Below are 57,671 nucleotides of genomic sequence, written 5' to 3'. Positions count from 1 at the left end.
TATCGATCGGGATATCGAATTTGGTTAATTTTTTCAAGGTTCTGTAAAAGAGATGGGCCGTTATAAGTTTGAAAATCGACTCGCCTTCGCGAGTCCTCCTTCGTGCATAAACGACATCGAACCCGTCTTTCATTTTTTCGAATAAATCGGCAACGAATTCGGGAGGATCCTGCAGGTCGCCGTCCATAACCGCCACCGCCTCGCCTCGAGCCACATCGATTCCTGCGGTAATGGCAAGCTGGTGCCCATAGTTTCTGGATAGGTTCACTAGGAAAAAACCGGGTGTGGACTCGCATAACTCTTTTAGAATTTCCGCGCTCTCATCCCGAGAGCCGTCGTTTACAAACAGAATTTCCGAATCGGCGGAATCGAAGCCGAATTTGGTTTTTAGGATCTTTAAGAGGGAATTCAGTCGCTTAGCAAGCTCCGGAATTGTTTTTTCCTCATTGTATATGGGAATGACGACGGATAGGAGGGGTGGTTTGGAAGCCATCTTTGACGATGGTACGTTGTTTCATTCCGGCCAAAATGTCGATCATTATTCCGCATAATTCTACCGGCCGAAACCGATAGGCGCCATTTCCTGCAAAGCAGGACCGGATTTGGGAATGATCTCGTAAAAAAGGACTTTACAAGACGACTAGAATGCCGATTCTATATATGCACAAAAATCCAAGAAAGGGTTATGAAAATCAAAGTCACCACGAAAAACGACGTCCACATTATCAAGATCGAAGGACCCATCAAGGCTGGAAACGAATTCGAACTTGGACAAAAAATCGAGGAGTATATCTCGAAGGGTGACGTCCCGAAGTTTATTATCGACCTTAAAAAAGTGCCCTTCATCAACTCCGCCGGATTGGGGATGTTCCTGAACATCTACAAACACATCGACGGACTCAAAGGAAGAATGGTTTTTACCAACCTAAATTCCGACATTGAGAATCTGATGGAGATTACCAAACTCGCTAGCATTTTTGAGATCTACAAAACCTTGGAAGAGGCTATCGAGTCTTTCGAATATTAATTTTACCCGAAATTCAGGTGGCCTCCTCGGTCTTTCAGATCCTTCAAAAGCGGAAAATTTCCTTAACCATACTAGTCGGGCTATTTCTTCTTTATCACAGCCTATTTAACTCCTTTACCGGACAGATTCTCTTTGACAGGGTTTTTGTGCAGCTTGTCCGGGGGGAAATAAAAGGAAATGTGCAGAAGTTTTCCCCGCTATACGGCATACGAATTCAAGATATAACCGTGCACGCTTCGTCCGAATGGGGAAGCGAGCCGCTTCTAGTCCTGAAGCGGTTTGAATTTTCCTATAATCTTCCATATCTCTTCTTTGGAAGATTGAAACTCTCCAGAATAGCGCTCGAGGATCTCGAGTTGAATTTGGTTCAAAAAGGGAAAGTTTGGAATATCGCGACCATATTTCCCTCGTCAAAGGCGACGACTGAACCCCCTCCTGCCGCTCCATCGGATCCGTTAACTCAGATTCGTACCTATTTTCCAGTAAGCGCCTTTTTACGATTCGAACTCAAAAATATAAACGTACGAATTCTATCGAATAACGGAGCAAAGTCGTACTCAGCCGGACTGGAGGGATTGGAATTCGCACTGGAATTGGATACGAAACGATTTACTAAAATCCCTTTCGATCTGACAGTCTTGCAATTGATCGACGATTTCCAATTCAGATTGAATCCCGAAAAACAAATCCGGCTTCGATTTGAAGATTCCTCCAGGAGTCTGGACCATCCGCTTCGATTTACTTGGATTTGGGACAGGGGAAACGTACGAGAAACCTTTCGCTCCAAGTTGGATGTCGGGTCCGAACGGATTCCTCTGCGACTTAGGAATCGACTGGTAGCACCCTTCGGGTTTTCGTTTAAATACGATTTAGAATATTCTCCCGATTCGAAGGAGCTCATGCTCGGAAATCTACAATTTAAAGTAAATGACGATGTCTGGCTGGAAGGCGGCGGAAAAATTTCCGGATTCGGGGACGAATCTCAACTCGTAAACGTAGCATTACAAAAATCGAAAATTCGTTTGGCTCCTGTCTCCGATTTTCTCCAGAGTCTGGGGTTTGCAGGAATTTCGATGCAGGGCGAGGCTTCTTTAGCCCCGGTCTTGTTCGAAGGAACATCCAAGGATCTTCGGGTAATCGGTGAAATCAAAGCTAACGGATTGAATTTAAGAATAGCAGGCAGAACTCATCGTATTCCGGAATTGTATCTGGACTGGGACGCGAGATTGTATCCGTCGACGAATCAGGCAGTTACCGGACCGAATCCGCTTCCATGGATCGGAATCTTAGATATAAAAAAACTGAAAGTTTTGTATAATGACGCAACCTTATTAGGAACGATATTCTATTCCGGAGATCCGAAGGTTCGGGAGAGAGCTCTAAGTCTCGATTTGAAATTGGATCGGTTTTCCCTCGCCCCGTACTCGCCGGGATTAGCCGGACTTCTATCAGTGGATTTGGGAGTAAGGGGAGCCGACTTTTCTTCGCTGGATCTGAATCTAAAAATGAAAGCGAAGGGATTTCGTTTTGCATACGGTCGGGGAAATTCCGGAAATATTCTACTAGACGGTAAGCTAAAAGGAATTTTAAGATTTCCTGATAAACCGTGGGAATTGAGAGAGATTCACATCTCTCCTCTTTCGATGGGAATATCGTCACCGGAAGGAACCGAGGCCTTTAGCCTGGAAAGCGGCGGCAAGGTTCGGTTAGGGGAATCCTTAAGCGCCGATCTAAATAACGCTAAGTTAAAGGCGAATTTAGACGACTTGCTTCCACTTTTGCCTCTGGTACTTCGGGAATCCCTAATGCCGGTCCGTTCACAATTAGGCGCGAACGTCGGACTTTCCGGAGATCTCAGCTATTCTAAAATTGCTTCCGTCCAGGAAATCAAGGGAGGATTCGGATTGCTAGTACCGGCCTTAGAGATTAAGGACGGAAAGCTTAAGGTCTCCGTTATGATCGACGGTTCTCCTGCGAATAAAATCCATTTGAAGCAGTTGGACCTTTCCGCATTTGCGGGAAAACTTTCCTTTCAGTCTTCAGGCACTTTATCGCGTCCGAAGCAGGACGAGGCTCCGCCTTCCGTGGGCCCTTTTGCGCCCGATCTTAGCGGATCTTTCCGCTTACTTTCAAAGGAAGACGCATATTTAATCAAAGGATTGACTTTTCGCGGAGATTTAAGTTTAGGCTTCCGATGGGTCGGATCGATGATCTCCGGTAATTTTTCCTCCAAAGAATCCGGCCTTTATATAAGTAATCGCCTATGCCCGAGTCCCGAATGCAAGCTGTACAGGATAGACGGACTTAACGCCTCCGTTCCGTTCCAACACGATGTTTCGATGAGAGAAACCAGAAATCTGATCGAGGGCGATAAAAGAAAGTTTGTGATGAATTACGGCCGGTTACCGGAGCCGAATTTTACGATTCGAGAAATAGTGGGAACTCATCCTTCCCTCAAAGGATTGCCGTTCGAATACGTAAAGCCGAAAGGAGGCTCTCCCGGGCTTTCCGCGAACATAAATTATTCAGAAAATTATTTACGAATGGATTTCCTTAAAGTATACACGTTGGACGGAGAAGTTCTCGGAAAGGACGTAATCATTAACGTCGGAGCGGGAACTCCTGAAAAAATGGAATATGCATTGGCGCTGCGGGTAAAGGACATAGATCTTAAACAGCTGCTTCCGAATCGGAGCAGGAGTAAGATCGACGACGGAAAAATCAAAGCGGATGTGAATCTTTGGGGAAGGAATCTCGGGGACCCGATTCCGAATCTAAATCTGTTCTTCAGCGTTTATCAAATCGGTCGCGACTTCGGTAAAAGCGCGATCAATATTTTCGCGCCTTCCAACTTGTTGACGGATTTCATATATACAAGCTATGCGGTGGATAAAATCGAATTAGAATTGTCTAAAGGGCTGGTCTATGCAGTGATTTTATTCAAGAGATCCGTACTAGGGACGTTCGTCAATTTGGAGAACAACCAGGTTTCTCAACAAAGAATGCCCTTGGCAAATTTCTTAAAACGCGCGCAGAGCGAAATCGAAACGTATAATAAGTGATAAAACCGTGAGAAAATTAAATTTCTTCAAAATTCCTTTAACTCTAATTCTTTTTTGTAATTTTTGTACGATTAAGGCTCCCTTGATTACGTTCACTCAGACTCAGACAGCGTCCGAAAAACAGATGTTAGGAGAGGATCGAAATCTAGAAAAAGACGGATGGCTGATCGCTTCCATAAAAACATCTTCGTCGGGATCCGAAATTTGGGAGAGAGATTTGGTCCGGGAAGAATTTTCGGATCCCAACGATCGCGCTCTTTATATCGCCTTGCGGACATTGGCTTATTTGGCTCGGGAGACGAAAGAATATTCCGCGTCGGGCTTACTCGCGGAAGGCTTGGACGGTAAGCTTCGAATCAATCCGAAAACAAAAGAGGCCGGTGCGGAGAAAGCATTGTCCAAGCCCGAATTGAAAAATCGGCTCGATGAGTTGCTTAAAATAACGAACGACAGCAGGGATTTGATTGTTCAGGGCAAGCTGCGTAAGGCGGCAACTTTGCCCGGAAAGCCTATGACGGAAAAGGAAAAAACGGAGTTGAGACAATCTATACTATTATCGTGGTACCGTTCGGTGGATCCAGGAGAATACTACGAATCATCTCCGGGTGTTTGGAAGAAAAAGGGATAAGCTTTTATGTGTTATTCCAAATACGTAATTTTTCTTTTTGTTATATTTCTTTTTGGCGATTGTACTCTTCTGAGTGTCGTCGAAAAAATAAAGCCTATCGAATTCGATTACGGCCCTATTTCTCGAAATTATTTTCGTCCCGATAACGAAAAGCCGTTTCCTCTGACCGTCCAAAGAGGCAATAACCTTTATCATTCCACGACTAAAGACGGTAGATATCTATTTTATACTACCGGCCAAAAAGGAAACTTCGACGTTTGGTTTCGCGATTTGAAAAGCTCGATCGTGGTTCCGGTTACGCGACATCCATCCTCGGAATATAAACCCGCAATCAGTCCCGATGGCTCGAAGTTGGTTTTCGTTTCCGAACAATACGATTCTGCCGGCGATATCGTACTCTTGGCAATGAATCCGGCCGAGTGGGCCGCCAAAATACTGGACGGAAAAAGATTTCTTAGCGAAGATTTTATTTTTTTAACAAATTCTGAATATACTAATTCTCTAAAGTCGGATCGCTTTGTGGATACCGATCCCATTTGGGCACCCGATAACCGACATATCGTTTTCTCCTCGGATCGTCTCAGTCCAGGTACTCCGAATTTGATCCTATGGGATACTAAGGGGGCAGCTAGGGCGAAGTTACTGACAAAAAATGGAGCAGCCAGTCCTTTTTGGTCGGAGGACGGAAAGAGAATCGTATACATTTCCTATTCGGAATCGCCTAGGGGCGAATTGTATTCGATTGAAGTAGCGACCGGGACGATTACAAGGATTACGAAAGACGATTATCTGGATTTTTCCCCTAGCTTTTCGCCGGACTCAAAATTCATATATTATACTTCGATTCGAAGAGACTCTGATAATAACGGAAAAATAGACGAACGAGATAATAGCGTAATCGTTCGACTCGACCTTTCCAAGGGGCGGGAAGCATTACTAACTTCGGGAAATTTTTCGTTATTCGATACTAGATACTCCAGGTTTAACGGCGGGAGTATTCTGTTTACTGCCTCGTTTTATGAAACGATGAATATTTACTTTTTGCCAGAAAACGGTTCCGTTCCTAAGGCGAAGAATATCGGAGCTCAATTCGATCTTGCGCTTCAATATAAACAAAAACAAGGTTTCGAAGATTTTATATTAGCGATCGATTCCTTGGATTCGTATTTTTCAGACGATCCCTTATTTCCGATATTCAAAGCGAAAGGGCTATTAGAGAAATATAAAGAATCTAAAAGAAAAGGAAAATTGCAGGTTCTTGCGGAAGTTCGAAAGGAGATGACCTCCAACAGATTGCACCCCGACGCAGGCCTATCATTCGCTTTTCTATTGGAGGCGGATGGCGCCGCACCCAACGCACTTAGGGATTATTCGGCTACTTGGGAAAAAGTTCCCAAAATAAACCGGAATGCGCTGGCTGCCTTGGAGGAAGAAATCGGAGACGCCTATATTAATCGGAACGATCGGGCTTCGGCGCTTCGAGTATTCGAATCCTTGCGGGTGAAGTTTCCAGATTATTACCATGACCGGGACGTATTGCGAAAAATCGGTACCTTGCGATTCGGGGTGTCGGAGAGCTCGGGTTGGATTCTTCCGAATTCTCTGCTTTTAGTTGCGAACAATCCAAAGTCGGATATGGAAGATTTGCGGAATATATACGAATTGCTCGAATCCGAGATGGTTTCGGATCGTTCCGACGCGGAAAAAATATCAATCGCGGACACTGCCGAAAATGCAAATTCTCTCCAAGTAAAATCCGCAGTATTGCATCGTTTTTTCTCTTATATAAAAGCGTTAGGTTTAAAAGGGCAGGGTGATTTTAAACAAAGCAATTCTATTCTTGACGGTTTTCTCGAACAGTTAAAGCCGGAAGACCCTTTATTCCTAAAAACGCATATACTAAAATCGGAAAATTTTAGAGGACTGGGTGATACCAGAAATTCTCTTACCGAATTGAGAATCTTCCTCGAAAATTATGATGCGGCTTCCGGAGTCGCAATCGATGAAAAAGAGATGGAGCGTTCCTTCTTATATTTCGAAAATTTGGCCAGAAACTACGAGAATAGGTCCGATTTTTTACAAGCATCGTTTCACTATTTTTTTAACGCAGAGAACATGTTTCTTGCAAAAAGTAAGAATTTGTTTCTGGATACGCTGTATAAAGATTATGCGATATATTACCAAAGATTGATGGTCGATACGTCTTTCAAATTGGCCAAATCGATCAGTGATAAAAACGCGAAAGGATTACTCGGGACTTTGAATCCGGTCGAATTCGATCCGCTGGATAAGAAGGAAGGATTATTCTACGTAACTCAATACTACGAAAAAGAGAAAATTCTTCCCCGTGCTAGAACGTTCCTCGATTTAGCGACTCTTTACGGATATGCATATTACCTGATCAATCGATCAGTTATTCGGGAAACTTATTTTTACGCGGCAGGAACGATGGACGCGGCCAAGAAGGAAGCTGCGTTACGCGATTTTAAACAAGCGGAATACGAGCTGAGATGGATCATATTCTCCGATCCCACTTATCACGACGCCTATCAACTGTTAGGCTGGTTATATCAGTATGTGGACATCATGAAATCCCGAAAGCCGCCGGATGCGGAGTTATCCGACGAGGATCAGTACGCATCCATATATCGGAAATACTTTCCTGAGAAGAATTTCGAAGAAAACGTAGAGCTGTATAGTCAAATTTTGGAACTTTTAGGGGAGAATTTCGCAAATAAGAAAGCCTTGTCCGATTTGCGTTTAAATCTTGGAAATAATTACTTCCTTCTTAAGAATTATCCGAAAGCGGACGAACAATACTCTTTGGTAGAATCGTATTCTAAGTTTATTCTTTCCAAAGCTCAATTCGAAGATTACCGTCAAAAAGCCGTATTCCTATTCAATTCGGCGAGATCATCCATTTATATGTCAAGGTACGGGGACGCCATTCGTAAATTGAATGCTGCTTCCGATCTATATTCAAAAAACGAATTTTCCAAATTATATTCTCAGGCGGATCCGAGGGGGGCTATAGAAAGTTATCATGAAAAATTAGCGTTAATCTATACTCTTACGGGACTATCTCATATGGAATCGGGAGAATATAGTTCGGCGATTCCTTTTTACAAAGACGCACTTAAGTTAAACGACTCTTCTCGTTTAGTGGATCCCGTTAACTTGCATAATGCCCTGGCGCTCTGCTTTCAGAAAATCGGATCGTTAAGCGAATCGGAGGAAAATCTAAGGAAAGCGGAACAGCTGGTAAAAGAGAAAGGCGTAAATTGGTTTCCGCGTAAAGTAAAGATTACCTTTTGGGACTATTTTTGGGATCTCGTTTTCGATACGGTCCTTCCCGATTCGACGCGCATTTCAGGGTCCGGACGATTTCCCGAGGCGATCCCTACGGCGTATCAGCCCTTATTATCGTCGGGCATACGAATTAATAATCTACTCTTGGAACAAAATTACGAACTTGCCGGAGAAGAAACCGATAAACGTCTCGCGTACGTGAACGGAAAAGGTTTGAACGGAAGCTTTCCCGGAAAATTGATAAAATCCCAATCCTGGAACGATTTAGGATTCGTTAAATATAAAAGGAATGAATTCGAACAGGCTAAGGCCGCCTTTCGCTCTGGAAAGAGTTACGAAGCGTCGACGAGCGAGATCTCGTTTAAGTCGCAAAGTACATTTCGACGCTATTTATATTCGCTCTTTGCCGAAATCGAAGCCGAGGATAAAAATTCAAAGTTTCATCCGGAGGTCGAACTCGAGGAAGCTTACGGGTTCCTTTATGATATGAAAACGAATTATATCGATTCGTGCCTGTCCATCTCGGAAGATCAGGACAGGGTTTCTCTTCGAAAGCGATGCGAGGAAGCTTTCTATAAGGAAAATTATGATTATGATATTCTAATATCGAATCTTTTTTACTATTTAGGCGAGGAGGAGATAAAACGAAAGGATTGGATCTCAGGATTTGAAAAACTCGGTTTGGCAGTTTCGTTGCTCGAAGATCCTTCCGGGTTACCGAAAGAAATCATCGGATTAGCTCAAGATCCTTTTTCTAAAAAAGAGAGGGTCATTCATTCACTAAGTCGAGCCAGTATCTATTTTCGTCTCGGCGATTTGGAGCGAGCTTATCTTTGCTTGAATTTTGCGGAAGAGATGGCTAACGAATTTTTTTACGCGAACGAACTCATCCAAACTTGGGTTTTACAGGCCAGGCTGGATATAATATCCGGAAAATCTTCTCGGGCAAAAGAACGTTTACTCAAAGCAGAGAGTCTCCTTCAAAAACAAGCACATATCATTCCAGAAGTGAAAGGATTTTTGCTGCGTGATTTATATGAAACAAAGATTCGTTATGAGATGGAATCGGGTAATCAAACGGCGGCTTTTAAAACCTGGGACAGATATCGATCCGTTTTATTATTTAGAAATTTTGAAAAAGGAACTTGGGAATTCGAAGGAAATCCGAAGGAATATCTTCAATTTGAAACATCGTGGAAATATTTTCGAACCGCGTATCTAAAATACCAGGCTGCTTTAGAAAGGCGAGTCGAAATAAGAGAAGCCGAGTCGGAATTGAACACAGTATCCGCTTCGGCTATGCAATCACTGGAACAGTTAAGGAAAGTTTTTCCGAATCGAGTCGCCTTCCTTAGCCCTTTCCGTGAATCGGCCGATCAGCATTTAGGTTCTCAAGAAAGCGAATTTAGAATCATCAAAGTAATGGGAAAGAATTTTGTGCGGATTCGGAAAACGGAATCCGTAAGATTTGTAACTGTTTTAGGCGATGAAGAAGAAGTATTCACTGAGTTATCCCGCCAACCAGAGTGGATGATGCCCAAAAAAATATTCGATCCGGGAAATACGAATTATGCGGGTTTGTTCGCTCGCCGAATCGAGGGATTGATTCTAAAAACCGACTTAGATTTACCGCCGGAACGAGCCGAAACATCGCCTAGAACGGTAACTTCTTATCTTGATCTTTCTTCCAAATTAAAGGTTCGTAATATAAAGACCGGTTTTTTGGCGCATTTATTGGATGATTCCGATATAATCGTTTCCTCATTACCGGAAGTCGAAGGTGATTTTTTATTCGGCGAGCGAGTTCCGGATCGATTGGATTTAAAGGAAATTTTTTCCAAGCGTCATAAGATATCTTCCGTTATTTTCGTGACTCCAAAGCAAGTTTCCTGGAAGAAAATCTCAAAGGTTGCTTCCGCTAGCATCGGCTCCGGGGTCGACAAAGTATTTTTCTGCGACGATTCAAAAGATTGTATAACGAATGTACTCGCAGAGATAGACGGACAAAAGATCGCCCAGGGCGTCTATCGGTTTGGTAGAATTTCATTAAAAAGGGAGTCAAATAAAGTTCGAGCCGAATCCCTTTTTGCGGAATCTAGATCGCTTGAAATAATCGGAAATTATCGGGCCGCCTATGACAAAATTTACGAGGCCAAAAACTATGCACAAACGGGATCCGATTTTTCTCGTAGAATCGAAGAAAATCTACTTAGACTTTTAAGACGAAATCATTCGAAGCTTTCTCTGGATGAAATACTTTCCTTATCGTATGAGACGCGTAACGGTTCTCTATTAGAAGAATTGAATTTTACGCTTTGCCTTGCCGCTATTTTGGATCATGATGAGTTAGATTGTTCCGACAGGCCACTCCCGGCGGATAAGAAAAATTTGATTTCTGCCGTTTCCGCTTTAAAGCAAGGTCAGGATCCAAAAACTAATTTTGATGAATTGGTCGGCATCGGTACATACGAACCTTTTTTACTTCGAATTCGGCTCGCGGAACTCGCTTTGGAAAGTTATTTTCCGGACCTAGTAAAAGAACAATTGATAAAGGCAGCCAAGATCGCCAGAGGACCTGAATCTCTATCACTTGTTTCGAAATTGTCCGAAGATTTGTCGGAGCAAACCGCGTTATTGGAAGAAATCTCCGAACCGAAGCGGGGAACAGTGATCGCTTCGAATTCGGAGAATCCGCAAGAAGAAAATCTGAGATACAAGAAGCGACTGCTCGATCTTGCGGACAGGAAATCTTTCGGCGGGCGAATTTCACCGATTGCCTTGTATTCGGAAGTACTTGGCGCATCACGCGAATTATTTTCCTCGCTTACTTCTTCGGAGAGAGCAGTTATAGCGGATTTATTGAGATACTCGATAGGGGACGAGACGGCTGGAGAAATGTCCGATTTTCTTTCCTCTTACATAGAATTCGAGAGAGGAAAAGGAAATTTACCTAGGGTCGTGAGGTTCATGATCGAAGTTTCTCGCGCATATTATTCCAAAGGAGACTACGAAAATGCGCAAAAATGGATACTCAAAGCAGAGAGCGAACCGGGACATTTCCAAGATTGGGAAATCGAATATCTGAAATATAAAGTAAACGTGTTAAACGGTAAGCCGCAGACGATCGCTTCAGATTCTCCCTTTTTCCAATTTACAAAATTTTATCAAGAATCTCTTTCTTCAACTCCAAAGAATTTTCTTGATATAGCGAATCGATGGGTGAGCTCCCGCAAGCGAACTTCTTTGACACCGAGAGAGAGACGGGAGCTGAACGATTTCTTGGTATTTCTGCAAACTCTCGCTTTTAAAAAGAATGATTCGGAAGTTTTTTTCGATCTTTGCGTAGCTAAAGACAAGGTTTCCGTCGCTAGGAAAACGATTCTCGGAAAAGAGCCGTTTTTTTCCGATATCCCAAAATTCGAACCGGTTTCACTTAGATTGGAAGAAAAGCTTCCGGCCGACCAGGAATTTCTTGCGGTGGCGGATCTAGGTCTTACGACTTTCTACATCAAATTTACAAAGGGGAAATCCAACGGAAATATCGCATATAAGGATAATCGAAAATTAAAAGCGACTATTAAGCGATATCACGAAGAGGCGGAAAAAGGCGGTTCCGAAATTTTATTAAGAGAATCCTTGGAAACCGAATATCGCCAGAATATTAGAATTTCAAAGAATAAAACGACCTATCTGTATCTTTCGAATTACCATTTTCTAGTTCCGTTAGTTCCTCGCTCGGAGGAAGAAATTTATTATGTGACGGATCCGCTCGCTTTTTTGGAAAATCCTATTCATCAAGAAAAGGACGAATTCTTGCCGGGTTTTACTATCATCGCAAGGGAGCCAAATTTCGCGCCCGATTGGTATAAACGATTATTAAAGTTAGATGCATTGGAGTTAGGAACTAAAGTCGGCCGCTCGGGAATCTCTCCTTTTTTCCTAATACAGGAACCGCTTGAACTTGATTTTAATCGCGGAGTTTTATTCGGCAGAAAACCGTTGCCCGAAATCTCGGATACCAAACAAAAAGGTTCTTGGATGCTTTCATCGTCGTTTCTAAAAGAATTTGATTTCGGTTCCGAGAACTTACGGGACTCCCTATACTTTTTACAGAAATCAGTCCGAGGTTCCGGAATAGTAAATCTAGGTTTTCAGACGGATACGCATAATTCACGATTCTTGAAAGAGTTAACGAGACGGGAGGATTCCAGAATATCTTTACGAAATCGATTTTTGAGAGCGATTGAAATCATGCGAGACGTTTATCCCTTCGATAAATATTGGAACGGGTACCGTCTCTTTGCGACATCGATCATTAGTAAATAGCCGAGGCGAAAGGGGGTTGTTATGAGATTATTCCCCACCCTAGTGGGCGGGGGCCGGATCGGCGGTACCCCAAACTCCGCCTTACAAAGCCGACGCGCGCGTTTATCACGGGTTTAAAAAAGTTTCAAGTATTTTTTGTATATGCAATTTTGTAGGAGCTCCTACACGGATTTCGGCGCATTGTTTTCTTGACAGTTCGGATATTTTCAGGTAAATGAGATTTTCTGTAAAACCGCCCCCATCCCCCACCCAGGAAGGGCGGGCCCACACTCAATTCAAGCAGTATATTACATATATCTAATTCTTTTCTTCGTCTAATAGGATCTTCCTTTCCGCTGAAGAGAGTGAAATTAGTTTACGCATTTCTTCATGGAATTTTCCGAAATCTCGGCCTACGTCCTGAAATTTCCTTTCAAAAAAAACCGAGCCGGAATGATAGCGAAGCAGTCCGATGAAATCCTCGTTATTCCAATCACGTTCTGAGAGTTTTTTACCGTTTATAGTCCTCCAATTCCGCTGACCAAGTTCCGTCTTAAAGGACGAAAGAATTTCGCTTTTCTCTTTACGTATTTGCTCGTCGGAGCCGCCCTTCGAATAAATATTTTTCAGAGATTCTGCGGTTGCATGTAAGAGCTTCTTATATTGCTCCCGTTCCTGTTCCGAAGATTCACGAGCCTCTACAAGTTGTCTGCCTCCGATCGAAAATAAATAAGATTTCGTTCCGATCTCTTCTACAAAGCTCGCATAACTTTCGTTAAAGACGCTATCTCCCGGAAAATAGACGGTTGCATGAGCCATTTCATGCAAAACTAATGCGGAAAGGTCCGCCCGATCGTCGTATAACTGCGGAGAAAATAATGGGTCTTCAAACCAACCTAGAGTTGAGTAACCGGCGGTAATTCTCACTCGAGTCTCCCAGCCTTCTTCCTTCAGTCGCGTTTCTTCTTCCTTCGCTTTTTCCAGAGAAAAATAGCCTTTATAAGGAACGGAACCGACGATTGGAAACCACCAAGTATAGGATTCGAATCTTAAAGGATGACAAGCGCTTACATGCCAGCCGACCGCATTACGATCCAATGAAACGAAACTTTTGAAACCGCCTTTTGGGGACAGGGCCAAGGACCGTATTCCAAAATCTCTGATTCGTTCCACTTCCTTTAATTTCTCCTTCGTTTTTTCAGAGACGGAAGGATCCGAAAGAACTTCCTCGAATGGTCGCTTTTGCATAACGATTTTTGCCTGCTCCTTACCGATATGAAAGAGATAGGGAATGCAGCCTTGAGAAGAGATCCAGAATAGGAAAAGGATAGGAACCGGTAAACGGTCTCTGGAGAATCCGAGTCGACGATTTGCCAACCTGGCTATAGGATGGGCCAAGGTAGTTTTCATGCGATTCTCTCTTCCTCCAGTTCTGGTTGTGAACGCCGGGCTGGCGGTTCTTTTGATTCTTATCCTAATTCTTCCGGGCGAAGGGGGCTTGTCTTCCTTTTTCCGTGGAGATAAACCCCTCAACTATGGAGAGCAGAAAGCCGGGATCGAACTCCAAAACGCATTCCGTAACGTTTACAGACTTGCAAAAGATTCAGTAGTATCGATTCGTACAAAAAAATCGGATCTTATCGTAAGTCCTTATCATTATTTCGATTATAGAAACGAGCGGCTTGCATCTTTCGGAAGCGGTTTTCTAATTCATGAAAAAGGATATATCGTTACGAATTTTCATGTGATCGAAGGAGCAGAAAGCATAGAAGTCATTACTTCGGACGGGAGTGTCTTTCCGGCAAAGTTCGTCGGGAGTCACGAGCGAGCCGATATTTCCCTTTTAAAAATTCGCGAAGGTTCCGGGTTGAAACCTGTGCGTTTTGGAAATTCGGACGATATCGAAGTCGGTGATTGGGCTATTGCGATCGGCTCACCGTTCGGTCTAGAACGATCTTTCTCGGTTGGCGTAGTCTCTGCAAAATACAGGGAAGATTTGGATGAAACTGGGCAAACGCATATTCAGATCGATAGCATGATCAATCCCGGCTCCAGTGGCGGGCCGCTCTTAAATATTTATGGAGAGGTTATCGGTATCAATCGACTCATCCGAAGTGATACGGGACGGAATACCGGAATCGGTTTCGCGATTCCGATGAATTATGCTAAGAAAATCATTCAATTGATTCAGGAAAACAAAGGGAGAATTATTCGTCCCGCAACTCTAGGCGTTATGGCGACGGTTCCTCTCGCTGACCACCGGAAGGCCTTAGGTATTCCGGACGACTGGACCGGTGTTCTCGTTTACGATATAGAAGCTGGCTCTTCTGCAGAATCTTCGGGACTCAAACGGTATGACTTCATACTAGAGGCGAACGGACTACCCGTAAAAAATATTAATGATCTTCGGGAGCAGGTCGGAATAGTGGGATTAGGGGGGAGGCTTAAGCTCAGAATTTACAGGGAAAAAAGTCTCCAAGAACTCGTGGTCCGATTAGTGCAAAAATAAAAAAGGACCTACCAGGCGGGATATGAGAAGAAATATCGTTCATAGCGGTGCGGATGCTCTCATCTATGAGATCCGTCAGATCGTTGCAGTCGCTAAAAAGCTGGAAGCTTTAGGCGTTCAAGTCACCTACGAAAATATCGGCGACCCTATTCAAAAAGGGGAGAAGGTCGCGCCTTGGATGAAGAAGATCGTTGCTGATCTTATTCTGGAGGATCTATCTTGGGCGTACACCGCGACGCAAGGATACGAAAAAACGCGCAAATTTCTCGCCGAAAAAGTAAATGAAAGAGGCGGCGCTCAAATCACTTCCGACGATCTTTTGTTTTTCAACGGTCTCGGCGATGCCGTCGCTAAAATATTCGGTTTTATGAGACGGGAAGCCCGGGTCCTCGGACCTAGTCCGGCATATTCCACCCTTTCTTCGGCAGAAGCGGCGCATTCCGGCTATGAGCACATGACGTACAATCTTCTTCCCGAAAGAGGTTGGATGCCGGATTTGGAGGATATAGAAAACAAAGTAAGATACAACGATTCGATCGCGGGAATTCTACTCATCAATCCGGACAATCCGACGGGCGCAGTATATGGAAAAGATGTAATGCGTCAGATCGTTTCCATAGCCGAAAAATACGACGTTATGATCGTTTGCGATGAAACTTACGCCCACGTAAATTACTCCGAGACCGGAACGATTCATCTCTCCGAAGTGATCGGTGACAAGGTATGCGGCCTGGCATTGCGTTCCATTTCCAAAGAGTTTCCTTGGCCTGGTGGACGCTGCGGTTGGATTGAGATTTTCAATAAGGATAAGGATCCTGTCTTTGCTCGCTACGTGAAATCTCTCTTAGATGCGAAGATGCTGGAAGTCTGCTCTACGACTTTGCCTCAAATGGCGATTCCTCAAGTGTATTCTCATCCCGAATTTATTCCGCATCTAAAGTCGAGAAACGAAAAATTTAAAAAAAGAGCAAAGCTCGCAACCCAATATTTTGACGGTCTCAAAGGAGTCCGAGTCGTGGAACCGAAAGGAGCATTCTATCTTACCGTCGCCTTTGATGAAGGTGTTCTAAATGAGAAGATGTCATTGCCGGTTGCAAACCTTCAGGCCGCAGAATTCATTCACCCTCTATTAGAGAAATGCGCGAACGATCGTAGGTTCGTATACTTTCTACTTGCTTCGGCAGGAATTTGCGTAGTTCCTTTATCTTCCTTCTGCACCAATCGTCATGGATTCAGAGTGACTCTCTTGGAAGAAAACGAAGACAAGTTTCGTTGGATTTACTCCACACTTCGAAGTAGCATAGAGGAATACATTCGCTCGGCGTAAGGCTGCAATGGAAAACCGAGACGGAATTCCAATTAAAATCGGAGTCATGGATTCCGGGATGGGCGGGCTTTCGGTCCTGCGGATGCTTCTTTCTCTTCCGTATCGCGCGCATTACGTTTATTATGGCGATCTAGGAAACGCGCCTTACGGGGAACGAAGTACCGATGAAGTGCTCGTGCTCACTAGAAACGTTTGCTCGGAATTGCTTTCTCAGGAAGTAAACGCGATACTTCTGGCCTGTAATACTGCAACTTCCGCCGCTGCGTCCGAACTGCGAGCCGAACTTCCGATACCGGTATTCGGAATGGAGCCTGCAATTAAACCGGCGCTACTTACGCATCCCAATGAAAAAATCGCATTACTCGCAACGTCCGTTACTCATCGGGAAGAGAAATTACGAAACTTGAAACTATCACTTTCGGCCGAAGAAAGAATCGTTCATTTGAATTGCGACGGTCTTGCCACTCTCGTCGATTTGGGCAGATTCGAGGAAGCGGAGACTTTTTTAAGGAAAATTCTGGACCCCATTAAGTTAGAAGGCATTCGCACGCTTGTTTTAGGGTGCACGCATTATGTTTTTTTAAAAAGCTTACTTTTATCCGTTTATCCGGAGGCGATTTTACACGACGGGAACGAAGGAACCACGAAGCATTTGATTCGCTCTTTGCAATTAGAACGATTTCCCGGAACTTCCAGCTTCGAACTTTTCTTTTCCGGAAGGGAAAAAGGGAGTGATGCTTACTTATTGGGCAAACGATTACTCCACGAAAACGAGTGATACGCGCAAAACTTTCGGTAAGAATTTTTTTCCAATCCCCCTTTTTTTTAGTTCCCTCCGTCTCCATAACAATCTAAGTTACGGTACTCTATGAACCGGCTCGCAAAAATTCTAAGTATAACGCTTACTCTTTTCGCCGTAATTTACGGCTGTAAACCGAAATCGGAAGGAACATCCCAGGGAATCGTCACGTTTCTAACGGGAAAGGTAACGGTCGGGAAATCGGGTAAAGATCTGAAATTGGATGATGCCGTCTCCGAACACGACACGATAGTGACTGCAAAAGACGGACTTGTGGATTTGACTACCCCGCTGGGTACGATTCGCCTGTTGGGCAATACGGAAGCCTCCGTTGCGGCTTTAAAAGCCGACCAGGCATATCTAAAGGTTAACGAAGGCAATATCCTCGTAAAAGTAGTTAAACTTTCCAAAAACCAATCCATTTCGGTGGATACTCCTGCCGTAGTTGCTGCCGTTCGAGGAACCCAGTTTTGGGGGCAGGTGAATCGATCCGCCGAAACCGGAACGTTTGCCGTTCGCGAGGGTAGCGTTTTGATTACTCGAAAAACCGACGAGGCTCGAGTTTTAGTAAAGGCGGGAGAGGCAGTCGACCTAAAACCGGGATTATCGCCTTTGGCGACAAGGACTGCTGCAGAGGCCGAACTTTCAGCCATGCAACAAATCGATCAAATGAAATAATGTCGCGGTCCTGTCGTTCCGAATCATAAACTGGCTACTTTTTTAAATCTCCTTTTTTTTCTGTCCAGAAGACTCGGCTCGGGAATCCTGTTCCCGAGCGGGTAGGATGGAAAGCAAGATCACTTATAAAAGCGCCGGAGTAGACACCGAGGCCGGCCAAGACTTCGTTAGAAGAATCAAAGAAAACGTAGAATCCTCGCACGGACCTCGAGTGGTAGGCGGTTTAGGTGGTTTTTCCGGCGGCTTTGATGTTACATTCCTAAAGAATTATAAGAATCCAATTTTACTTTCAGGTACTGATGGAGTCGGGACTAAATTAGAATTAGCTCGTCTGTTCGGAATCCATGACACAGTCGGTATCGATTTAGTCGCGATGTGCGTGAATGATATTCTTGTCTCCGGCGGCGAACCGCTATTTTTCTTAGATTATATCGCCTGCGGAAAATTAGACCCGCCTCGAATGGAACGAATCGTTTCCGGAATCGTGAAAGGATGTCGCTTATCAGGCGCAGCTCTTCTTGGCGGCGAAACTGCGGAACATCCCGGCACAATGGAAGAAGACGAGTATGATTTAGCCGGTTTCGCAGTCGGGGCCGTGGAAAAACAGGATATGATCGATGGTTCGAAAATTCGTCCCGGAGACGTAGTTCTCGGTTTGGAATCTTCGGGTCCTCATAGTAACGGCTTTTCCTTCATTCGAAAGTTGTATTTACCGGAAGGTAGAAAGCTCCCATCGGATCCTTCGACAGTGGAGTTCTTAAGAGAATTCGCACTTAGGCCGACTCGAATCTATGTGCAAAGCATTCTGAATCTAATAAAGAAAGTGGAAGTAAAAGGAATGGTTCACATAACGGGAGGGGGATTCTACGAAAATATCCCGCGTGTTCTTCCGAATGACTGCGGAATTTCGATTGAACGGGAGAGTTTGCCTTCCAACCCCTTCTTTGAAAAATTGAGAAAGGACTTCCCACAGATCGAAGAAAAAGAACTCTATTCCACGTTCAATATGGGTGTAGGGTATATCGTAATTGTTTCCCCCGATTCAGAAGCGGCAGCGCAGAAGAATTTGGAAGAAAAGGGCGAAAGTGTTAGAAGAATCGGCACTATTATTTCTCGCAAAGATAAATCCGTAATTTTCGTCTAACCAAAGTTATGGACAAAGTCCGTTCCTTCTTTAGAAATCCGATCTTCGTAATTTCCAAAAAAAACCCCTTTATGCTTTCTAGATGGAGTATTCTTTACATACTCCTGGGAATTTTCGGCGGTCTATTCGCAGCGCTCTTCTGGAAATGTTTGGAGTACCTGACTTTATTTTTAGGAAAGGTCGAAGGCGTATGGGTCATCGCCCTTATGACCGGTTCGGGTTTGTTGATAGGCCTTTTGATATATTGGTTAGGGGAACCGGGCGAAATTTCATTAGTAATCGATAATATACGGTTTCGTGGAGGAAAATTAGATCCTAAGAATAATCCTTCGATGACTATTTCGTCCCTTCTTAGCATTTCCTCCGGAGGAAGCGCCGGCCCCGAGGCTCCCTTGGTTCAAATCACAGGATCATTTGGTAGTTGGTTCGCAGAGAGACTCGGGCTGGAAGGAGAAGAGGTTCGCTCTATGACGATCGCCGGAATGGCTGCCGGTTTTACTTCTCTATTCGGTTCTCCTTTAGGAGGCGCTTTGTTCGCACTCGAAATACTCCAGCACCGACATGTAGTAGAGTATTATGAGGCGTTACTGCCCGCCTTTCTTTCCAGCTGTTCCGCTTACTTCGTGTTTCTATGGATGACGGATATGGGCATCGGACCTACATGGCAATTCCCCCAATATGTTCCAGGCGGGATCGAAGATTTTGAAAATGCACTCGCTTTCGGAGTGGCGGGAGCGGGAATCGGCTGGATTTTTTACGGAGTATTTCGCACTACTAAATTCTCCTTTTCCAAAATTCCCGGTCCGATCTTTGTCAAGACGGCGCTAGGAGGATTGATTCTAGGATGCATAGCATTCTACCAACCTCTAACACGATATTTCGGCCACGATCAGCTGAATCAAATCGTAGTTACGAAAGGGGATTGGGTGTTTTTCGGAAGTTTGGTCCTTCTAAAAATTCTAGCAATCAACACGACTGTGTCGAGCGGTTGGAGGGGAGGGATTATTATTCCTCTGTTCTTTATCGGTGCGGCCTCCGGTAGGTTTTTTATGGATTTCTTTCCGACTGAGAACGAATCTTTTTTGTTGATATGTTTAATGGCTTCGGTCAATGCATCCGTTACTAAAACGCCGATCAGCACTACAATTTTATTGGCCGATTTAACGGGAGTTTCGAGTTTCACGCCGGTTTTGTTCGCATCCTTAAGCGGATATTTTTTATCTCCAAAGGCTCCGTTTATTAAATCACAAGCCGATTCTCAGTAGTCTTTTTCGTAAATTTTCTCCGGGAAATCGTAGACGTTTTCCCGTTAATATCGGAATCTTCAACCTAACTCGAATGGGAACAAACTTACATATCAGAATCTTTCCGTTTCTCATTCTGTTTCTATTTCTTTACTGTCGTCCTTTTCCTAAGGGAGCAATTCTTGAAAACGGAGTTTTAGACTGGGACAAAACCAAGTCGGCGGGTAGAGGTGATTGCTTCCGGTTGACGGGCCAGTGGAAATTCGCTTGGTTGGGCGAGGCTCCTAGTACGGAGATTCCGGAAAATCCTCCGGTATTTTCCACCCAAATCAGTCCTGGAAGTTGGGCTGGAGAAACCTGGCAGGGAAAAGTTCTTCCGAAATACGGGAAGGCCCTTTATCGCTTAGAGCTAATCTCTCAAGGAAGCGTAGGTAACCTTCGGTTGGTCAGTTTCGATCAAGGAACGAACTATCGAATCATTTTTGACGGGAAAATTATTTCGGAAGTCGGTAGAGTAGGAGATCCTTCACCGGAGGCTCTCGCATTATTAACACGTTATGTGACTCTTCCTCCCTGGGAAAAAAAGGCGAACCTGGACTTTGAAATTTCCAACTATAATTATAGAAAAGGAGGCCTATGGAAGCCTCCGATTTTCGGCGAACCGGAATGCGTTAATCGATACTATCAGGATCGGAGAGATCTTGAATCGCTTTTAGCCGGGGGCCTTCTTTTTTTAGGTTTATTTCACATTTTCGTATCCGTTTTTTATAAAAAGGATTCTTCGGCTTTCGTTTTAGGCTTATTCTCTCTGACGGTTTTCTTGAGATTATACTCTACAGGTGTTCGGTTATTTCCGGAGCACTTCGATGTCGGGCCGGAAATTTATTTGCGGACGGAATTTATTTCCTGGTTCATCGGAATGCCTCTGGCTTTGCATTTTTTATATTCGGTTTTTCCGATCGATGCCGGGAGGATACTTTTAAAGGTCGGATATTCCACGGCGGCGATATTTATTATAATAACGTTATTTACGGGTCCTGATATTTATTCGTATCTCATCGGACCTTCCTACATAGCGTTTGTATGCATGGGTGCGAGTTCCTTATTCGTTTTGGCTAAAGCGATTCGAAATAAACGACCCGGCGCCATCCTGTATTTGGTCGGCTTTCTGTTTCTACTTTTCTTTCTAGCCAGCGAAGTGCTTTATCACTCCGAAATAATGGATTCCTGGGAATTGAGCGGAGTAGGCGTGGGAATATTCGTGCTGTCCAACGCGCTGTCTCTGTCGAATAAGCTTCTGAGCGGTTTTAGAGAAAGAGAAGAAGTTCAAGAAATTCTTAATATGGATTTGGAAGAACTTGTAAAGAAAAGAACGAAAGAGTTGGAATGGGCCAGAGACGAAGCGGAGGCCGCGAATCGGGCGAAGAGCGAATTTCTAATCAACGTGGATCACGAAGTCCGAACCCCTATGAACGGAATTATGGGAATAACTGAGATGCTATTGGATAGCGACATGAAACCCGAACAGAAGGAGATGGTCGAATTACTGAAACGAAGCGGGGATGCTATGATGTTGATTTTGGGAACGATGTTGGATGCTTCCAGTTTGGAAAAAGGAACTCTCGTCCTTATCAATCGTCCGTTTCACTTACGAGCCGCCGTCTACGAAGCTGCGATGCGCATGGAGGATCCTATTAAGCGAAAAGGTATCGCCTTTTCCGTGGTAGTAGCCGACGACCTACCGGATTTAGTCGTCGGAGACGAAGTTCGCTTTAAGAGAATGATTATCGGACTTCTAGAGAACGCTGAAAAATTCACGAAAGAAGGATTCATTCGGTTTACGGGCATGCTACTCAGTGCGACCCAATTTACCTATCGATTCCGCTTCGAGGTGGAAGATAGCGGGATAGGAATTTCTCAGGATCTTTGGGAGGCTATTTTTACTCCTTTCCAGCAGGTGGATTCGGGAGTAACTAAACCTTTCCAGGGTGCCGGACTTGGACTTTCTCTAAGTCGTGCGCTCGCGAGGAAAATGGACGGGGATATTCAAGTGCAGAGTGTTCCCGGGAAAGGTTCCGTTTTTATCCTGGAGTTAGGTCTCTCCAAACCTGAAATCCACCCTTGACATACCGATAGCTGCCGTGGATTCTGGGTCCAAGCCTATGGCTCGGATACAGGAACTTAGCCCGGACCTAATCAACCAAATTGCGGCTGGCGAAGTTATCGAATCTTCTCATTCCGTTCTAAAGGAATTGATGGAGAATTCGGTCGATGCCGGAGCGACCTACATCGAAGTCGAAACAAGAGACGGCGGATTAACTTCCCTTTTAATCTCCGATGACGGTCACGGAATAGAGGAAGAAGATATCGAGCTCGCGCTAAAGCGACATGCAACAAGCAAAATCAAGAGTTTAAGGGATTTGGAACTTGTCTTATCCTACGGTTTCCGAGGAGAAGCCTTAGCTTCAATAGCATCCGTATCAAAACTCACCCTCGAAACCGGAACCGGCGGTCAAACCGCATGGAAGGTTCGAACGGAAAAAGGGAAAATTCTCTCCAAAGAAGCGATTCCCGGATTTCGAGGCACTCGAATTTTAATCGAAGATCTGTTTTACAATACTCCTGTCCGTAGGAAATTCTTGAAGTCGGTTCGTTCGGAAGATAAACGGATTCGGGATCGATTTACGGTCCAGGCGTTGGCGCGAGAGGAAATCAGATTTCGCTTGGTTCAGGACGGAAAGGAAGTCCATAGACTTGCCGCGAAAGAAAAGAAAGAAAGAATCGTCGATTTGTTCGGAGAGAATTTTCGGGATCATTTATTAAACGTAAATCTCGAAAAGAGAGGTTGGAAAGCATGGGGATATATAAGCGACCCCGACTTTTATAAATCCAATCGAACCGGACAGTTTACTTTCGTTAATAATCGTCCCGTAGAGATAAAATATTCCTCTCATCTATTAAAAAAATGTTATGATGAACTCCTGCCGCCGAATGCTCATCCGTATTGCTTTTTATTTTTTGAAGTCGATCCGGAATCGATCGACGTTAACGTTCATCCCGCTAAGAAAGAGATTCGATTTTTAGACGAGGAATCCTTTAATACCTTCTTTCTACAGCTGATACAAAAGGAGCTACGCTCCAGTACGCCGGTCAGTTTCCTGGAATTAAGAAATCGGCTTCTTCGACCGGAGCGCCCCAAAACCGGGGGGCCGTTGCAGGCTTATTCTTCGACCGGATCCGGCGATCAACAATTACTGGGCGGAGAATTATACCAGGAAGTAAGGCATTCTCCCTCCTTTTCGGTGGAAACGGTCGGTCCGGGTTCGAGACTGGATGATTTAACGGACCAACCCCGCAAGCATGCAGAATTCATTCCTAAGAAGCATTTCGGTTTACTCTTCGAGACGTTTATTCTAGCCGAGGGAGAGGACGGGTTTTATATAATCGATCAGCATACCGCACACGAAAGGATTCGTTACGAAGAAGTCCTACGAAAACTGAAACGGAAAAATTACGGTATTCAACCTCTACTCACTCCAATTCGAATTCCCGTCTCTAAACAAGAGGCCGAAGATATCAAAGACCGAGGCTCCGAATACGAGGAAGTGGGATTGAAGCTAGACGCTCTGGGCGAAGACAGCCTCGTTCTCCGGGAAGTTCCGGGATATTTTTTGCCGGGACATGAAAAGGAAATCATATTAGATTTTTTGAATCGAACCGGAGGAAAGGAAGTCCCTGAACCGGAACTTTACGATTTAATGGCAAAATGCGTGGCTTGTCGATCTGCCGTAAAAAAAGGCGATCAGTTATCGGATCATCTAATCGCCGAATTGTTAAACCGTTTGAGTTATTGCGAAAATCCCGCCCGATGTCCCCACGGTAGACCTACATTAGTCAAGCTAACGCGGGAAGATTTGGAACGGATGTTTCATCGTAGGTGATATCGTTTGAATAGGAAAACAGCAGAAACGTCCAGTTCGACCGAAAAAGTATTAGGCCGCTTGATGAAGCAAACGCTTATTGCAAGCGTTGTTTTATTCGTTGGAGTCATTATACTCGCAAGATTCTTTCACGAACCCGTATTACAGGTTTCTAAAGCGTTTATCGATTTTACCGGCCCGTTCGGAGTGGGCATCGCTATTCTTATTGCCGATTCGGTGCATATATTCTTCCCGCCGGATACGTTCCTGATTATCGCCGTTGCTGCGGGACTTTCCGACGTTTGGGTGATTTCGTCCGCTTCGATAGGCTCCTTGATCGCCGGATGCTGCTCCTATGCACAGGGAAAATATTTGCTTCCTAAATTGGATTCGTTTACACGTTTTCTTAGAACACACGAAGAAAAGTTAGAGGTTTATGTTAAGCGTTTCGGTTTTTGGGCGGTAGTATTGGGCGCTTTGACTCCTTTGCCGTATTCTTGGACAAGCGTTGCTGCCGGAGCGATGGGGATGAAATTTAGAATCTTTTTGCTTGCAGCTTTATTTAGAATTCCTAGATTTTATATTTATTATTACCTCATTAAAGGAGGTTGGATAGCGGTCTAAAGGTAATAATGATACGCTTGAAAAACGAATCGTCGGATCCTATCTAATTCTATGGAAGAATCTCCTTTACTATTTCCGAAAACCAAACGAGACCTAATCCTGGAAAATTTGGATTGGTTCGGTCTTCCCGTCCGAGTCGGAGAATTGGTAGAGAACGTTTTGGACGGAAAAATTCGGGAACAATCCTTGGTCTGCTGTCATAGCGCCTGCGATGTTTGTAATTCTACGATACGTTCGTGCGTTCGCAAAGTTCAAAGGGAACTAGAAGGACTTGGATAGTTTCTTCGATCGTCCTCCGCTGCCACATAGAATCAGACCGTCCGTCTTTTCGGAAGTAATCGGGCAGGAAAAAGCAAAAGCTCAACTTCAAAAATTTAGAGAGCCCGTAAGCATGATCCTATATGGTCCGCCAGGAACGGGTAAGACCACGATCGCGAGGATTTTGGGAAAGACTTGGAAACTTCCGTTTGTGGAATATAACGCGGTGACTACGGGAGTTGCCGATATTAAAAAACTCTTAGAGAAAGCGGAATCGGGAGGAAGTATTCTCCTATTCTTGGACGAGATTCATCGATTCAGCTCCTCACAACAGGACAGTCTTCTCAAAGGCGTCGAAACCGGCAGCCTAGTGTTGATCGGAGCAACGACGGAAAGTCCTTCGTTTAGAATTACCAGACCCTTGCTCTCCCGTTGTCAGGTTCTAAAGCTTGAAGCATTAGGAATTCCTGAAATGAAAGAGATTCTTGAAAGGGGAATCGGAAATTTACAACCTTCTCCTCGTTTGGAGGAGACCGCTAAGGAAACTCTAATACGATATTCGGGCGGTGACGCGCGACGTTTGCTCTCCTTATTGGAAGCCCTAGCTCTTTCTATGGATCCGGGCGTATTAATCACTGAAACCGATGTAAACTCCTTCCTGGAAAGTCGAGTGATTGAATACGATCAAACCGGAGAAAGTCATTACGACGTAATTTCCGCTTTTATAAAATCCGTAAGAGGAAGCGATCCGGATGCGGCACTTTTTTACCTAGCGTTGATGCTTGAAGGCGGGGAGGATCCGATTTTTATCGCTAGGCGGCTGATCGTTCTAGCTTCGGAAGATATAGGAAACGCTTCCGTTCACGGCCTACCCCTTGCCGTGTCCGGTCTTCAAGCATTGGAAGCAATCGGAATGCCGGAGGGGAGAATCATATTGGCGCAAGTTACTACCTTTCTTGCATCCTGTCCTAAGTCGAACGCTTCGTATAAAGGAATTTCTTCCGCTTCTTCGTTCGTGAAAGAAAGAGGAACTAGTTTGAATATCCCGAATCGTTTGAAAAATGCGCCTACATTCTTGCATAAGAAGGAAGGCGCCGGGCAGGGATATAAGTATCCGCATGATTTCGGAGGCTTTACCGAATTCGAATATTTCCCTGATGACCTCAAGAATAATCCGCCTCAATTTTATTTGCCGACCAGAAACGGAATGGAAGCTAAAATTCGAGAGCATCTTGCATCGGTTTGGAAAAAGTTTAAAGGGAAGAGCTACGATTGAGAATTTGATATAGCATTTTATTCCGCCCTTATTGTCTTTTCCGTAGTATCAGTGTTTTCTCTATTCGAATTCCGACTAGGGAGAAATTCCTCCAAAAATCAGTTCAACACCGGAAATTTAATTTTTTTTCCCTGTAAACGTAATTTATCCGTATTAAAACTGTTTTATATTGATAAGTGTTCCTTAGGACGGTAATTTTTTGACATAATTAGTGTCATGAATCCGACTCTTTTTGACGAAACTTATAAGGAAGATTGAGGGTCCTAAGAATCTAAACGAAAAAGGGAGGTTTCGAATGTTCGAATCTGAAAGAATAAAAAAAGAAGAAGCGAAACCCGTTAAAAAACTAGAAGCAGTTCGTAAGGAATATAGCCTAAATCAGCCTTTATATTCCAATATAGCTAGGACTTCCGACGTAAAAGTCGTGCGTTTACGTCCGGATCTTTACGATAAATAAGAAAAAAAATCATATCTCCCTACTTATTCGGGAGATATGATTTTTCCGTTATGCAGTCGTCTTCGGCGACCGTATAATTAGTAATATTTAAAGCAGCGCTTTTAGGCGATTCAGGAGTATACGGTTTTGATCCGGTCGTCCGACAGTAATTCGAATCGCATTCAATCCGTAGCTTTTAAGATTTCTTAAAATAATTCCTTCCCGCAGTAACGTCTCGAAAAGTTCCCTAGAAGAAAGTTTTGCATCCTCCAACCGAATCGTAATGAAATTGGCATAGGATCGGAAGTAGGGAAGTCCTTTGGAATCGGCCAAGGATTCGTAATTCGACAACTCTTCCAAATTGGATTTTAGGTACGAATCCACAAAATCCTTATCCTTTAGCGCTTCGATTGCGGCTAATTGTGAAAGCTGGGACACGTTAAACGGCGGGCGAAGTTTATAAAATGCCCGAATGATCTCTTCGCTTGCGATGCCGTATCCGATCCGCATTCCTCCCAGACCGTGCACTTTTGAAAATGTGCCGGTATAAACTACATTCGGATATTTTGATATTATTTCGGCAGGCGGAATATCCGTCTCTCGATCTCTGGTTCTCCCAAAATCCATATAAGCTCCGTCGAGAACTACCAATGTTTCATCGGAAATTTGATCCAGGAAAGAATAGACATCGTTCTTTTTGAGAGCGTCACCGATGGGATTACAAGGCGTACAGATGAATATCAATTTGGGCCGGTATCGCTTGTATAAATCCAGCAATTGATTCAGATCGTGTTCGATCGAATCGGTGGAAACTACTTTTGCGCCGCATTGCTCCGAATATATCGAATACATGGAGAATGTTTTGCCGTTTTGCAGTACGTAGTCCCCGTGTCCGAGAACGGATCGAGTCGCGAAATCGAAAATTTGATCGCTTCCATTTCCTTGGATGACGTTTGAAGGTTTTACCCCGTAACATTCGGATAAAGCGTTTTTCAATTCTCGATACGTATCATCGGGATACAAAGGCATTTTATCCAGCGATCGAGCGACCTTTTCTTTGACTTTTGGAGAGACTCCGAAGGGATTTTCGTTGGAGGCCAGTTTGATAACTTTATCCGGAGAAATTCCGTATTCTCTTACGACTAACTCGATCGGTTTTCCGGCCTCGTATATGGGGAGAGTATCTAAAACTGATTGGAAGCGCATCTATCCTCCAGATAAAAAACGACTTCGCTTTCTTCCAATCGTTTTATCTTTTACTCGGTAAAATCGATCCACCGTTTGCGGTAATCTAAAGAGTCAAGAAATCTAGGAAATTTTCGTTCCCCGTACGAGTTTTACGAAAGCATGTTCAAAGGCCGAAAAGAATTTATCTTCTTTTAAGGCGTATTCGGTCACGATCCTCTTCGTTTCCTCGGAACTTAGGAGAGCACGATCCGCCGCAGTCATTTTTGTTCCGCCGTCATAAAGCAGATCCTGAAAATAACGGTTATCGAATATGTTCGGAGTATCCGTATAAAATCCTTTCTCATGTCTTCCGATGGTTTTTGCCCCGAATAGAGCGACCATTTCTTTCGTATCGAATTCCATCCTCGCATAATAATCGATGCTGTCGGATAGATTCGGATTATTCGGCGGATATTCGATGTGCCCGATCGGATATTCCGAATCCTGTCTTCCGGAAAAATCCATAATTTTAGGGCCTCCGGATTTTTGAACGGAAAGAGCGCCGGCAAATGCGATCAAATCGGATAAGGAAGGGATTCGGCTTTCGTGCAAATCTTTCGATCCTCTTTTTAATTCTTCATGAATTCGGATCAACGTATTCAAATGTGCCAGAATCCGGGGGTTAAGTTCGTCGCTTAACAAACTTGGAAAACGAATCGATCCGTCCAGCCCTAGCCACGAGCCATCCGCCGCAAAAATAAAGGATGCATGAAAGGCTAATGTCAACCAGTTCCCGGTTTCCGATAGATCTATGGAGTCCCAAATTCTATATTTGGCCTCCTGGGAAATTTCCTCCCGGCAGTCTCGTGTGATTCCTAAGATTTCATATACTTTATATTTTCCTGTTTTTCCTTTTAAAGTTGTCTCGAAGGTTCTTCCTTTTTTAACCCTTTCTTTAACGAGTCTAAAAACGCTTTCCGAAATCAACAATCTTGCGCCTGCTTTTTTGGTAGTGGACTCGATCCGGCTAGCTTGATTAACCGAATCTCCGATTGCAGTCGACGACATTAGTAAAGGATGTCCTAGTTGACCCAATATTGCAGTTCCATAATGTATTCCGACTCCGATTTCAAATTGGGTATTAAAGTGTTCCTTTAGATAGGAATTCAAGTTGTCGAGTTCGGTTCTCATTTCGAGAGCGCTGCGAATTGCGGCTAAATTTGTTTTGAGCGGTTCGGATTCTTCCAATCCGAAAACAGCCATTAAGCCGTCGCCGATATACTTATCGATCGTCCCGCCATACTTTAGGATTTTATCGCTCATCCGGTAGAAATACCGGTTTAGTATATGTATTACGTCATACGGTAAATGGGATTCGGAGAAAGTCGTAAATCCTCGAATGTCGCTAAAAAGAATGGTAATCGCTTTTTCTTTTCCCGAAACGCTGTTCGAAGATGTGGAAGCAAGAGTCTGGTCGGCATCGTCGATGATTAGCCTTCTAACTTTAAGATCCCCTAAAACTCTTGATTGGCAGGCGAGTCGCACGTTTTCAGGAAAGCCTTTTCTTTCCGCTAAAGCGGATTCCTTATCATTTCGTGGGGATAAATTATCAACGCCTTCTAAAACCAATACTCGACAAGTGGAACATCTCGCGTTTCCTCCACAGGCATGAATATGCGGAATTCCTTCCGCTAATGAAATTTGTAACAAAGAGCGGAGTCCGTCGGAATCCTCGATTTGGATCTCTTTATCGTTTTCAAAGAATATACGCATTGTGCCGCCTTTTTTCCAAAATACTTTGCCTACTTGGTAAAAAATAACTCAATCGTAAGTGGGGAAATCCTTTTTTACGTCTAATTGCATGCCTATATCAGCGCTTCCTTACTATGGAAAATAATGTAAGTTTGATCCCCGATATTCCCGAGTTACCTAAGTCGATAATTCTATGTGTGGATGACGAACTGATCATTCTCCGGGGATTGAAGGAACAACTGAAACTGGCTTTTGGCAAGGAATACCAGGTAGAAGCCGCGGATAATGCCGAATTGGCCTTAAGCATCATAGAGGAAGCGAATAAGGCCGGCATACATGTTCCGGTCGTCATCAGCGACCAGGTGATGCCGGGAATTCGAGGTGATGAATTTTTAATCCATATTCAAATATCCAATCCTAATACACGCAAAATCATGTTAACCGGACAGGCGACTGCCGATTCGGTCGGGAACGCATTGAACCATGCAAAACTATACCGTTATCTTTCGAAGCCTTGGGACTCTAGGGATTTGATTTTGACCGTAAAGGAAGCTATTCGTTCCTTCGAAGCGGAGCTTTCTCTCTTGGAATTGAATAGAAAGTTGGAGCACGCATTACTTTATAACCGGGATTCGGGTTTACCGAATTTAGAATATCTTAGAAGAAGATTGGAAGAGAAGGAAACCGACAAAGAAGAATCGATTCTCGCCTTGGTGCGCATTGAATCCACATCTTTGACGACGAAGCATTTCGGTGTTTCTTTATATAAAGATCTTTTAAAAAAGTTTCTGGATTCGATGAATTCGATTTTAGGAAATTACGGCGAAATATTCCACGTTTACGAAGACGAAGTTGCCATTCTATCCAAAGTTTCGGAGGACAGATTTCTTCCGCATTTAATCGCATTTAAAATTTTACTTCGTTCGGACTATTTGACCACCGAAGGAATCGCCTTTAGAATCAATGCTACCATCGCGACTGCTAAGGGTTTTAAGGATCTCTATTATAAAGCAAGACTTGCCTTGGTCAGAGCCAGTCAAGACTCGGAGGAAACTCTAGGGGCCGGAATATTGCAATATTCCGAAAAAATGGATGACCAAGACCTTTATCAAATCAATATAAATTTGGGAAAGAGACTTAATAATGCGATCCGGACGGGAAATATCGTGCCTTATTTCCAAGGCATTTTGAATAACGGTACCGGGAATATAGAGAAATTCGAGTGTCTTGCGAGAATTGTAGAGGATGGAAGGGTATATACGCCGGCCTCTTTTATTTATTTGGCAAAATCAACCGGGCTTCTAAGAATGATTACCCCTATCTTATTCGAAAAAGCGTTAAAAACTTTTGCAGGCACCGAGTTTTCTTTCTCCATTAATCTTTCCGAAACCGAACTTGAAAGCGGGAGTTTTCCGAAATGGGTTGCGAGTCGTTTAGATCATTATAAAATTCATCCCCCTCGAGTCGCTTTCGAGATCTTAGAAACCGCGAGTTTGAAAGGGAATCCGAATCACTTTAAAGTAATAACCGGATTAAAGGAAATCGGTTGTTCGATTGCGATCGATGATTTCGGTGTAGAGCACTCGAATTTCTCACGTTTGCTGGAAATTCAACCGGATTATATCAAAATCGACGGAAAATTTATCCAATCGCTGGAGAGAAACCACACTGCCTATATTTTAACGTCTGCAATTACGGAACTTGCCCATAGAATCGGAGCGGAAGTGATCGCTGAATTTGTAGGCACGCGGGAAGAATTCGAGGCGGTTAAATCTCTAGGTATAGAATATTCTCAAGGATACTTTATTATGGAACCGAGCCCGGAGATCCCACAGATTACAACAAAATTTATTGACTAGTTTTGTCGATCAAGCTATCATCCGATACCTCAATTTGCATATTAAATAGGAAATGTCGGCGAGTCTGTACAAGTCTGATGTACTGCGGTCGTCGAATTTTGTTCCTGCTCCAATGGCTGATATTTTCTTGAAAATGAGTTGCAAGGCGAGAGGAAAATCATAGGATCTCTTTTCTTGACTCGGTTTTTTTCCCGGGTAGAGATGTTTTTTTATTCGTCTAATTATTAAGGTTCATTTCGGGGGAACGGTGGAGAAAGCGATACTCTTCGTCGACGACGAGGCACTCATTCTAATGAGCATGAAATCTCAGGTGAAACGACACTTGGGAGATACCTACCGATACGAAACCGCATTGGATGCTTCGGAGGCTATGCAAATTATCGAAGAGCTAGTGACCGAAGGCGTGAAAATATTGATAGTTATTTCGGACTGGCTGATGCCGAATATAAAAGGGGACGAATTTCTACGTAACGTTCATCAAAGATATCCCGAGATACAGAAGATTATCATAACCGGACATGCCGACATCGCATCGGTAGAAGCTCTTAAGAAGGAAATCAATCTTTATAGCTACCTAAAAAAACCCTGGGACGAGAAAGAACTCGTTACCACGATTACCTCTGCGTTGAAATAACAAAGACAACACCCGAATAAAGAGCCGCTTACCCCGGCGGATTCGTTTCTCGATTGGACAGGTTTATTCTGCAGGTAAAAGTGGAAGAAACACTCTGAAAGTAGTGGAACCGGGAACGCTCTCCACCTCGATTCTACCTCCATGCTTCGCAATGATTTTATGAACGATATCCAATCCTAACCCGCTACCTTCTCCGGGAGGCTTTGTAGTAAAGAAAGGTTGAAAGATTTTTTCCCGTATATTTTCGGGAATTCCCGGGCCACTGTCGTTTATTTCCACCGCCACTTCTTCGTCCTGAGTATACGTTCGAATGCGTATTCTTCCTCTGAAATCCATGGCTTGCAAAGAGTTATAAATTAAATTCGTCCAAACGTGCAATAAGTCGTCCGGATAACATAAAATTTTCGGAATATCGTCGTATTCCTTAGTAACTTGGATGCCTTTCTTTAATTGATTCTGGTATATCGTAAGCACTGTTTCGATGCTTTCCTGCAGTGAGGCGGGTATTTTCGTGGAACCTGTATCGAAGTGGGAAAAATTCTTTAAAGCATAGAGAATTTTAGACACCCGATCCACGGCGATTTGAATCGTATTCGTATTCGTAAAAAAGAAGGATTCTATGGAAGAATATTCCAATAAAGTTGTCGCCCTCGCACTTTTAAGGAACGGAATAGCCTCTTTCGGAATCGTTCGAAATCCCATATCGGCCAAACTGTCGGCGAACATGTACGGAGATTCAAATCCGAGCGCCTCAAATTCCAGGATTAATTCTTTTTTTACACGACGTTCTTCGATTCCCGCTAAATGTTCTCGTATCTGTCTCACTTGGTTCAGGAAGCTGCGGAATGATTCCACTTCGTCATGAGGCATCTGGCTGATAATAGATTGTACTTCAGGAAGTAAGGTCTGAAAGCGTAATAGACATTCCTGTAGATTTTGATTGGATGCCTGAACTGCCCCGATCGGATTATTGATTTCATGAGCAATGCCGGCGATTAGTTGGCCTAGAGCCGCCATTTTTTCGGATTGGATCAGTTGCGCTTGAGTTCGTTTCAAATCCTCTAGAGTTTCTTCCAATTCGTTTTTTTGCATTTCTATCAATTTATTTCTGACGGAAATCTCGTTATTGATCATTTTCAGCTCTTCGACTTCCTGGATTGCGGAAGTATCCAGTAAGCTGACCGCAGCTATATAAGAATCCTTTTCATTATAAAAATGGATACTTCCGATCGAAGGGAAGATTGTTCCGTCGACTCGAATGGTTCTTAACTCCAAATTATCTATGCTTTCGAAGGATCGTAAGCGAGTGTGCACGGTAGTCCAAGATTCGGAGGTGAACAGTGATTTTGCCGGAATACCCTGTATTTCCTTCTCGTTCGCAAATCCGAAAATATTCAAAAAAGCAGGATTGGTATCTAAGATTCTTTCCGTGCGAGGATTCAGAAATAAAATCGCTTCGTTTGCAAATCGATAGAATGCTTGAAATCTAAGTTGGCTCGCCTTCAATTCGTTTTCGGCATTTTTGCGATTCGTAATATCGGTGACGGTCCCCGCCATTCGAATCGGATCTCCGTCGATTGCCCTATATACTCTTCCTTTTCCTTCAATCCAATGGACCGTTCCTTCCTTATGAAAAATCCTATATTCGATATGGAAGTCGTCGTTCTTACCCGATACGGATAGTTCAACCGTAGCTCGAACTTTTTCCAGGTCATCGGGATGTATTAAATCGAAAAAATGCTCCGACTTTCCGCCGAATTCATCGAGCGAAATACCGAACAGATGTCGTGTGTTCGCGGACCAATGAATAGAATCTTCTTTCAAGTCCCAGCTCCATGTTCCCATATTGGCCGCATTAAGAGCTAGTCGAAGCCGTTCTTCGCTTTCTTTCAATGCTCGTTCGGCTAAAAGGGAATCGGTAATGTCCGTGACTAAAAAGACTAAACTAGTTATTTCCCCTAAGTCATTTTTTATCGGAGATCCGTTGATAGAAAGATATTTCCTAAGCCCTCTACCATCTTCGATAGCGTGACGTACGTCGAATACCGGTTCTCCCGAGTTAATTACGCGAAGGAAAGGTTGGTCCTCCGGTTGCCAGGGCCCCCCGTCGATAGAGGTCGATTTCCACTCGACGGAATCATAAGTTCGTTCTTTTAGATTTTCCGCACTAAGACCCAAAATCCTTTCGGCCGAAGAGTTCGCATACGAAATTCGTCCGTCGGGAGTAAGAACCGTGATCGCAGCGACGGACGTATCCATGATTCCGGCAAGAAGGTCTCGTTCAGTATGAAGTTCTTCCTCCTTTTTCTTTCTTTCCAACGCGTTTGAGATCACCTCTCCGATCGTTCGCAAATGGAAAATCTCGAACTCTTCGAATCTGTGTCGTACTTCGCTTCTATGTCGTTCAGCGTTTAATCCGATCGCGCCGACGACCGTACCCGCAAGAGTGAGCGGGATTCCGACTAAAAATTTGATTCCTACAGTATTCAATAATGTCTTTAAATCGACGGAACTATCCGGAATTTCGTTTATGTCCAATGTTATGATTTTGTTTAATAAAAGATGTTTAGTTAAAAAGCTTTCCGGATTGATATCGGATAACTCCGGCCAAGAAGGGGACTTGTTTTTCGCTTTCGGATTTATATATTCGTGCAACAAGGTTCTTTTTAGTCGTTCCAGGTCGTATAGAACCAAATTGGCTCTATCCATCTGAAAAAATTTACAAATCTTATCGATGGTGTTACGGATCGCTTCGCCGATTTCGTGACTCGGTAAATTAATCAGTTCCGTAGAAATTGAAGTGGTCAGAGCCTCCAAATTTCTTTTTATTCGATCGGATTCTTCCGCTTTTTTTTGTTTGGAAATGTCGGCGTGAAAACCCAGCATCTTTGTGGCTTCGCCGGTCCAACTTCTCTCGATTACCTGTCCTCTCGTTAAAATCCATTTATAAGTTCCGTCTTTTCCTCGCATTCTATAGTCGGCATCGAAAAGGTCTTTCTTTCCGCTCAATGTCTGCTGCAAAAGAGTTAGGGTCCGGCGCGCATCATTCGGATGTATTAGCACCTTCCAGAATTTTAGATTTCTTATTAATTCTTTATTATAGTATCCTAATATATTGTCGAGTTTCTCACCGGGAAGAATTGGATTCAACGCTATATCCCAAACCCAGACGTCTTCCGCTAGATTCTTAATCAATAGATCGAACCTTTCGTGAGTTCCGCGAAGGAGAGAATCGATCGCCTTGCGTCTACGAAGGTCTTCTATCTGGACGCTGAACATCGATTCAGAATTTCTTAATGTGGAAAATCGGACTTTGCATGGCAAAGAACAGCCGTTCGAGTTTAAATACTCCCAATAAAAGGATACCTCTCCGTTCTTTCGACATTCTTCAAATTTAGATCGAAGTAATTCGCGCGACTTTTGATTCTCCGGCTGAAGCTCCGGAGAAAGGTTTATCATAGTTTTTTTTAATAATTCTTTTCTGGAATACCCAAAGAGGGGAAGTATGGCTGCGTTTACTTCCCTGAATTTTCCGGACGTGAAATCTAAAATTGCGGTGGGAGTGGGCGAACAATCTAAAAGTTCTTCGAAGAAGAATCCGTTTCCAGTGTGATTCTTTAATTGCGTCTCCAACGCTTTAATGCGTCGCTTTGCTTCGCGTAGCTCTATGGACGCGTCTTTGGCTTTTTCTTTTTTGGGCGAACGATTCACGGACTTTTCACTAACTAAACCGAACAAAGACAACCTTGAAAATCAAAAAAACCGTTTCAAACCGGAAAGATGCCGAGACGATTAGAGCGTGTAGGCAAAAAGCTTTCGATCGGTTGCGAAAGTGAAGGAATCGATTCGGAACCTTGAGTGAATATGCGATTTACCCGAAGTCGACAAACCGTTCCGGACTCGATAATCGGCCGACTTCATACGATGATTATCCGACAGAATTGTTACTTTTTGCAATACTTCTTAAAATTAAATTTCCGAAAATCGAGATGTTTATAGACTCGGCCTCCCGGTTGAAACCCTTTCCATCGATGATTTTCTTGAATTGTCCGATTAATCGAAACAACTCGGGGGTTGAGATTGCCCGCTCGATGTTTTAGGAGTAATCGATTATGTTCCATACTCTGATCAAGAGCGTTCGTAGCTCCGGTATCATAATACGGTTTGTCCTGATTTATTTTATCTTTCTTTTCTCTCTGGATGCTTCTGACTTTGTTCGCTTAAAAAACGGTTCTGTTATCCGGGGAAAAATAGCGTATGAGGACGATGAAAAAATCCTAATCGCTGAAAACGAGGATTTTATCCGCTATGTAGATAAGAATTTAGTGGCGGAAATAAATTACGAGAAGGGGCGACCTTCGTCTCGATTCGAAAAAAAATCGAGTGCCGATTCTGTTTCAGAAGACGCGTCCGACGTTCCGGTCGGCCCTGTCGAGGTCAGACCTCCGATGTACGGCCCTAGTCCATCGCAGCGTTCAGGAGCCCGAACACCGGACACTTCTATCGAAGTAATTCACGAAATTGTAACGGACTTTATTTGGAGAGGACTGAGCTTTTCCGGAGAGGATTATAATCGCAGAAACAACGAAAGCTATCGGGCTTTCAATTTCGTTCCATCCTATCAACCCACTGTAACGTTTAACACTCCTTTGAAAGGATTTCAAGTTCAGTTCTGGGGAAATTTTCAGTTAACCGAACGTAATGACAAAGATAGCGACGGAAGATTGCAGTTATATCCCGGCGGACCCGGTCCGGCTTATCCAGGGCAAGGTTCAGCGGGTTCTCTAAGTCCGTTTTCTGCGCCTTCTCCGGATTCGCTTAACACCCAATGCGTTTATGATACTCAAACTAATATCATTAACGGTCACCCCCAGACAGGTTCCACATGCGGCGGTCAAATTCCAGGTTTTAAGAAGGAACAAAACGGAATGAAACGATCGGACGGTCTATTCTATGCCTTTTACTATAATTTCGATAAGACGAATTGGGGTACGTTCACTGCAGGAATATGGTTTTATAATACGTTTAACAAAAGCACTTCCTATATATCTCCTCCCTTGGGGGCAAATAATTCGCTTGCGGCTCAAGGAGTTCCGGGGACAAACAACACATCCACTCAGATCACAAGATTGGCATGGCAGGAATACTTCTTTTTCTGGAAATTACCCTTCTTTCAATGGGCCAATCCTACTATTTCCTTCTACACTCAATTTTCCGCGGAAAACGCAGGTTTGATGGCGGGAAAAAATTATCTGTCTCTGACAGTAGGGCACGAATTCTTTCGGGACAAATTCTTTCGAATCCTTCCTCAAGTGAATATAGGATATGCGATGAGTAATAATATCGTGGATAACAGGAACGGAGTTCAGGACGTTACTTCCACCTTGACTTTCTTTTTCGGAAAATTCTTCTTTAAGGCCGCGAATGTTTGGCGACCGAATTTGTATCTATACGATACGGATAACTATTTCGGGGCTACGGGTGGCTATGTAAATAGGAATAATCGGGACGGAAAAATTGTGGATCCGTCCAAAGTAAACGGTCCTGCAAACCAGATCGTGTTGGACTATATAAACGGCAATTCGGCTCTTTCCGATCCCACGCGTCAGGTTTTAAGGGAATCATATATGCTGCAAAAAATTCCCGCCTATCTATTTTGGTTCAGTATCGGGTTTTCCCAAAATTTCTAATAAATATATTAAATAAAAATACTATACTTAATTGCGTTAGAGGCGTGTTTATCCCACGGACGGGGGCGATTTCGATCCATAATTAAATAAGAGAAATTTAAGGATCGGAGCGGTTTATAATATTCTCAATTATTCCTCTTTGTTTTTCCAGAGAGTCTTTTTCGATTCCGTTCCTCGTTTTATAGATCGGTTTTCCTTTATCGTATAGAACCAGTTCCCAGGGACGTTTTTGCATAATTACATGAACATATGAAACGAATGATTCCGCAAAGAAATCGTCGGCATTCGTGGCGGAATATAAGGTCGGAAAAGGAGTCTTTTCTAAAATAGGATAGATGTTATTCCAGTTTTCCCGTAATGGAAGTGACGAGGAGTAGAATTTTATCCGAGGTCTGAGACTAAACTCCGAACCGTCGTAAACCGATTTTTTTTCGGATTTCCAAATCCCTTGATAGAACGGAAGATTCTCGAATCTCCTAGTTTTTCCCCTGAAATCGGGACCGACTCCCGAGGCGACGGAAAGTATATGTCCGAATTCGTGCAGAAGAATGTATCTTAGTGCGTTGACTTTGGTATTGGAATTTTCCTCCTCGATTTTGATTTTGATCTCGGTATTGTCCGGCTTAAAGGCGGAGCTTTCCTTATAGCTGATCCAATCATTGGCATTTTTATTTAAAATCTGAGAGTCTAAGATCACGAACCCGCCAATCGCATGTCCATTCCGATAAACGAAACCGCTAACGGCGCTGCCTCCCAAATTTTCGCAAACGTATATTCGAAATAGGAATTCGGTTAACAATTTGTTAATCGACTTTGGGAGTTCCGCTTTTACCGATCTGACTTCCTTCGCAACGATCCTCCAGGATGCCGAAGGAGAAGGAACCTCGTCGAACCCGTCGATTCGATTTAAGGAGGTGACAAAACTCTTGGCTTCGACGTCCAAAGGAAAAACCCTAAATTCCCAGGACGTAGCCTCATCCTTATAAAATCCGCTCTTGGTCAGAGGGCTATTATTAAAGAGATCCATGTACGGGTTGACTTCTTCCGATTCATGTTTGCAAGCGGAGCTAAAAACCACCGAAGCAAGCAAGACTAAGAATCGACACACTTCTACCGCATGTTTTATCGAACTCATTGTAATACCGAATCTCGGATTATGTAAACTTTAGTTAGATAGGAAAGTATTTTTCTTTGCACTGCAAAAAATGAAAGATATCTTTCTCGGGTTTAAGGTTTGCAATCAATCGACCGAATGCGAGATTTGTGCCTATTCGTTATGAAGTTCGGAGCTGTTTCGTATTCTTCCAGAATCTTTGTAGATCGCTGGCCATGGCCGGGGGCATTTTTATTGGCCGGTCTGTTAGTTTCGAACTCTTCGCAATTTGCGGACGTTACGAATCCCTGGAATCTTCCGATCACGGAAAGGATTTTGAATCGCAAACATATTTCACATATCATACTCGAAACAAGACCGGGAGGATATAGGGTTACGCTTTTAATAAACGAAAGATTTCCTTATAACTATAAGTCCAAATCCGGTCCGTTTTTTGTTCGGGTCAGAGATGCTAAGGCCGGTTTAGAATTGGCTGAAAAGTTGGATAAATATTTGGACCGAGGTTATAACCTACGAGTTCATTTGAACGGCTTCGAGATCATTGAATACGAACTTGATGAATCTATTAAATAGTAAAACCGGCGGTATTTTAAATCCTTGGAGTTTCTTAGAAAGGGAATTCGATTATAAAGAAATCGGTGCGTGGAGAGATCTGATACGGATCGATCAGTCGTTTATCCGAATCGCTTTCCTTACGCATTTTCTCGTATATTTTCTGTTGCTCATCCCGGACGTTCGCCAATCCCATAGAGGTGTCATCTATTTCGGAATCATATTAAGTTTAAATCTACTTAGTTTCGTTCTCTCTTTTCAGAGACGGTATCTATCGGCAATCATCCATGGAACTAATTTTTCGATAATATTCCTCGTGATGCTGATATTAAACGAATCGTTTTATATTTTTCAAGACCTACACAGCCTTCAGTTATATAATAATTATTTTCTATTAGTAGGATTTCTAGTCCTATTTCAGATGTTTAGACTTAGGGCGGAAGGCTGTTTGATTACCGGGGCATATTCGATCGTGCTTCATCTCGGTTTCGTATATGTGAAAGTTAAAGGGATGAATTTGAGTCTTGCGCCTTTGGTGCTGTTGATCCCCGACGCCGTTTATATCATCCTTAGCATAATCGGAACCGCTATAGTGATTATTGTAAGGAGGCTCGTGAGGATATCCTCGGAACTAGATTCGGATTACCGGTTTCTACAACACGAACTTCAGATCGCGAGAAAAGTGCAGGAAACGCTGTTTCCCGAAGAAATCAGTATTAAAGGTTTCAGATACGAAGTGTATCGATCCACCCCCAACGAGGTCGGCGGCGATTTCTACGATTTCGTGCAATTACGGGAGGGAAATACCGGCGTTTTTTTGACCGATATCGCGGGCCATGGAATCGCATCCGCTCTTGTGGCTTCGTTTATTAAAATCATGGTCGCAACGATGCCGTATCGATTGAAGCTTCACCCGGTCCGCCTTTTGGAATACATAGACGATACGTTACTGCGGCAGTTCAAGTCTCATCACGCTTCCGGCGTTTACATTTTCTTCGATTTTATCTCAAAGGAGATTCACTTTGCAAACGGAGGACATCCTTATCTAATTCATTCTCAAAACGGTAGTGAATTTAGGGAAATCGAGACTACAGGCAGTATTTTGGGTTTCGGAATAAAGCGACCTATTGCGGAACTAGTAAGTTTGCCGATTCGTTCGGGAGAACGTCTTTTTCTGTACACCGACGGGTTGATCGAGAATCGAAATAAGGATGGAAAACAGCTTGGTACGGAAGGGCTTTTGGAAATATTGAATAGTAATAGAGTCGCCGAGAATCTAAAAGCCTTCAAGGAATCAATTCAATCGGATCTCGCTAAATTTTTCGGCGATGTTGAATTCGAAGACGATACTCTTTTTTTGATAATAGAAATGGAATAGGATCAAACGCTATGAGCGAAATTTTAATTAATGTGATGAAAGAAGGCGAAGTAACTGTTTTAGAAATAAATCGACCTTCCGCGCTAAACGCTTTGAATGAAGAATTGCTAATTCAAATTAAGGAGTCGTTCCAGGCTCTGGAAAAGGATGGAACGACGAGGGTCGCGATTATTACCGGCCAAGGAAAAGCCTTCGTAGCGGGAGCCGACATTGCAAAAATGCGGGAGCTTGAGGCAAAAGCTGCAGAAAGTTTTTCGAGAATCGGGCAGGAAGCATTCGACGTGATTCAGAACAGCGGAATCGTTTCCATCGCAGCAGTGAACGGTTTTGCGTTGGGTGGCGGATTGGAATTGGCCTTAGCCTGTGATATCCGCGTAGGAGCGGAAAAGGCCAAGCTGGGTCTTCCCGAAGTATCCCTAGGATTGATTCCTGGATTCGGCGGGACGCAAAGACTTGCACGTTTGATCGGTTACGGTCGAGCAATCGAACTTGTCCTTACCGGAGATATGATTTCCGCCGAAGAGGCATATAGAATCGGATTACTTAACAAATTTGTAAAGGACGGCGATGACCTGATGTCTGTTGCGAAGCAAATCGCTCAGTCCCTTTTGAAAAAAGGTCCTCTTGCGGTTAAGACGGCCAAAAAAATCGTTAGAGAAGGATTGGATAGTCCTTTATCCAAAGGCATGGAAGCGGAATGCAAAGCCTTCGGTGGCTTGTTTGCAGGAAAAGAATCTAAAGAAGGAATGGGAGCGTTTTTGGAGAAACGGCAACCTAACTTCTAAGGTTTGGGTGTTAAATGAAGCCGACCGTATTCGCCATTATTTCTCTTCTACTTCTTTTTCCGGCCGCGGGTTGGGGGGAATATCAATCTCCCATTTATCTAGAAAAGACAACCATTTATGTGAACGAACATCCCTTGGTGGTCGAGATCGCGAATACTGAGCCTTCGAGACAAAGAGGTTTGATGTTCAGAAAGAAACTTCCCGATAATGAAGGAATGCTTTTTATTTTTCCTTCCGAAGATTATCTGACCTTTTGGATGAAGAATACTTTGATTCCGTTAAGCATCGGTTATTTTAATAAGGATAAAAGAATGGTGGATACCTATGAGATGGAACCGAATCAAACGAAGGTTCTATATCATTCGTCCGAGAAAGTATTGTACGCCTTGGAAGCGAACAAAGGATGGTTTGCAAAGAAAGGGCTTGGGCGATTTGCGGTACTTAAAATAGAACCCCGCTTTATCGGTAAGTAAGTTAGCCGAAATTTGCTAAAAGAATTTAAACGAAAAAGGATTCTCGATCGAGAATCCTTTTTAAGCGAAGTCGAAATTAAAGCGCTTCGACGACTTGGGATTGTAAATCGGCCAAAGTCTTAGCTTCGATTACTTTGGACGATTTTAGCTTTCCTTGTTCCACTAGTTTAAGGATTACTTGTGATCCGATCGTTTCTGAAGTCACTTCCACTTCCAATAGCTGATCACCCTGCGCTTTGTAGAATTTACCCGGCTGGCTTCTCAATGCGGTTAAAGTTTCGGATTTACCCTCTTTTTGTGCAGTCAGATCCAAACGAGATCCGAATCCAGTAAATGTGAGAGTAATTTGCGTCCCGTCTTGCTGGTATGTTTTGACGAATTTTCCTTCTTTGTCGTATTCGTTTAGGCCGACGGGATTGCTACCGCTCCAGAATTCGATCAGATTAAATAGGATTACGTCTACGAAGATTCCTATGCCGTACAGAATCGCGAAGGGAAAATACAATAGTAAAGTTTTTACAAACTTATTAAAGAATCCGCTTCCTATATTAATTCCATCATGCGCGCTATAGAATTTATGAGTTACGGCAAACCTACCGAAACAATTTGCAAGGGAACCAAGTGAGACCATCACAACTACGAGTAGCAGGAGGGTTTTCTTAAAGATTTTTTTTACCATGTCGAATTGGACTCCGTTTCCTGGAATTTATTAGCAGAGTTCTCTTTGAAAGTAAAAATCTTGCAAGATAATTCCAATCGCATATAGGACCTACATTGAAATTTATTCCGTTTCGCTTTCTCGCGCATTCAAATCGGTACTCGCGGAGGCTCGAGAATCCCTTGACCGTCTTACGGCTTCGGTATTTCTGGATCTACGGTTGGTCTTACCGGCCAGTACGAAGCTCGATTTGAAATCGGGGTTTTGACTTAAAAGGAGCACGGATTTTGCTTTTTCCCACGCTCGAATTTTTCCTCTTTTTTTCCTTCGTATTCTTAGTTCACTGGTATATTCTCCCGTTCCTATTTCCGAATCATCATATTCGTAAATTCTTCGTCCACGTATTTCTTTTAATCACAAGCTATGCGTTCTACATGAGCTGGGATTGGAGATTCGGCGGACTGATCCTACTTTCCACGGTGATCGATTTCGTTCTCGCGGATAAGATTCACGAATCCAAGGACCCAGCGTTCCGCAAATCGATGATCACCTTGAGTTTAGTGTTGAACCTGGTGTTCATTCTAGGTTTTTTTAAATATTACAATTTTCTATGCGGAAGTTTGAATGACCTTTTGCTTGTGCTCGGCTTTCCCGGAATCTTTCCGATTCTGAAAATCGTTTTGCCTGTCGGCGTTTCGTTTTATACATTTCAATCCTTGAGTTATACGATCGACGTATATCGAGGCACGATCCCGTCTGAAAAAAGCTTTTTAAGATTCGCGTTATTCGTATCCTTTTTTCCTCAGTTGGTGGCAGGGCCGATCGTTACGGCTAAAACCTTCCTACCTCAATTGGAGACTGAAAAAAAGTTAGAGTCTATTCAGTTTAGAAAGGCTATCCGCTATTTCTTTTTAGGATATTTTAAGAAGGTAATTCTTTCGGATAATGTGTCTCCGATTGGTGATCTGATCTTTAAGAATCCGGAGTCGTATTCCACGGAAGCACTTTGGCTTGCTGCCTTCCTCTTTTGGGTTCAGGTTTATTGCGATTTCAGCGGTTATACGGATATGGCTTACAGCTGTGCCTTACTGCTCGGATATGAATTGCCGGAAAACTTTCGAATGCCTTATCTCTCTCGGAGCGTGACCGAACATTGGAGGAGATGGCATATCACTCTGTCCAGTTGGCTTCGAGATTACGTATACATATCTATGGGCGGAAGCAGGGCAGGGGCTTTTCGTCATCGATTTAATATTTGGTTTACGATGTTTGTCGCCGGGTTTTGGCACGGGGCCAACTGGACCTTTGTCCTTTGGGGATCCATCCAAGGCGGTTTCTTACTGATCGAGTCGTTATTAAAGGATTTGAAATCCCGAGTATTTCCGAATTTATCGCTTCATCCTGCTTGGGATAATGCGTTTATTCCGATCCGAATTGTTTATACGAGCTTGGTTGCCATAACATTCGGGGTCATCTTCCGGTCGGAAACTCTGAGTAAGGCGTTTACGATGATATCCGGAATGTATTCCTATAGGATCGGCGAACTTCGGCCGTATATGTTCAAGTTCGGAATACCCGCCATCTTATGCGTGATTGTCGGACATTATCTAGGTTGGCTAATATTCGAAAAAGAGAAGAGGATTCGAATTCCGGTATGGTTGGAATTTTCGCTGTACCCATTCGGCGCCGTGCTCTTTGCCTTATTAAGCCCGGATGCAGAGGTACCTTTTATCTACTTCCAGTTTTAAGCGAGTAAAACGCTGGACAGATGATTACTTTGGCCGTATTTTGATTTCCTAATTCATGAATGACCCGGGTCAAAAGCCGAGAAGTCCGCGATTTTATCCGAAAGACTTCAATGAATATATTGTTCATGTGGAATCCGGATTGATCACCCTAGAGGGTAAGCTGGGAAATATTTCCGAATCCGGAATATGCATTCTTATGCCTGGTGAAGACTTACCGACGACCGTTGCCATCGAAGGATCCGTGATCGAAAGGAAGACCGGGAAACGACTCGAATTTTTAGGTGATGTAGTTTGGTGTATCAGTAAACAGATAGGGACAAAGGAGAAATTCTTATACGGAATTCGATTCAGATTTCCTATGGAACTTACCGAATCTTTAATCTTAATCAACCTCTCCTTGGAAGGCTAAAAAATCCAGTTTCATTCTCCCATTTCGCTTTGATTTGCCGCGCTCGTTCAAGGTTATTTTTATTGCAAGACCGGAGGGAAAAGGTTTCGATGTCGGGAAAGGATTCTCATGGTCGAAAAGGAAACTCCCCATCGCAAGCTCACCGTCCGAGAAAAAGAAATCCAACTTCTAAAACTCATTCGGGAAGGAGACGACAAGGCGTACATCGAGCTAACCGGACCGTATCGAGAACGTCTGTATCGGAAGGCCGTTTCGATGGTCAAAGACGGGGACGATGCGGAAGACATTGTTCAGGATGCCTTAATTTCAGGATATCGTTCCATAAAAAATTTTCGGGCCGAATCCGGAGTTTACACTTGGCTGTATAGGATCGTCGTAAATAAGTCCAAGGACTTGCTCGCAAAAAGAAAGAGAGCTCGAGAAAACTCCATGGATGATTCCGAGTTTCAAGTCACTGACAACCGATTGGGCTTCGAAAAAAAAATAGAACTTTCGGACGAGTCTGACTATCTAATTAGAAAGATAAACGAGCTCGAAGATATATATAAAGAAGTGATCGAGCTCCGGTATTTCGAGGAAATGTCCTATTCGCAAATTGCGGAAGTCCTTGGTTGTAATATCGGAACGGTTAAGAGTCGTCTATTTAAGGCAAAAGAATTCCTCAAGCACCTGATCCAACAAGATGGAAAAGGTGAGGGTTATTTCAGGTAGAAGGGTATGGAAAAAGAAATTCAAAGTATACGCGTCAGGACGCGTTCCACGCGCATATTGTCCGGTATTTTTGGAAACGAAGATGAGGAATTGATTCGCTTAGAAAATTCCCTTGTAAGGGCAGTATCCGAACTTAGGGATAAGGAATTGAATCAGATTCGGTTACCGGATAACTTTGAAATTCGTCTCCAAAACATGCTGAAGGAAGTCAAAGTAGACGAAGAAAGCCTTTGGGATAAAATCACTCGCAACCTGATTTGGAACCGTTCTTTCCAGTATTCTTTAACTGCCAGTTTAGCCGTTTTGGTTCTTGCCGTTGCAGTGGGCCGATTCTCTTCCCCTTCCAATACTCTCTCCGCAGAAAGATCGGGAACCCTCTCCTTGGGTAGCGATCGAGAATTTATAGATTTACCATCCTCGGCCAAAATCGGCCAAAATGAGAGTTCTCCACGCTTATTGGAAGTCTCTAAAAATCCGGAAAGTCGTAAGATTCTAGAATCTCTTCATTTGTATTTTATCGAAAAAGGCGATTCTCGGACTGCGGAAGAAATTCGGGCGATCATGGAATTTACCGCCGTAAAATAATATTTGCAAGTTTCTCTTTGAACTTACGAATCAAGAAAAGGCCAGAGGAAACTTTGGCTTTTTTATTGCGGATTCGGAGACTTTATCTAGTTCTTCCGAGGCGTTTCTGGTAAAAATTAGGATCCAAAGAGTCCAAAATGCGTTTAGCTTCCTGAGCGGTCTCAGCATAGTAAACGGAGGCGCGAGAATCCAGCAGGGCACAACATAGCTGGATCATTCTACATTTAATTTTTAGTTCGTAGCTCCCTTTTCGAAGCGCAAGGGAATCCTTTAGACGATTCAATTCCGAACGATATTGTTCGATCTCCTTTTCTCCCAGTTTTCGAATTTCTCGAAAAATTCCGGTTTCAAGACAGAATACCGGTATAGCTTCCTTTAGGTCGTTTTTGTCCGAAAAATCATCGTTCAATGTTTCGATCGCTCGCACGATAGGCTCGGCTTTTACGCAATCCAACCGGACCGCGCTGGGATCTTTTAAAAAAGCTTCTCTATACAAAAGTAAGCCCTGGGATTCGTTTCCGGATAAGTAAGTACACTCGGCGCGAAAGAAAAGTAGTTCGGGGGAAAATCGTTCCAGTCCGGAGGAGTCGCGTAGGACTTCCGAAGCAAGTTCCGTTTCTCCGGCTAATAATAAACGATATGCTAATTCCGAAATCGTGGATGCGGGTAAAGATTGGATTCCTTCTTTGCGTAGTGCGATTCTTAACTGGTCCGTCGATTCTTTCAGGACGGAATCTTTCGCGGATAGGTATGGCAGGGATTTAGGGAGAGCTTTTTTTTCGTATATGATTTCGAATTCTTTCAGGAATTCTAATAGAAGGGCTGCACGATCTCGACCTTCCCTGGAATGGTGGATCCGATCAATTCGATGATCCCAATAAGATGATACATAGAATCCTGCCGTGAAATCGGGATTCTCCGGATCCGATTCTAGGAGGAGGTCGAACGCCTTTCGGGCATGGTCGAATTCTCCCTCTGATAAATGTCTAATTGCTTCTTCGTATTTCCTGTCGGAATCCATCAATGAGCGGCTTTTTTGTCGTGGTGCTTACTTGCCTGTTTTACGATTTTATCTTCAAGCCCGTCGATGCAAGCGTATATGTCCTTGTCTTCTTTATGGGCATTGAATTTATTTCCGTCTGCCGCTAAGTTTAAATTGGCGTTTATAACGCCGTGGATTTGTTCGAACGATATTTCTAATGAGACGACTTTTTGGACATACTTTGCTATCCGGTCCAGCTTCTTGTTTGCATAGTCCTCTGCCGCTGCAGAACGATCCAAATTCTTCCAAGTAAAAACGATTTTCATAATAGTATTCCTCCGTGGTCTTGCAAACTTCCAAACGCATTAAAAAGAATCCCTTCGAGTCGGGATCGGTTTGGGAGTGGGTTTATCTGGACAGGAAAACGGGGAGGATTCTGCCTCACCCGGAAAACTCGGAGTAAAAGTATGGGACAAAAGCCCCTCGTCAAATCAAAAAAAGCGCCCGCCCCGGAAGGGGCGGACCAGGGAAGTTAGAACTAGAGATGGGATGATTTAATCTTTGGAAGTAGCTAGTTCCTTGTTCAACGTTAGGCTTGGCTGTTTAAAAGCCAGGCTACACGCCTCCTGGTATTTTTTAAGGCCCTCTTCTTCTGCTTGGAGGGCGGAATCTAGGTCTCCCATTTTCTGGTAGATTTGGATTACTTCTTTAATATTCTCCAAGGCTTGGCAAGAACGACCCAAGCGGAATTCTGAGATTGACTTCAGATAGAGAACTAAGGCAAATCCTTGGCTTTCGGTATCCCCGATTTTTGTCCGAACAGCTAAAGATTGGTTGTAAAAAGCGATTGCTGATTCATAGTCACGAGTCTTCTGTCTTAGGCTTCCCAGGGCAGTTAGCTTGTTTGCAAGCTGAATATCTGACTCGGGAGCATAGTTTTTGAGCGAAGCCTCGACCGTTGTGGTCTCGGGATCTGCGTAAAGAGCAGTGGAGATGCTTAAAACCAGGGCAATTTTAATAAATTTGTTCATCTTTTTATCTCCTTTTCCGAGGGTTCACTGTTATTAGTGCAATTCCTGTGCCATTGTCTGGTTGTGATTTAGAAAAAAAGTAAGTTCGTTCTAAAAATCCTCGCACTCTTTCTGGATTGGTTGTTAATTTTCCTTTGAGAAGGAACTGAGACGCTTTCATAACTAAGGAAAGCGTAGCACGTCCGTAGAATTGCGCAATTGGCAAGGCCGTTAGGGATCAGGGTCGGCCAATTAAGAAAGCGTTAAAAATCGGGTAAATTCGCCGAAACTGAACGGGAAACGGTTCGCTGTCTAAGGGGCATCCTGGAGAATCGATTTTAGGGGCCTGCCGGATGATCGCGCTTCTCTTACTCACGGAATGGCAATTTGCCTTCCCAGGGTAGAGTGTGAGGAAAGTCCGGACACCATGGAATCGCGGGACCGGGTAATCCCCGGAATTCTTCTCTTTCGAAAGAAGAGAAGGGTATGGAAAGTGCAGCAGAGAATAGACCGCCTCGAATTCGTTTGAGGTAAGGGTGAAACGGCGGGGTAAGAGCCCACCGCCATTCTTGTGAAAGAATGGGCAAGGTAAACCCTCCCCGGTGCAATCCCGAATAGGCGACCGTCAGTTGCGGATTCCGCAAGGTCGTGGGTAGGGAGCAAAGAGTTTGATCGGTAACTTTCGAACCAAGATAAATGATCATCGTCGGAAAGCTTCGAGAGAGGCCTTTCGATACAGAATCCGGCTTACAGGCAGGCCCCTTTTATTTTTCTTATAAAGCAAACGTATATCGAAGATTTAAATAATACTAAAATACGTTCGTATTCATTCTATCGCGACATCATGGTAAGATTTTAATTTCAAACCGTATTTAACTCTTCTAATTCAGGAATTATTCACTTTTCCCTAAAGTGGAATCTAAGTTTTCTGGTCTTATATGCCTAAACCCGAAAAATATCCGTATAGCTTATTTCAAAAAGTGGCCTGGGGGGATATGGATGCCTTCGGACATGTAAATAACGTGGTTTATGCGAAGTATTTTGAAACTGCAAGAGCCTCTTTTTTCGAAGAAAGGAAGCTTTGGGAATCTCCTCAGAAACCGAACGAAGGAGGTCCGGTAATAACCCATATCGAGATGGATTATCGCAAGCAGGTTCGTTTTCCCGAAACGATTGAAATCACGATAAAAGTGGAATCCGCGGGGAATCGCTCCTTTTCTATGCTCTGTACGATGTGGAATGCTCAAGGGGAATGCGTCTTGACGGGTCATGCGGATTTTCTATGGTTTAACTTCTTAACCGGCAGGCCTACAGCGATTCCTGATGTCTACAAGGAGCATTTTTTTCAACAAGCGGGAGGATGAACTCGCGTTAAGCGGTTTAAAGGGATTTCTATATCAAGAATCCCTTTCTAGATTTCGTTTCGCACTTTCTTTATTCGCCTTTTTTGCGGGCTTCGGATTGCTGTTCGGCGATCCTTCACAAAACGGATTGCAGGATCCTCGCTGGATTAGAATCCTTCATGTCTCACTGATCGTACTTTCCTTTTTTTGCAGCTACTGGATGCGTACGTTTCGAAATATCAGCGAATATATTTTGCTGTTTCACTTCGGACTGATGAGTATCCATTCCTACTACCTTTTATATTCGAACGGCCTCTATCTAGGCTATCTATTCGGAATGATTTTAGTGAGTCTAAGCGCCGGGGTTTCGTTTAATAACAGAAAGTTACTCATTCCGTATCTATTAGTTTTTCTTTCCGTAGCCATTTTTGTGGGGATCAATTGCATTAATCCGCGGATCGAAGTCGGAATGTATTATTTCGGAATCGTTTCCTCTTCCATATTGGCCGTTCTTATATTAGGATTTCGACTCAAGACATTCGATACGCTGGTGCAAGCCGACGCTCAATTGGAAAAATTCCAGGCGAATATAGAGGAGGAACTCCAACTTGCGCAATCGACTCAGAAGAGTTTGGTGGACCTGGAATTTCCTGAAACGGGCGCCTTTAGGATTCACTCGTATTTTCGACCCTTGGTAAGTGTGGGCGGGGATTTGATAAAATCGGAAGCGGGTTCTGACGGAAAATTGAATTTCTTTTTTGCGGACGCGGCAGGGCACGGGATTTCCGCGGCGATGGTTTCGGCTATGGCGGTCATGGCGTTCAAGATGACCGCTCCCCAAACGGATTCGCCGGCAAAGGCATTATCCTTAATTCACGAATCTCTAATGACCATGATAGGCGGTTTTTTTATCACTGCGGTGTATCTGAGATTGGATCCGAAAACGAAAGAGCTAGTTTACGCTTACGCGGGACATCATCCTGCAGTTTTGATCGAAGATGACGGAAACGTCTCTCAGTTGGAAGGTCGGGGAACGGTTTTGCTGGCCTTACCCCAGCTCCGAAATAGAGATTATAGTAGAATCTTAAAGTCGGGAGATCGCATTCTCCTGTTTTCGGACGGCTTATTCGAATTCTTCGGAGAGGGAAGGGAATTTTTCGGCTACGACGCGTTTGTTTCTTTAGTCAAAAAGAATTCCGCGTTGCGAGGGAAGCAATTATTAAGCGAGTTAGGCGAGGATATCGCTTCTCTTCATCGGTCCGCTATGCTGGACGATATGACAATGCTTCTAATCGAAGTTGTTTAGATTGATAAATCATCGGGAACTTATAATTAAAAACCGCTTGCCCTAACCCCGAAACCGAGTAAGATTCCGGCCTATGTGTGATACATTCGTCGCCACTCCGGATATTACCGCTTCAGGGAAAATGATTTTTGGAAAGAATTCGGATAGGGAACCGAATGAGGCGCAATGTCTGGTTCGCTTTCCGGCTAGAAAGCATTCTTCACAAACTGCCAGAATCACGTATCGTGATATTCCTCAAGTCAAAGAGACCTATGAAATCCTGGTTTCTAAACCGTTTCATATGTGGGGCGCCGAAATGGGCGCGAATTCAAAAGGAGTAGTCATCGGTAACGAAGCCGTTTTTACGAAAATCCGGATAGAAGGAAAGAATAACGGTCTTACCGGAATGGACATGATTCGCGTCGCACTCGAGCGATGCCAGAATTCTGCGGAAGCTCTCGAATTAATCGTCGATCTTGTCGAAAGGTTCGGCCAAGACGCCTGCGGCGGATACTTAAATAAGAAATTCTTTTATCATAATAGTTTTATTATCGCCGACGCTAAAGACGCATATGTTCTGGAAACGGCGGGACGTTTTTGGGCGTGGAAGAAAATAAGAGGGTTCTATTCGATTTCGAACGGATTAACATTGGAATCCGATTACGACGATCTACATCCGGACGCGATCGATTACGCACGTAGTCAAGGTTGGCTTGCAAAAGGTGCGACTTTTTCTTTTAGGGAATCTTTTTCGGATTCCTTTTATACTACATTCAGTAAATGTAAAGTAAGAAGAGATGTAACGATGCGAGAGGGAAATTCCGCCGGCGAGAAAATGAATATTCCCAAAGCGATGGAAATTCTGCGATTAGAGGGTCAAGGAGGCCCAAAATCGAAGGTGGGAGGAGGGCCTGGCGGTTTTCCGCCCAGGGATTCCGGATTTTCCCCCGCAAGCTCGGGGATGGGTTCCGTATGCCTGCATGCGACGGGGTTTATTACTCCGAATCAAACGAACGGATCTTTTGTCGCGGAAATCGATATCGACTCCAAACGGTCCCAGTTTTGGGCGACAGGCACTTCCATTCCGGCGATTTCCATTTTTCTCCCTTTCTCAGTTCCGGGAATGGCCGCATCAGAAGGCATGATCGTTCAACCCGGGGCTAGTCCTGATACTTCGCTTTGGTGGAGTCACGAAACACTGTACAGACTTTGTCTCAGAAATTATTCCGACGCTATTTCCGTTTTCGGCGCGGAATTAAAAGACGTGCAAGAATCCCTTTTGAAAAAAAGCCAGATCATTCTCTCTAAAAAAGGGAAGGGCGTATCGTTGGATACTTTATCCGAAGAAGCGATTGCCGAAGCGGTACGATCCTATCAAAAATGGAGAATGCAAGTAGCCGAGTTGGCCGTTAAGGGAAGGCTTTTCACACGCCCGTGGCTCGCTCCACTTTATAGAGCTAGCTGGTTTTTATGGAACAGAAAAGCTAGAATTACGGATTCTGTACTTATAGGGAAGGATCTACCTTTCGAACCCGCATATTTATGAATTCCACCAAAAGAGAGAAGGCCATTGCGAAGTAGATATAGCCCTTGGGGATATGAAAATGAAGTCCGTCGGCAAATAGCATGACCCCTACCATTATCAGAAATGATAAGGCCAAAATTTTCATGGTAGGATGATTATTTATAAAATCGCTAACCGATCCCGAAAAAATCAACATGATAACTAATGAAAGTATTACTGCGATTACCATTATATAAAATTCTCCGGACAGACCGACTGCGGTGATAATGGAATCGACCGAAAAGATGATATCTAGTACTATTATCTGTGTTACCACGCTCGCGAAAGAGGCTTTTTTCGTTTCGGACCGGGAACTTTTTTCTCCTAGTTCGATCTTATGGTGGATCTCGCCTGTGCTTTTGGCGATTAAGAAAAGGCCTCCAGATAACATGATTAAATCTCTTCCGGAGACGCTAAAGTTGGAGATGACAATCAATTCGTTCGTAAGATTTGCCAGCCAACTAACTGTGAATAATAGAACGATTCTTAAACCGAGCGCGGCTATCAATCCGATGCTCCGTCCCTGCGTCTGTCGATTTTTCGGGAGTTTGCCGACGATGATGGATAAGAAGACGATATTGTCGATTCCTAGGACGACTTCCATAGCAGTGAGAGAAAATAAAGCTATAAGGGAGTCTAATATTTGTAATTCCATTCGGAGAAGAAAATTGTATAGAAACCTAGAAAAGCAATCGATTTCCGACGGCGCGGAAAGGACTGATTTTGGGCGTGCAAAATGAAATTCCTGCCGAAAGAGTTTTTATCTCATCCAGTGGAAGGTAGACGGTTGATCGGAACCGTGTTGGGAGAAAATCTTCCGGCGAAACCCGTCTTATTAATCTTCCTACGTCATCTAGGTTGTATTTTCTGTAGGGAAACCGTTGCGGATCTGAGATTAATGGCGGAATCGATACCCGCTTTTCCTCCCATTCTGTTTATTTATCCCGATACGGCCCGGGATGGAGAAGAATTCTTTCAACGATTTTGGCCCGAAGCGAGTGCTATCGGAGATCCGAAAACGATTCTCTTTCGATTGGCCGATCTTCAAGACGGTGGATTTCTTGAGTTAGCTGGACCTGAGGTTTGGGTTAGCGCGTTGCGCGCTATTACGAAAGGAAATTTTTACGGAGTGCAGGGGCCTCACTTACTTCAAATGCCCGGCGCCTTCCTGGTTTTAAAGGATCGGATTCTTTGGAAACATACGTATCGTCATATAGGAGATCACCCTGATTGGACGAAATTGCCCGGCTGTACTCCGATTCCTTCGGAAGATTTCGATCCTGGAATTCTTCCAGCATAAGATTCTTTATTTAGAAAACCGATTCTCCATCCGCCGACATGTTCCGGCGGTCTTTTCTCTAAGAAAAAAATCAAAAAATTACGCCTTAGCTAACGAATAAGCGGATAACGTGTATTTTCTTCGTAGTTGAATTGCTGGATAAAAATCTTCGGTTCCATTGAATGAGTTCATGCTGAATCGAGATCAAAAATTAAATTTATCAGTTCAAGAATATTTTAAGACGGGCAGAAAGGATGCGTTTCTGAAAGAAGCCTGGGTATGGGTTAGAGAAATATGCATCGGTCGATTTCAATTGGACGAGGATGTAAGTTCGGAAGTGACTTTACATCTGATTCAAAATGCGGACCGATGCTTGGAGATTTTCCGAACAGGAAACTATAGAAACTTTCCGGCCTACCTGACCGTTTTTATTAAGAACTTAATTCTAAATCAAAGGAAAAAGGAAATTTCAAAAGAAAGAAGGGAAAAGTTGATCATCATATCGGAAGAGCGAGGGTATGATGAAAGCGCCAGCTTCGAGAGAAAGATCGTTTTAGAGGAAGAAAATATCGGCGTCCTGGTCCGGAAAACTTTGTCGGAACTTTCTCCTTTAGCTTGCTTGATAGTTAAAATGAAGCATAAGATTCGATTGAACTTGCGGGATATCCGTTTATTACGCTCCAGGCTGAAATTGATCGATATGCAATTCAGGACGTACCTTGCCGAGGACGAAGAGGAAGTAAGAACTCATAGGCTGAGAAGGAAAGCGATTTCGGATCAATTATTGGTGCTCTTTGGACGAATCCACTCCGTTGATCGAGGCGCAGTAAATAAATGGAGGCAAAGAAAGAGAGATTGGCTCCGTAAAATGGATCGTATCAATGAAGAAAAAAGTTTTCGTCGAATTAGCGTCTATTTAAGTTTTAGCGAACATAGCGTTCGCAGAATTTATTACGATGCTATTCGAACGATTCGAGAACGTAGCCACTGGAAGGAGATCGGATTTTCCAAGGTCGCTTAACGACGGATTAAGGATCCGGTTTAACGGTCGGTATCCAAAGTTTCTGAAAAATTTTGGATTTGTTCCGCAAGGACGAAAGTTCAGCGAGCAGATTTGTAACGGCTCGATGGCCGGCTTCCATACCTCGGGTAACGGAGCGATTTAATAATCTCGCACTCGTACTTACCATACTTAACTCGGAAATCTTAGGGGAGATGACTCTGATCTTGATTCCTTTCGGCGGCGATTGCATGATTTTTAGGGCGCGATTGTACATCGTATGGTGGACTTTAGTTATCATATGGTAGAGTTTTTTATCCGACGGATAAGACAACCATCCTTGGATATTAGGAATCGGATCCGAAAGATCCTCTTTCGGAGAGTTCAGTACGACAGTTATATCTTTATAGCCTGCCTCGATTACTTTTTCCAACGGAATCGGATCGGAAATACCTCCGTCTCCAAAGTATTCTTCCTCCAGTCTCCATTTTCCTCGAGTGGCAATGGGTAAAGAGGTGGCTGCTTTCAATAAATGTAATACATTCGAAGTCGTAGCTCGAACGTACTCGGCTCTTATTTTAGCTAAATTGGTTACTACCACGTAAAAAGGAGTCGTTTCCTTTTTTTCCAGGTATTCCGAAGGAAGACGATATTTGGCGCCGAATAAATAATCGATTAGATACTCTTGGTCTAGAATTGTTTTTCCTTTAAACGGATTGAGTAGGTTAATGAGTTTATTTCCTACTAATTCTTTTCTCCAAATATCCAAAATTCGGATACTTTCTTCTGGGCCAGCCTCATAGCCGGTCGTATAATACGCCGCAGCACAGGATCCCGACGATACTCCTACGATTAAATCGAAGAATGTAGAAGGCACATATTGATTTAGGGCGTATAAAGCCCCTCCGGCGAAGGATCCTTTCATACCTCCGCCCGCAACGACTAGGGCTCTAGATTGTTTTTTTGCATGAGGAAGGGCGTTTGAACTTGGGGATTTATCAAATTCTCCGGGAGAAAAATAAGAACTCATTGGATTCTAGGATTTGTAAAAGGGGAGGTTTCGCAAGCAGGATGTAGATCGTTCTGTTCAAAACTTGTATCGATTTTTCGGCGTTTTCCGATCTTTTTTGCAACCTAAATTGCCAATTTTCTTGCCCATAAGTGATACAAATGGCATAATTACTGCGCAAAAAGTGAGAATTTACTCTTTTTAGAATTGACTTAGGAATTCTTACTAACAATCGTCTAAGGAGCGTATGCAATTTGCCGTCGTAAATACTAGGGAACGGATCGGAGGAAGATTCAAGATTTTCCAAAGTGCGATCTTGAGCGTCCTATTGTATTCCCTCGGGATGGACGCTGTGATAGATACGATCGATATCTGGAACGGCGATTGGTCTGGTATTAGTCGAGAGGTTTTGATTCTCAAGAACCAAAGACATAATATTTACGAGCGAGAAGGCTTGTATACCGGGTCCTATTTCGAGTCCCAAACCAGAGAAGAATCGGGTGAGGAGTCTCTTCCCCTACTCGGTTTTCGATTAATCCGGTCCAATTCCAACAGCTTTTTTATTGATATCTCGGGAGGACTAACGGTCTTCCCCCTTCTACTCTATTTTTTTCTCTCACTCCCGCCTCCTACAATACTCTAATTTATATAGATCAGTTTTGAATTTGGGAAAAAATATCCCAGATTCGGCGGATGGAAGAGAGGGTGTGCCACGCCTTGCTGCTTCCTTGTTAGAAAAAGAGGAAATATTATTTTTATGTCAATTATTCATACTAAAGATCTGGTAAAGCCAATTGAAAACGGTACAATGGAACTAGAAAAGGAACTCGGATACGAATTTTACGGAAGGCATTTAATGACCGATTTTGTCGGATGCCAAATCGATTTGGACGATGCCGAGCAAATTGCAAAGGATATGGAAGAAGCGATCGTTTCGATCGGAGCTACGATCCTGAATAAGGTAGAACATCGGTTTGATCCGCACGGAGTAACGATTCTATTCTTGCTTTCGGAATCGCATGCAAGTATTCACACCTATCCCGAGTTCAATTCTTGCTTTTTGGATATATTCACTTGCGGTAAAACGATCGACGTTATCCCTTTCGGAGCTTACCTGCAAAATTTATGGAAACCTACTAAGGTAATCAATCGTTATGAGGAGCGATCTGCTTAAGACACAGACGCTAAAGGAAAGTAAAATGGATTCGACTACAAAGTCGTGGTTTACCGAGCAGGTAGACTATCGAGAGATGCATCAGTTCTTAAAAGAGAAGAACTCAACTAGCTTCCGGACGGAGTTCCAGCAAGTTGAGCTACACAATCTTACTGCTTTTGGAAGAACAATGGTGCTAGATGGCGCAGTACAATCTGCCGAGGCTGACGAGCATTTGTTTCACGAATGCTTGGTTCAGCCGGCAATGTTAGCCCATCCTGAACCTAAGAAAGTTTTAATTTTGGGAGGCGGAGAAGGCGCTACCCTTCGGGAAGTTCTTAAGCACCCGAGCGTAGAATTGGCCGTTATGGTAGATATCGACGGACAATTCGTAGACTTTTGCAAAGATAAACTGCCGGATTGGAATTCAGAAGCTTTTTCAGATTCTCGTACGAAATTACTGCATATGGACGGTCGTAAGTATCTGGAAGATACAAACGAAACCTTCGATGTCATCATCACGGATATTACTGATATTCTTTTAGATGGACCTGCGATCCGCTTATACACTCAGGAATTTTATGCTCTATGTGCCCGGAAATTAAATAAGAACGGATATCTGGCACTTCAAGCGCTGGAACTATCTCCGTCGGTCTGGGAGCAGCACGCTACGCTACGGAGAACAATTCGTAAATCTTTTACTTCTGTAGAAAGTTACAGTATCTACGTTCCGTCATTCACTTCAACTTGGGGATTTATCATCGCTTCCAACTCAGGAAGTCCGATTCTTTCAAACGAAGTTTTGACCGAGAAATTGGAAACACGAAAATTATCCTCGAAACTCTTTGCGTTCGACGAAATTACTTATAAGGGAATTTTTTCTTTATCAAAGGATCTGCGTAAATATCTGACCCTGGATGGTTCAATCTTAGAAGACGGGCAGCCGTTAAAATTCTTCCCAAGGGACAAAGAATTCAGAAAGGGG

Annotated in this window: 47 protein-coding genes and 1 other RNA gene (2 of these 48 running past the window's edge); 36 read left to right on the top strand and 12 right to left on the bottom strand. The window is 43.6% G+C overall.

Translation table 11 applies throughout. The annotated features are described in order from the left end of the window. On the bottom strand, positions 1–493 hold the beginning of the coding sequence (locus LEP1GSC050_RS06705; RefSeq protein WP_010570476.1) for a glycosyltransferase family 2 protein. The gene continues 512 nt to the left of window position 1, outside the view; the window shows 493 of its 1,005 coding nt (coding positions 1–493); its start codon is at positions 491–493; its stop codon lies beyond the left edge, outside the window. Between the two features lie 192 nt (positions 494–685). Between LEP1GSC050_RS06705 and LEP1GSC050_RS06700 the strand changes: the two genes are divergently transcribed. From LEP1GSC050_RS06700 to LEP1GSC050_RS06685, 4 genes are read left to right on the top strand one after another with little or no spacing between them, the layout of a single operon-like run. Next, on the top strand, positions 686–1,027 hold the full coding sequence (locus tag LEP1GSC050_RS06700; RefSeq protein ID WP_010411951.1) for an STAS domain-containing protein: 342 nt from the start codon (positions 686–688) through the stop codon (positions 1,025–1,027). Positions 1,028–1,044: 17 nt separating this feature from the next. Beyond that, positions 1,045–4,089 (top strand): LIC_11026 family protein, encoded by a 3,045-nt coding sequence (locus tag LEP1GSC050_RS06695; protein ID WP_010570475.1) that lies wholly within the window; start codon positions 1,045–1,047, stop codon positions 4,087–4,089. Positions 4,090–4,096: 7 nt separating this feature from the next. Further along, positions 4,097–4,717 carry a hypothetical protein gene (locus LEP1GSC050_RS06690; protein ID WP_010570474.1) on the top strand — a complete coding sequence of 207 codons (621 nt, stop codon included), beginning with the start codon at positions 4,097–4,099 and terminating at the stop codon, positions 4,715–4,717. 6 nt (positions 4,718–4,723) lie between these two features. Further along, positions 4,724–12,352: a PD40 domain-containing protein gene (locus tag LEP1GSC050_RS06685; RefSeq protein ID WP_010570473.1), complete on the top strand. Its 7,629-nt coding sequence runs from the start codon at positions 4,724–4,726 to the stop codon at positions 12,350–12,352. A 297-nt stretch (positions 12,353–12,649) separates the two neighbouring features. On the opposite strand, the gene LEP1GSC050_RS06680 is transcribed toward LEP1GSC050_RS06685, so the two are convergent. Next, on the bottom strand, positions 12,650–13,741 hold the full coding sequence (locus tag LEP1GSC050_RS06680) for an aminopeptidase (protein ID WP_010570472.1): 1,092 nt from the start codon (positions 13,739–13,741) through the stop codon (positions 12,650–12,652). On the opposite strand from LEP1GSC050_RS06680, the gene LEP1GSC050_RS06675 reads away from it, so the two are divergent. From LEP1GSC050_RS06675 to LEP1GSC050_RS20940, 12 genes are all read left to right on the top strand, one after another. After that, positions 13,740–14,840: a S1C family serine protease gene (locus tag LEP1GSC050_RS06675; RefSeq protein WP_010570471.1), complete on the top strand. Its 1,101-nt coding sequence runs from the start codon at positions 13,740–13,742 to the stop codon at positions 14,838–14,840. The genes LEP1GSC050_RS06680 and LEP1GSC050_RS06675 overlap by 2 nt on opposite strands. Before the next feature lie 22 nt (positions 14,841–14,862). Beyond that, on the top strand, positions 14,863–16,167 hold the full coding sequence (locus LEP1GSC050_RS06670; RefSeq protein ID WP_010570470.1) for a pyridoxal phosphate-dependent aminotransferase: 1,305 nt from the start codon (positions 14,863–14,865) through the stop codon (positions 16,165–16,167). Positions 16,168–16,174: 7 nt separating this feature from the next. Beyond that, positions 16,175–16,945 carry a glutamate racemase gene (gene murI, locus LEP1GSC050_RS06665; protein ID WP_010570469.1) on the top strand — a complete coding sequence of 257 codons (771 nt, stop codon included), beginning with the start codon at positions 16,175–16,177 and terminating at the stop codon, positions 16,943–16,945. A gap of 90 nt (positions 16,946–17,035) precedes the next feature. After that, positions 17,036–17,644, top strand: coding sequence for an adhesin Lsa19 (gene lsa19, locus LEP1GSC050_RS06660; protein WP_010570468.1), 609 nt, complete (start codon positions 17,036–17,038; stop codon positions 17,642–17,644). 106 nt (positions 17,645–17,750) lie between these two features. After that, positions 17,751–18,788, top strand: coding sequence for a phosphoribosylformylglycinamidine cyclo-ligase (purM, locus tag LEP1GSC050_RS06655; RefSeq protein WP_010570467.1), 1,038 nt, complete (start codon positions 17,751–17,753; stop codon positions 18,786–18,788). Between the two features lie 8 nt (positions 18,789–18,796). Beyond that, positions 18,797–20,053 carry a chloride channel protein gene (locus tag LEP1GSC050_RS06650; protein ID WP_020987697.1) on the top strand — a complete coding sequence of 419 codons (1,257 nt, stop codon included), beginning with the start codon at positions 18,797–18,799 and terminating at the stop codon, positions 20,051–20,053. A 73-nt stretch (positions 20,054–20,126) separates the two neighbouring features. After that, the gene (locus tag LEP1GSC050_RS06645) at positions 20,127–22,157 is read left to right on the top strand and encodes a sensor histidine kinase (RefSeq protein ID WP_010570465.1); all 2,031 of its coding nucleotides are present in this window, start codon (positions 20,127–20,129) and stop codon (positions 22,155–22,157) included. A 37-nt stretch (positions 22,158–22,194) separates the two neighbouring features. After that, positions 22,195–23,973: a DNA mismatch repair endonuclease MutL gene (gene mutL / locus LEP1GSC050_RS06640; protein ID WP_010570464.1), complete on the top strand. Its 1,779-nt coding sequence runs from the start codon at positions 22,195–22,197 to the stop codon at positions 23,971–23,973. Between the two features lie 63 nt (positions 23,974–24,036). Further along, the gene (locus LEP1GSC050_RS06635) at positions 24,037–24,576 is read left to right on the top strand and encodes a YqaA family protein (RefSeq protein ID WP_232225772.1); all 540 of its coding nucleotides are present in this window, start codon (positions 24,037–24,039) and stop codon (positions 24,574–24,576) included. Between the two features lie 51 nt (positions 24,577–24,627). Beyond that, a complete protein-coding gene (locus LEP1GSC050_RS06630; protein WP_010570462.1) occupies positions 24,628–24,855 on the top strand; it encodes a hypothetical protein in 228 nt (75 codons plus the stop codon). After that, complete coding sequence (locus LEP1GSC050_RS06625; protein ID WP_010570461.1) at positions 24,848–26,110, top strand: replication-associated recombination protein A; 1,263 nt, start codon at positions 24,848–24,850, stop codon at positions 26,108–26,110. The genes LEP1GSC050_RS06630 and LEP1GSC050_RS06625 overlap by 8 nt, the downstream gene beginning before the upstream one ends. 295 nt (positions 26,111–26,405) lie before the next feature. Next, a complete protein-coding gene (locus tag LEP1GSC050_RS20940; protein WP_020987513.1) occupies positions 26,406–26,567 on the top strand; it encodes a hypothetical protein in 162 nt (53 codons plus the stop codon). Positions 26,568–26,654: 87 nt separating this feature from the next. Here LEP1GSC050_RS20940 and hisC read toward each other — a convergent pair whose 3' ends face one another. Next, the gene (hisC, locus tag LEP1GSC050_RS06620) at positions 26,655–27,752 is read right to left on the bottom strand and encodes a histidinol-phosphate transaminase (protein ID WP_010570460.1); all 1,098 of its coding nucleotides are present in this window, start codon (positions 27,750–27,752) and stop codon (positions 26,655–26,657) included. Positions 27,753–27,854: 102 nt separating this feature from the next. Next, the gene (locus LEP1GSC050_RS06615; protein WP_010570459.1) at positions 27,855–29,486 is read right to left on the bottom strand and encodes a peroxidase family protein; all 1,632 of its coding nucleotides are present in this window, start codon (positions 29,484–29,486) and stop codon (positions 27,855–27,857) included. A 113-nt stretch (positions 29,487–29,599) separates the two neighbouring features. Between LEP1GSC050_RS06615 and LEP1GSC050_RS06610 the strand changes: the two genes are divergently transcribed. Together LEP1GSC050_RS06610 and LEP1GSC050_RS06605 are read left to right on the top strand one after the other, a co-directional pair. After that, entirely contained in the window at positions 29,600–31,324 is a 1,725-nt protein-coding gene (locus LEP1GSC050_RS06610) for an EAL domain-containing protein (RefSeq protein ID WP_040911205.1), read from the top strand. Positions 31,325–31,571: 247 nt separating this feature from the next. After that, positions 31,572–31,958: a response regulator gene (locus LEP1GSC050_RS06605; protein ID WP_010411900.1), complete on the top strand. Its 387-nt coding sequence runs from the start codon at positions 31,572–31,574 to the stop codon at positions 31,956–31,958. Positions 31,959–32,021: 63 nt separating this feature from the next. Here LEP1GSC050_RS06605 and LEP1GSC050_RS20365 read toward each other — a convergent pair whose 3' ends face one another. Beyond that, positions 32,022–35,669 carry a PAS domain S-box protein gene (locus LEP1GSC050_RS20365; RefSeq protein ID WP_084695331.1) on the bottom strand — a complete coding sequence of 1,216 codons (3,648 nt, stop codon included), beginning with the start codon at positions 35,667–35,669 and terminating at the stop codon, positions 32,022–32,024. A gap of 401 nt (positions 35,670–36,070) precedes the next feature. On the opposite strand from LEP1GSC050_RS20365, the gene LEP1GSC050_RS06595 reads away from it, so the two are divergent. After that, on the top strand, positions 36,071–37,648 hold the full coding sequence (locus LEP1GSC050_RS06595) for an LA_0442/LA_0875 N-terminal domain-containing protein (protein WP_010570455.1): 1,578 nt from the start codon (positions 36,071–36,073) through the stop codon (positions 37,646–37,648). 97 nt (positions 37,649–37,745) lie between these two features. On the opposite strand, the gene LEP1GSC050_RS06590 is transcribed toward LEP1GSC050_RS06595, so the two are convergent. Then, positions 37,746–38,783 carry a hypothetical protein gene (locus tag LEP1GSC050_RS06590; RefSeq protein ID WP_010570454.1) on the bottom strand — a complete coding sequence of 346 codons (1,038 nt, stop codon included), beginning with the start codon at positions 38,781–38,783 and terminating at the stop codon, positions 37,746–37,748. 141 nt (positions 38,784–38,924) lie between these two features. On the opposite strand from LEP1GSC050_RS06590, the gene LEP1GSC050_RS06585 reads away from it, so the two are divergent. Genes LEP1GSC050_RS06585 through LEP1GSC050_RS06570 form a run of 4 tightly spaced genes read left to right on the top strand, consistent with a single transcriptional unit; the run spans position 38,925 to position 41,950 of the window. After that, complete coding sequence (locus LEP1GSC050_RS06585; RefSeq protein WP_010570453.1) at positions 38,925–39,335, top strand: hypothetical protein; 411 nt, start codon at positions 38,925–38,927, stop codon at positions 39,333–39,335. Next, positions 39,319–40,692, top strand: coding sequence for a PP2C family protein-serine/threonine phosphatase (locus tag LEP1GSC050_RS06580; protein ID WP_010570452.1), 1,374 nt, complete (start codon positions 39,319–39,321; stop codon positions 40,690–40,692). Before LEP1GSC050_RS06585 ends, LEP1GSC050_RS06580 begins: the two co-directional genes overlap by 17 nt. 11 nt (positions 40,693–40,703) lie before the next feature. After that, a complete protein-coding gene (locus LEP1GSC050_RS06575; RefSeq protein ID WP_010570451.1) occupies positions 40,704–41,477 on the top strand; it encodes an enoyl-CoA hydratase/isomerase family protein in 774 nt (257 codons plus the stop codon). Positions 41,478–41,491: 14 nt separating this feature from the next. Further along, positions 41,492–41,950 (top strand): DUF192 domain-containing protein, encoded by a 459-nt coding sequence (locus LEP1GSC050_RS06570; RefSeq protein ID WP_010570450.1) that lies wholly within the window; start codon positions 41,492–41,494, stop codon positions 41,948–41,950. A 76-nt stretch (positions 41,951–42,026) separates the two neighbouring features. On the opposite strand, the gene LEP1GSC050_RS06565 is transcribed toward LEP1GSC050_RS06570, so the two are convergent. Further along, entirely contained in the window at positions 42,027–42,629 is a 603-nt protein-coding gene (locus LEP1GSC050_RS06565) for a DUF3332 family protein (protein ID WP_010570449.1), read from the bottom strand. A 266-nt stretch (positions 42,630–42,895) separates the two neighbouring features. On the opposite strand from LEP1GSC050_RS06565, the gene LEP1GSC050_RS06560 reads away from it, so the two are divergent. The 4 genes from LEP1GSC050_RS06560 (at position 42,896) to LEP1GSC050_RS06545 (ending at position 46,061) form a co-directional block, all read left to right on the top strand. Continuing rightward, the gene (locus LEP1GSC050_RS06560; RefSeq protein WP_010570448.1) at positions 42,896–44,356 is read left to right on the top strand and encodes an MBOAT family O-acyltransferase; all 1,461 of its coding nucleotides are present in this window, start codon (positions 42,896–42,898) and stop codon (positions 44,354–44,356) included. A gap of 55 nt (positions 44,357–44,411) precedes the next feature. Next, positions 44,412–44,765: a PilZ domain-containing protein gene (locus LEP1GSC050_RS06555; RefSeq protein ID WP_010570447.1), complete on the top strand. Its 354-nt coding sequence runs from the start codon at positions 44,412–44,414 to the stop codon at positions 44,763–44,765. 108 nt (positions 44,766–44,873) lie between these two features. Beyond that, entirely contained in the window at positions 44,874–45,476 is a 603-nt protein-coding gene (locus LEP1GSC050_RS06550) for an RNA polymerase sigma factor (RefSeq protein WP_010570446.1), read from the top strand. 6 nt (positions 45,477–45,482) lie between these two features. Continuing rightward, complete coding sequence (locus LEP1GSC050_RS06545) at positions 45,483–46,061, top strand: LIMLP_12425 family protein (RefSeq protein ID WP_010570445.1); 579 nt, start codon at positions 45,483–45,485, stop codon at positions 46,059–46,061. Positions 46,062–46,143: 82 nt separating this feature from the next. Here the strand turns inward: LEP1GSC050_RS06545 and LEP1GSC050_RS06540 are convergent, their stop codons facing one another. The 3 genes from LEP1GSC050_RS06540 to LEP1GSC050_RS06530 form a co-directional block, all read right to left on the bottom strand. Next, positions 46,144–47,082 carry a hypothetical protein gene (locus tag LEP1GSC050_RS06540; RefSeq protein WP_010570444.1) on the bottom strand — a complete coding sequence of 313 codons (939 nt, stop codon included), beginning with the start codon at positions 47,080–47,082 and terminating at the stop codon, positions 46,144–46,146. Beyond that, complete coding sequence (gene hpf / locus LEP1GSC050_RS06535) at positions 47,082–47,369, bottom strand: ribosome hibernation-promoting factor, HPF/YfiA family (RefSeq protein WP_010570443.1); 288 nt, start codon at positions 47,367–47,369, stop codon at positions 47,082–47,084. Before hpf ends, LEP1GSC050_RS06540 begins: the two co-directional genes overlap by 1 nt. Positions 47,370–47,597: 228 nt before the next feature. Beyond that, a complete protein-coding gene (locus LEP1GSC050_RS06530; protein ID WP_010570442.1) occupies positions 47,598–48,074 on the bottom strand; it encodes a tetratricopeptide repeat protein in 477 nt (158 codons plus the stop codon). A 320-nt stretch (positions 48,075–48,394) separates the two neighbouring features. Here LEP1GSC050_RS06530 and rnpB point away from each other — a divergent pair. From rnpB to LEP1GSC050_RS06510, 4 genes are all read left to right on the top strand, one after another. Then, an RNA gene (rnpB, locus tag LEP1GSC050_RS20430) (RNase P RNA component class A) lies at positions 48,395–48,819 on the top strand. A gap of 172 nt (positions 48,820–48,991) precedes the next feature. After that, positions 48,992–49,417 carry an acyl-CoA thioesterase gene (locus LEP1GSC050_RS06520; RefSeq protein WP_010570440.1) on the top strand — a complete coding sequence of 142 codons (426 nt, stop codon included), beginning with the start codon at positions 48,992–48,994 and terminating at the stop codon, positions 49,415–49,417. Further along, positions 49,377–50,702 carry a PP2C family protein-serine/threonine phosphatase gene (locus tag LEP1GSC050_RS06515; RefSeq protein WP_010570439.1) on the top strand — a complete coding sequence of 442 codons (1,326 nt, stop codon included), beginning with the start codon at positions 49,377–49,379 and terminating at the stop codon, positions 50,700–50,702. The genes LEP1GSC050_RS06520 and LEP1GSC050_RS06515 overlap by 41 nt, the downstream gene beginning before the upstream one ends. A gap of 73 nt (positions 50,703–50,775) precedes the next feature. Further along, positions 50,776–52,227, top strand: a complete 1,452-nt coding sequence (locus tag LEP1GSC050_RS06510; RefSeq protein ID WP_010570438.1) for an acyl-CoA--6-aminopenicillanic acid acyltransferase — start codon at positions 50,776–50,778, stop codon at positions 52,225–52,227. Here the strand turns inward: LEP1GSC050_RS06510 and LEP1GSC050_RS06505 are convergent. After that, positions 52,187–52,900 carry a TerC family protein gene (locus LEP1GSC050_RS06505; RefSeq protein WP_010570437.1) on the bottom strand — a complete coding sequence of 238 codons (714 nt, stop codon included), beginning with the start codon at positions 52,898–52,900 and terminating at the stop codon, positions 52,187–52,189. The genes LEP1GSC050_RS06510 and LEP1GSC050_RS06505 overlap by 41 nt on opposite strands. 81 nt (positions 52,901–52,981) lie before the next feature. Here LEP1GSC050_RS06505 and LEP1GSC050_RS06500 point away from each other — a divergent pair, with 81 nt between their 5' ends. Beyond that, complete coding sequence (locus LEP1GSC050_RS06500) at positions 52,982–53,545, top strand: SelL-related redox protein (RefSeq protein ID WP_010570436.1); 564 nt, start codon at positions 52,982–52,984, stop codon at positions 53,543–53,545. A gap of 169 nt (positions 53,546–53,714) precedes the next feature. After that, on the top strand, positions 53,715–54,545 hold the full coding sequence (locus tag LEP1GSC050_RS06495; protein WP_010570435.1) for a hypothetical protein: 831 nt from the start codon (positions 53,715–53,717) through the stop codon (positions 54,543–54,545). Between the two features lie 7 nt (positions 54,546–54,552). On the opposite strand, the gene LEP1GSC050_RS06490 is transcribed toward LEP1GSC050_RS06495, so the two are convergent. Continuing rightward, positions 54,553–55,554: a patatin-like phospholipase family protein gene (locus LEP1GSC050_RS06490; RefSeq protein ID WP_010570434.1), complete on the bottom strand. Its 1,002-nt coding sequence runs from the start codon at positions 55,552–55,554 to the stop codon at positions 54,553–54,555. Positions 55,555–55,780: 226 nt separating this feature from the next. Here LEP1GSC050_RS06490 and LEP1GSC050_RS06480 point away from each other — a divergent pair, with 226 nt between their 5' ends. The 3 genes from LEP1GSC050_RS06480 to LEP1GSC050_RS06470 all read left to right on the top strand — a co-directional run. After that, positions 55,781–56,176, top strand: a complete 396-nt coding sequence (locus LEP1GSC050_RS06480) for a hypothetical protein (protein ID WP_010570433.1) — start codon at positions 55,781–55,783, stop codon at positions 56,174–56,176. 114 nt (positions 56,177–56,290) lie between these two features. Beyond that, positions 56,291–56,707 carry an adenosylmethionine decarboxylase gene (gene speD, locus LEP1GSC050_RS06475; protein WP_010570432.1) on the top strand — a complete coding sequence of 139 codons (417 nt, stop codon included), beginning with the start codon at positions 56,291–56,293 and terminating at the stop codon, positions 56,705–56,707. 25 nt (positions 56,708–56,732) lie between these two features. Continuing rightward, positions 56,733–57,671, top strand: partial view of a fused MFS/spermidine synthase gene (locus tag LEP1GSC050_RS06470; protein WP_010570431.1) — the 5' portion only. 12 nt of this gene lie beyond the right edge of the window; 939 of the gene's 951 nt are visible here — the first part of the coding sequence; its start codon is at positions 56,733–56,735; the stop codon falls past the right edge of the window.

Origin of the sequence: Leptospira broomii serovar Hurstbridge str. 5399 (genome assembly GCF_000243715.2) — a bacterium.
GTDB lineage: Bacteria > Spirochaetota > Leptospiria > Leptospirales > Leptospiraceae > Leptospira_B > Leptospira_B broomii.
Note: the sequence above shows the minus strand (reverse complement) of the source record. Positions and strands in the feature narration are given on the sequence as shown.

Coding starts and splice junctions, on each gene's coding strand:
- LEP1GSC050_RS06635 (WP_232225772.1), top strand. CDS start 24,037: ATGAAGCAAACGCTTATTGCAAGCGTTGTTTTATTCGTTGGAGTCATT.
- mutL (WP_010570464.1), top strand. CDS start 22,195: ATGGCTCGGATACAGGAACTTAGCCCGGACCTAATCAACCAAATTGCG.
- LEP1GSC050_RS06685 (WP_010570473.1), top strand. CDS start 4,724: ATGTGTTATTCCAAATACGTAATTTTTCTTTTTGTTATATTTCTTTTT.
- LEP1GSC050_RS06595 (WP_010570455.1), top strand. CDS start 36,071: ATGTTCCATACTCTGATCAAGAGCGTTCGTAGCTCCGGTATCATAATA.
- LEP1GSC050_RS06580 (WP_010570452.1), top strand. CDS start 39,319: ATGAATCTATTAAATAGTAAAACCGGCGGTATTTTAAATCCTTGGAGT.
- LEP1GSC050_RS06650 (WP_020987697.1), top strand. CDS start 18,797: ATGGACAAAGTCCGTTCCTTCTTTAGAAATCCGATCTTCGTAATTTCC.
- LEP1GSC050_RS06575 (WP_010570451.1), top strand. CDS start 40,704: ATGAGCGAAATTTTAATTAATGTGATGAAAGAAGGCGAAGTAACTGTT.
- LEP1GSC050_RS06615 (WP_010570459.1), bottom strand. CDS start 29,486: ATGCGTATATTCTTTGAAAACGATAAAGAGATCCAAATCGAGGATTCC.
- LEP1GSC050_RS06490 (WP_010570434.1), bottom strand. CDS start 55,554: ATGAGTTCTTATTTTTCTCCCGGAGAATTTGATAAATCCCCAAGTTCA.
- hpf (WP_010570443.1), bottom strand. CDS start 47,369: ATGAAAATCGTTTTTACTTGGAAGAATTTGGATCGTTCTGCAGCGGCA.
- LEP1GSC050_RS20940 (WP_020987513.1), top strand. CDS start 26,406: ATGTTCGAATCTGAAAGAATAAAAAAAGAAGAAGCGAAACCCGTTAAA.
- speD (WP_010570432.1), top strand. CDS start 56,291: ATGTCAATTATTCATACTAAAGATCTGGTAAAGCCAATTGAAAACGGT.
- LEP1GSC050_RS06670 (WP_010570470.1), top strand. CDS start 14,863: ATGAGAAGAAATATCGTTCATAGCGGTGCGGATGCTCTCATCTATGAG.
- LEP1GSC050_RS06495 (WP_010570435.1), top strand. CDS start 53,715: ATGCTGAATCGAGATCAAAAATTAAATTTATCAGTTCAAGAATATTTT.
- LEP1GSC050_RS06680 (WP_010570472.1), bottom strand. CDS start 13,741: ATGAAAACTACCTTGGCCCATCCTATAGCCAGGTTGGCAAATCGTCGA.
- LEP1GSC050_RS06630 (WP_010570462.1), top strand. CDS start 24,628: ATGGAAGAATCTCCTTTACTATTTCCGAAAACCAAACGAGACCTAATC.
- LEP1GSC050_RS06550 (WP_010570446.1), top strand. CDS start 44,874: ATGGTCGAAAAGGAAACTCCCCATCGCAAGCTCACCGTCCGAGAAAAA.
- LEP1GSC050_RS06565 (WP_010570449.1), bottom strand. CDS start 42,629: ATGGTAAAAAAAATCTTTAAGAAAACCCTCCTGCTACTCGTAGTTGTG.
- LEP1GSC050_RS06590 (WP_010570454.1), bottom strand. CDS start 38,783: ATGAGTTCGATAAAACATGCGGTAGAAGTGTGTCGATTCTTAGTCTTG.
- LEP1GSC050_RS06700 (WP_010411951.1), top strand. CDS start 686: ATGAAAATCAAAGTCACCACGAAAAACGACGTCCACATTATCAAGATC.
- LEP1GSC050_RS06585 (WP_010570453.1), top strand. CDS start 38,925: ATGAAGTTCGGAGCTGTTTCGTATTCTTCCAGAATCTTTGTAGATCGC.
- LEP1GSC050_RS06570 (WP_010570450.1), top strand. CDS start 41,492: ATGAAGCCGACCGTATTCGCCATTATTTCTCTTCTACTTCTTTTTCCG.
- hisC (WP_010570460.1), bottom strand. CDS start 27,752: ATGCGCTTCCAATCAGTTTTAGATACTCTCCCCATATACGAGGCCGGA.
- lsa19 (WP_010570468.1), top strand. CDS start 17,036: ATGAACCGGCTCGCAAAAATTCTAAGTATAACGCTTACTCTTTTCGCC.
- LEP1GSC050_RS06645 (WP_010570465.1), top strand. CDS start 20,127: ATGGGAACAAACTTACATATCAGAATCTTTCCGTTTCTCATTCTGTTT.
- LEP1GSC050_RS06545 (WP_010570445.1), top strand. CDS start 45,483: ATGGAAAAAGAAATTCAAAGTATACGCGTCAGGACGCGTTCCACGCGC.
- LEP1GSC050_RS06515 (WP_010570439.1), top strand. CDS start 49,377: ATGTCTACAAGGAGCATTTTTTTCAACAAGCGGGAGGATGAACTCGCG.
- LEP1GSC050_RS06540 (WP_010570444.1), bottom strand. CDS start 47,082: ATGGATTCCGACAGGAAATACGAAGAAGCAATTAGACATTTATCAGAG.
- LEP1GSC050_RS06505 (WP_010570437.1), bottom strand. CDS start 52,900: ATGGAATTACAAATATTAGACTCCCTTATAGCTTTATTTTCTCTCACT.
- LEP1GSC050_RS06480 (WP_010570433.1), top strand. CDS start 55,781: ATGCAATTTGCCGTCGTAAATACTAGGGAACGGATCGGAGGAAGATTC.
- LEP1GSC050_RS06510 (WP_010570438.1), top strand. CDS start 50,776: ATGTGTGATACATTCGTCGCCACTCCGGATATTACCGCTTCAGGGAAA.
- LEP1GSC050_RS06675 (WP_010570471.1), top strand. CDS start 13,740: ATGCGATTCTCTCTTCCTCCAGTTCTGGTTGTGAACGCCGGGCTGGCG.
- purM (WP_010570467.1), top strand. CDS start 17,751: ATGGAAAGCAAGATCACTTATAAAAGCGCCGGAGTAGACACCGAGGCC.
- LEP1GSC050_RS06610 (WP_040911205.1), top strand. CDS start 29,600: ATGGAAAATAATGTAAGTTTGATCCCCGATATTCCCGAGTTACCTAAG.
- LEP1GSC050_RS06530 (WP_010570442.1), bottom strand. CDS start 48,074: ATGAACAAATTTATTAAAATTGCCCTGGTTTTAAGCATCTCCACTGCT.
- LEP1GSC050_RS06555 (WP_010570447.1), top strand. CDS start 44,412: ATGAATGACCCGGGTCAAAAGCCGAGAAGTCCGCGATTTTATCCGAAA.
- murI (WP_010570469.1), top strand. CDS start 16,175: ATGGAAAACCGAGACGGAATTCCAATTAAAATCGGAGTCATGGATTCC.
- LEP1GSC050_RS06500 (WP_010570436.1), top strand. CDS start 52,982: ATGAAATTCCTGCCGAAAGAGTTTTTATCTCATCCAGTGGAAGGTAGA.
- LEP1GSC050_RS06520 (WP_010570440.1), top strand. CDS start 48,992: ATGCCTAAACCCGAAAAATATCCGTATAGCTTATTTCAAAAAGTGGCC.